This window comes from Nitrosomonas sp. sh817 (assembly GCF_030908545.1).
Lineage (GTDB): Bacteria > Pseudomonadota > Gammaproteobacteria > Burkholderiales > Nitrosomonadaceae > Nitrosomonas.
In genome coordinates this window covers 2994353-3052023 of record NZ_CP133083.1, presented here as the reverse complement: position 1 = coordinate 3052023, position 57671 = coordinate 2994353, and the positions used below count along the sequence as shown (strand labels likewise).

Annotated in this window: 53 protein-coding genes, 1 tRNA gene and 1 pseudogene (2 of these 55 running past the window's edge); 29 read left to right on the top strand and 26 right to left on the bottom strand. The window is 50.6% G+C overall.

Annotated elements, in window-relative coordinates; genetic code table 11:
* Positions 1 to 253, bottom strand: the 5' portion of a protein-coding gene (locus RBH92_RS14470) for a c-type cytochrome (RefSeq protein WP_292922316.1). It extends 56 nt beyond the left edge of the window; only the first 253 of its 309 coding nucleotides appear in the window; the start codon lies at positions 251 to 253; its stop codon lies beyond the left edge, outside the window.
* Positions 254 to 769: 516 nt separating this feature from the next.
* On the opposite strand from RBH92_RS14470, the gene RBH92_RS14465 reads away from it, so the two are divergent.
* From RBH92_RS14465 to RBH92_RS14420, 10 genes are all read left to right on the top strand, one after another.
* Entirely contained in the window at positions 770 to 1525 is a 756-nt protein-coding gene (locus RBH92_RS14465) for a DUF2490 domain-containing protein (protein WP_307932691.1), read from the top strand.
* Positions 1526 to 1726: 201 nt separating this feature from the next.
* The gene (gene rapA / locus RBH92_RS14460) at positions 1727 to 4651 is read left to right on the top strand and encodes an RNA polymerase-associated protein RapA (protein ID WP_307932690.1); all 2925 of its coding nucleotides are present in this window, start codon (positions 1727 to 1729) and stop codon (positions 4649 to 4651) included.
* A 95-nt stretch (positions 4652 to 4746) separates the two neighbouring features.
* On the top strand, positions 4747 to 5142 hold the full coding sequence (mntA, locus tag RBH92_RS14455) for a type VII toxin-antitoxin system MntA family adenylyltransferase antitoxin (RefSeq protein WP_307932689.1): 396 nt from the start codon (positions 4747 to 4749) through the stop codon (positions 5140 to 5142).
* On the top strand, positions 5132 to 5563 hold the full coding sequence (hepT, locus tag RBH92_RS14450) for a type VII toxin-antitoxin system HepT family RNase toxin (RefSeq protein WP_307932688.1): 432 nt from the start codon (positions 5132 to 5134) through the stop codon (positions 5561 to 5563). The genes mntA and hepT overlap by 11 nt, the downstream gene beginning before the upstream one ends.
* A 302-nt stretch (positions 5564 to 5865) precedes the next feature.
* Positions 5866 to 8598 (top strand): type I restriction endonuclease subunit R, encoded by a 2733-nt coding sequence (locus tag RBH92_RS14445; protein ID WP_307932687.1) that lies wholly within the window; start codon positions 5866 to 5868, stop codon positions 8596 to 8598.
* Positions 8599 to 8618: 20 nt separating this feature from the next.
* Entirely contained in the window at positions 8619 to 11066 is a 2448-nt protein-coding gene (locus RBH92_RS14440; protein ID WP_307932686.1) for a type I restriction-modification system subunit M, read from the top strand.
* The gene (locus tag RBH92_RS14435; protein WP_307932685.1) at positions 11063 to 12760 is read left to right on the top strand and encodes a restriction endonuclease subunit S; all 1698 of its coding nucleotides are present in this window, start codon (positions 11063 to 11065) and stop codon (positions 12758 to 12760) included. The genes RBH92_RS14440 and RBH92_RS14435 overlap by 4 nt, the downstream gene beginning before the upstream one ends.
* A complete protein-coding gene (locus tag RBH92_RS14430; RefSeq protein ID WP_307932684.1) occupies positions 12757 to 14523 on the top strand; it encodes an AAA family ATPase in 1767 nt (588 codons plus the stop codon). Before RBH92_RS14435 ends, RBH92_RS14430 begins: the two co-directional genes overlap by 4 nt.
* Positions 14516 to 15622 (top strand): hypothetical protein, encoded by a 1107-nt coding sequence (locus tag RBH92_RS14425; RefSeq protein ID WP_307932683.1) that lies wholly within the window; start codon positions 14516 to 14518, stop codon positions 15620 to 15622. The genes RBH92_RS14430 and RBH92_RS14425 overlap by 8 nt, the downstream gene beginning before the upstream one ends.
* 33 nt (positions 15623 to 15655) lie before the next feature.
* Positions 15656 to 16753, top strand: a complete 1098-nt coding sequence (locus RBH92_RS14420) for a virulence RhuM family protein (RefSeq protein ID WP_307932682.1) — start codon at positions 15656 to 15658, stop codon at positions 16751 to 16753.
* A 1-nt stretch (position 16754) separates the two neighbouring features.
* Here RBH92_RS14420 and fic read toward each other — a convergent pair whose 3' ends face one another.
* The 12 genes from fic to RBH92_RS14360 form a co-directional block, all read right to left on the bottom strand.
* The gene (gene fic / locus RBH92_RS14415; protein ID WP_307932681.1) at positions 16755 to 17861 is read right to left on the bottom strand and encodes a protein adenylyltransferase Fic; all 1107 of its coding nucleotides are present in this window, start codon (positions 17859 to 17861) and stop codon (positions 16755 to 16757) included.
* Between the two features lie 246 nt (positions 17862 to 18107).
* Positions 18108 to 19199, bottom strand: a complete 1092-nt coding sequence (gene ychF, locus RBH92_RS14410) for a redox-regulated ATPase YchF (RefSeq protein WP_307932680.1) — start codon at positions 19197 to 19199, stop codon at positions 18108 to 18110.
* Between the two features lie 56 nt (positions 19200 to 19255).
* Positions 19256 to 19825, bottom strand: coding sequence for an aminoacyl-tRNA hydrolase (pth, locus tag RBH92_RS14405; RefSeq protein WP_374049940.1), 570 nt, complete (start codon positions 19823 to 19825; stop codon positions 19256 to 19258).
* A 119-nt stretch (positions 19826 to 19944) separates the two neighbouring features.
* Positions 19945 to 20562, bottom strand: coding sequence for a 50S ribosomal protein L25/general stress protein Ctc (locus RBH92_RS14400; protein WP_307932678.1), 618 nt, complete (start codon positions 20560 to 20562; stop codon positions 19945 to 19947).
* Between the two features lie 63 nt (positions 20563 to 20625).
* Positions 20626 to 21576, bottom strand: a complete 951-nt coding sequence (locus tag RBH92_RS14395) for a ribose-phosphate pyrophosphokinase (RefSeq protein WP_307932677.1) — start codon at positions 21574 to 21576, stop codon at positions 20626 to 20628.
* 78 nt (positions 21577 to 21654) lie between these two features.
* A tRNA-Gln gene (locus RBH92_RS14390) sits at positions 21655 to 21729 on the bottom strand.
* Entirely contained in the window at positions 21728 to 22576 is an 849-nt protein-coding gene (gene ispE / locus RBH92_RS14385; RefSeq protein WP_307932676.1) for a 4-(cytidine 5'-diphospho)-2-C-methyl-D-erythritol kinase, read from the bottom strand. The genes RBH92_RS14390 and ispE overlap by 2 nt, the downstream gene beginning before the upstream one ends.
* A 7-nt stretch (positions 22577 to 22583) precedes the next feature.
* A complete protein-coding gene (gene lolB, locus RBH92_RS14380; protein ID WP_307932675.1) occupies positions 22584 to 23252 on the bottom strand; it encodes a lipoprotein insertase outer membrane protein LolB in 669 nt (222 codons plus the stop codon).
* Positions 23253 to 23309: 57 nt separating this feature from the next.
* Positions 23310 to 23588 (bottom strand): cell division topological specificity factor MinE, encoded by a 279-nt coding sequence (gene minE / locus RBH92_RS14375; protein WP_292922336.1) that lies wholly within the window; start codon positions 23586 to 23588, stop codon positions 23310 to 23312.
* Positions 23585 to 24397 (bottom strand): septum site-determining protein MinD, encoded by an 813-nt coding sequence (minD, locus tag RBH92_RS14370; protein ID WP_292922338.1) that lies wholly within the window; start codon positions 24395 to 24397, stop codon positions 23585 to 23587. The genes minE and minD overlap by 4 nt, the downstream gene beginning before the upstream one ends.
* Positions 24398 to 24421: 24 nt before the next feature.
* Positions 24422 to 25195: a septum site-determining protein MinC gene (gene minC / locus RBH92_RS14365; RefSeq protein ID WP_307932674.1), complete on the bottom strand. Its 774-nt coding sequence runs from the start codon at positions 25193 to 25195 to the stop codon at positions 24422 to 24424.
* 102 nt (positions 25196 to 25297) lie between these two features.
* On the bottom strand, positions 25298 to 27034 hold the full coding sequence (locus tag RBH92_RS14360; RefSeq protein ID WP_307932673.1) for a tetratricopeptide repeat protein: 1737 nt from the start codon (positions 27032 to 27034) through the stop codon (positions 25298 to 25300).
* 479 nt (positions 27035 to 27513) lie between these two features.
* On the opposite strand from RBH92_RS14360, the gene lnt reads away from it, so the two are divergent.
* Genes lnt through RBH92_RS14330 form a run of 6 tightly spaced genes read left to right on the top strand, consistent with a single transcriptional unit; the run spans position 27514 to position 34164 of the window.
* A complete protein-coding gene (gene lnt / locus RBH92_RS14355) occupies positions 27514 to 29016 on the top strand; it encodes an apolipoprotein N-acyltransferase (RefSeq protein WP_374049973.1) in 1503 nt (500 codons plus the stop codon).
* Between the two features lie 41 nt (positions 29017 to 29057).
* The gene (gene glyQ / locus RBH92_RS14350; protein ID WP_307932672.1) at positions 29058 to 29984 is read left to right on the top strand and encodes a glycine--tRNA ligase subunit alpha; all 927 of its coding nucleotides are present in this window, start codon (positions 29058 to 29060) and stop codon (positions 29982 to 29984) included.
* Complete coding sequence (gene glyS, locus RBH92_RS14345; protein WP_307932671.1) at positions 29981 to 32182, top strand: glycine--tRNA ligase subunit beta; 2202 nt, start codon at positions 29981 to 29983, stop codon at positions 32180 to 32182. Before glyQ ends, glyS begins: the two co-directional genes overlap by 4 nt.
* Position 32183: 1 nt before the next feature.
* A complete protein-coding gene (gmhB, locus tag RBH92_RS14340; protein WP_307932670.1) occupies positions 32184 to 32723 on the top strand; it encodes a D-glycero-beta-D-manno-heptose 1,7-bisphosphate 7-phosphatase in 540 nt (179 codons plus the stop codon).
* A complete protein-coding gene (locus RBH92_RS14335) occupies positions 32720 to 33457 on the top strand; it encodes a lysophospholipid acyltransferase family protein (RefSeq protein ID WP_307932669.1) in 738 nt (245 codons plus the stop codon). Before gmhB ends, RBH92_RS14335 begins: the two co-directional genes overlap by 4 nt.
* A gap of 2 nt (positions 33458 to 33459) precedes the next feature.
* Complete coding sequence (locus RBH92_RS14330; RefSeq protein WP_307932668.1) at positions 33460 to 34164, top strand: M48 family metallopeptidase; 705 nt, start codon at positions 33460 to 33462, stop codon at positions 34162 to 34164.
* Between the two features lie 66 nt (positions 34165 to 34230).
* Here RBH92_RS14330 and RBH92_RS14325 read toward each other — a convergent pair whose 3' ends face one another.
* Entirely contained in the window at positions 34231 to 34581 is a 351-nt protein-coding gene (locus RBH92_RS14325; RefSeq protein ID WP_307932667.1) for a hypothetical protein, read from the bottom strand.
* 248 nt (positions 34582 to 34829) lie between these two features.
* Here RBH92_RS14325 and RBH92_RS14320 point away from each other — a divergent pair, with 248 nt between their 5' ends.
* The 6 genes from RBH92_RS14320 to RBH92_RS14295 all read left to right on the top strand — a co-directional run bounded on the left by RBH92_RS14320 (position 34830) and on the right by RBH92_RS14295 (position 39524).
* Positions 34830 to 35825, top strand: coding sequence for an IS30 family transposase (locus RBH92_RS14320; RefSeq protein WP_307932666.1), 996 nt, complete (start codon positions 34830 to 34832; stop codon positions 35823 to 35825).
* Positions 35826 to 35900: 75 nt separating this feature from the next.
* Complete coding sequence (locus RBH92_RS14315) at positions 35901 to 36083, top strand: hypothetical protein (protein ID WP_307932665.1); 183 nt, start codon at positions 35901 to 35903, stop codon at positions 36081 to 36083.
* Positions 36084 to 36140: 57 nt separating this feature from the next.
* Complete coding sequence (locus tag RBH92_RS14310) at positions 36141 to 37124, top strand: IS5 family transposase (RefSeq protein ID WP_307931813.1); 984 nt, start codon at positions 36141 to 36143, stop codon at positions 37122 to 37124.
* A gap of 580 nt (positions 37125 to 37704) precedes the next feature.
* Positions 37705 to 37863, top strand: coding sequence for a hypothetical protein (locus RBH92_RS14305; protein WP_307932664.1), 159 nt, complete (start codon positions 37705 to 37707; stop codon positions 37861 to 37863).
* A gap of 9 nt (positions 37864 to 37872) precedes the next feature.
* On the top strand, positions 37873 to 38814 hold the full coding sequence (locus tag RBH92_RS14300; protein ID WP_307932663.1) for a HipA domain-containing protein: 942 nt from the start codon (positions 37873 to 37875) through the stop codon (positions 38812 to 38814).
* Positions 38811 to 39524, top strand: a complete 714-nt coding sequence (locus tag RBH92_RS14295) for a hypothetical protein (protein ID WP_307932662.1) — start codon at positions 38811 to 38813, stop codon at positions 39522 to 39524. The genes RBH92_RS14300 and RBH92_RS14295 overlap by 4 nt, the downstream gene beginning before the upstream one ends.
* A gap of 96 nt (positions 39525 to 39620) precedes the next feature.
* Here the strand turns inward: RBH92_RS14295 and RBH92_RS14290 are convergent, their stop codons facing one another.
* Together RBH92_RS14290 and RBH92_RS14285 are read right to left on the bottom strand one after the other, a co-directional pair.
* Positions 39621 to 39878, bottom strand: a complete 258-nt coding sequence (locus RBH92_RS14290) for a Txe/YoeB family addiction module toxin (RefSeq protein ID WP_307932661.1) — start codon at positions 39876 to 39878, stop codon at positions 39621 to 39623.
* Between the two features lie 2 nt (positions 39879 to 39880).
* On the bottom strand, positions 39881 to 40141 hold the full coding sequence (locus RBH92_RS14285; protein ID WP_307932660.1) for a type II toxin-antitoxin system Phd/YefM family antitoxin: 261 nt from the start codon (positions 40139 to 40141) through the stop codon (positions 39881 to 39883).
* Positions 40142 to 40360: 219 nt separating this feature from the next.
* Here RBH92_RS14285 and RBH92_RS14280 point away from each other — a divergent pair, with 219 nt between their 5' ends.
* Positions 40361 to 41503, top strand: coding sequence for a Fic family protein (locus RBH92_RS14280; protein ID WP_307932659.1), 1143 nt, complete (start codon positions 40361 to 40363; stop codon positions 41501 to 41503).
* 330 nt (positions 41504 to 41833) lie between these two features.
* Here RBH92_RS14280 and RBH92_RS14275 read toward each other — a convergent pair.
* Positions 41834 to 42876: pseudogene (locus RBH92_RS14275) on the bottom strand (IS110 family RNA-guided transposase).
* Positions 42877 to 43210: 334 nt separating this feature from the next.
* Here RBH92_RS14275 and RBH92_RS14270 point away from each other — a divergent pair.
* The 5 genes from RBH92_RS14270 to RBH92_RS14250 all read left to right on the top strand — a co-directional run bounded on the left by RBH92_RS14270 (position 43211) and on the right by RBH92_RS14250 (position 47340).
* A complete protein-coding gene (locus tag RBH92_RS14270; protein ID WP_307932658.1) occupies positions 43211 to 43858 on the top strand; it encodes a hypothetical protein in 648 nt (215 codons plus the stop codon).
* Positions 43859 to 44050: 192 nt separating this feature from the next.
* Positions 44051 to 44476 (top strand): Hsp20/alpha crystallin family protein, encoded by a 426-nt coding sequence (locus RBH92_RS14265; protein WP_307932657.1) that lies wholly within the window; start codon positions 44051 to 44053, stop codon positions 44474 to 44476.
* A 147-nt stretch (positions 44477 to 44623) separates the two neighbouring features.
* Positions 44624 to 46549 carry an ATP-binding cassette domain-containing protein gene (locus tag RBH92_RS14260; RefSeq protein ID WP_307932656.1) on the top strand — a complete coding sequence of 642 codons (1926 nt, stop codon included), beginning with the start codon at positions 44624 to 44626 and terminating at the stop codon, positions 46547 to 46549.
* 107 nt (positions 46550 to 46656) lie between these two features.
* Positions 46657 to 46983: a c-type cytochrome gene (locus RBH92_RS14255; RefSeq protein ID WP_307932655.1), complete on the top strand. Its 327-nt coding sequence runs from the start codon at positions 46657 to 46659 to the stop codon at positions 46981 to 46983.
* A 27-nt stretch (positions 46984 to 47010) separates the two neighbouring features.
* A complete protein-coding gene (locus RBH92_RS14250; protein ID WP_292922358.1) occupies positions 47011 to 47340 on the top strand; it encodes a c-type cytochrome in 330 nt (109 codons plus the stop codon).
* 79 nt (positions 47341 to 47419) lie between these two features.
* Here RBH92_RS14250 and RBH92_RS14245 read toward each other — a convergent pair whose 3' ends face one another.
* The 6 genes from RBH92_RS14245 to aat are packed head-to-tail and all read right to left on the bottom strand — an operon-like array spanning position 47420 to position 51682.
* Entirely contained in the window at positions 47420 to 47860 is a 441-nt protein-coding gene (locus tag RBH92_RS14245) for a DUF1841 family protein (protein WP_307932654.1), read from the bottom strand.
* A gap of 8 nt (positions 47861 to 47868) precedes the next feature.
* Entirely contained in the window at positions 47869 to 48501 is a 633-nt protein-coding gene (gene nth, locus RBH92_RS14240) for an endonuclease III (protein ID WP_307932653.1), read from the bottom strand.
* Positions 48488 to 49186, bottom strand: a complete 699-nt coding sequence (rsxB, locus tag RBH92_RS14235; RefSeq protein ID WP_307932652.1) for an electron transport complex subunit RsxB — start codon at positions 49184 to 49186, stop codon at positions 48488 to 48490. Before rsxB ends, nth begins: the two co-directional genes overlap by 14 nt.
* The gene (locus tag RBH92_RS14230) at positions 49167 to 50222 is read right to left on the bottom strand and encodes a quinone-dependent dihydroorotate dehydrogenase (RefSeq protein ID WP_307932651.1); all 1056 of its coding nucleotides are present in this window, start codon (positions 50220 to 50222) and stop codon (positions 49167 to 49169) included. The genes rsxB and RBH92_RS14230 overlap by 20 nt, the downstream gene beginning before the upstream one ends.
* A gap of 40 nt (positions 50223 to 50262) precedes the next feature.
* Positions 50263 to 50970 (bottom strand): arginyltransferase, encoded by a 708-nt coding sequence (locus RBH92_RS14225; RefSeq protein WP_307932650.1) that lies wholly within the window; start codon positions 50968 to 50970, stop codon positions 50263 to 50265.
* 4 nt (positions 50971 to 50974) lie between these two features.
* The gene (gene aat, locus RBH92_RS14220) at positions 50975 to 51682 is read right to left on the bottom strand and encodes a leucyl/phenylalanyl-tRNA--protein transferase (RefSeq protein WP_307932649.1); all 708 of its coding nucleotides are present in this window, start codon (positions 51680 to 51682) and stop codon (positions 50975 to 50977) included.
* A gap of 132 nt (positions 51683 to 51814) precedes the next feature.
* On the opposite strand from aat, the gene RBH92_RS14215 reads away from it, so the two are divergent.
* Entirely contained in the window at positions 51815 to 52732 is a 918-nt protein-coding gene (locus RBH92_RS14215) for a porin family protein (RefSeq protein ID WP_307932648.1), read from the top strand.
* Positions 52733 to 53057: 325 nt separating this feature from the next.
* On the opposite strand, the gene RBH92_RS14210 is transcribed toward RBH92_RS14215, so the two are convergent.
* The 3 genes from RBH92_RS14210 to RBH92_RS14200 form a co-directional block, all read right to left on the bottom strand.
* Entirely contained in the window at positions 53058 to 55811 is a 2754-nt protein-coding gene (locus RBH92_RS14210) for a multicopper oxidase domain-containing protein (protein WP_307932647.1), read from the bottom strand.
* A gap of 21 nt (positions 55812 to 55832) precedes the next feature.
* On the bottom strand, positions 55833 to 56843 hold the full coding sequence (locus RBH92_RS14205; RefSeq protein ID WP_307932646.1) for a multicopper oxidase domain-containing protein: 1011 nt from the start codon (positions 56841 to 56843) through the stop codon (positions 55833 to 55835).
* 292 nt (positions 56844 to 57135) lie between these two features.
* Positions 57136 to 57671, bottom strand: partial view of a response regulator transcription factor gene (locus RBH92_RS14200; protein WP_307932645.1) — the 3' portion only. 190 nt of this gene lie beyond the right edge of the window; only the last 536 of its 726 coding nucleotides appear in the window; its start codon lies beyond the right edge, outside the window; the stop codon is at positions 57136 to 57138.

Sequence of the window (57671 nt, the reverse complement as noted above, 5' to 3'; positions counted from 1 at the left end):
CCTGGATGTTTTTGAATGACGGCATTCTCATGCTGCCGCCTTGAAATTTCTTGATGATCGCGTCCTTATTCGCGACTTTCTCGCTCAATATCATGGCAACATTGGCACTGAGAGGTTTATGGCACTCCGTGCAGGCGGTGCTGAAAATTTGTTCTCCGGACGCATCGGCCGGCGGGGTATAGTCTTTGCTCGCGCCGCAACCAGTCAGGATGAATAATGCTGATATGGTTAAAGCAATATTTATTTTTTTCATTTACTAACTCCAGTTCATTGATTTTACTCGTTCGAGAATACTTTCGAATTGTAAGTCGTTACATCCGTTTACGATCAGCGATTTTGATCGCCCTTACGGTTCTACCTTACCCATTCTCATGACATCTTGTCAAACGAATGTTTGGTGAAATATTGATTACAAGTGCGCCGTCTTCTTGACAAATTCTCTACAGTATCGTTGTTTTGCCGCTACAAAAAATTGTTGTTCATTTTATTGTTTAGTGAGTTAAATGCTTGAAAAACATCAGTGATTAGGAATAATAACACCAATGCCGGTGCGCTTAATTCTTAACAATTTCTTAACATTTAGTATGTTACTGTGCGCCTGAAATTACTGAAGCAGCACCGGAAGTTAATAAAGTGTCAAGTGCAGGCAAACAATGCGGCAAATAATTTGCCGGCAATCCGGGCAGGATGGCGCATTACCTGCTGAGGTCGTTTACCTGCCGATTGATGGCGGCTTTTGTCATTCGTAATGTCTTTTAAGGGAGATTGTATGTTGAAGAAAATTAATAATTATATTTTACTGGCTGCGTTGAGCTTGTTGTTATGTAATCCTGTGGCCGCCGACCAAACCGTTGAAGATTTTCAATTTTGGGGACAAATTGCAGCACAAGGTAATTTTGGTTTCATAAATCCCCAAAATCCCGATTTGAAAAAATTCAGATGGTGGATGGAAGGGCAAGGCCGCTTTGGTAATGATGCATCGCAATTTTCGCAATCGCTGGTACGTCCCGGTTTAGGTTATGCGCTAACCGATAAAGTGGTTGTATGGGCGGGTTATGCCTGGGCACCTACGTGTGAACCCCTAAACCGTGTCGGCTGCTTTGATGAGCATCGGATCTGGCAACAAGTAACCTGGGCCGATAATTTTTCATTCGGCAGATTATCGGCGCGTAGCCGTTTTGAGGAACGGTTCTTCAATCACCAAACCCCTATCCCAGGTAACGATGATGTGGCTTATCGATTCCGCCAATTGGTTAAACTAGCGGTTCCAATGCCGGCCGTGGATCCGAATCTCAGTTTTATCGTTCAAAGCGAATTGTTTATCGCGATGAATACCGTTGACAACCCTGGTTTTATTTCCCGCGGCTACGATCAGAATCGTGCATTCGTAGGATTGGGGTACAAATTAAATCAATATGCCACGGTTGAGTTGGGCTATATGAACCAATTCATCAACCGGCCGCACAGTGCCCGTCCGGATCAAATGATGCATAACTTTGTTGCGAATTTGTTCCTGAATTTCTAGCAATCAAACGATATAGCATTTTTTGGGCCGGATAATTTCCCTGAATTCAGGGGGTTATCCGGCTAAAATTTTTGTCCCCCTTTGCTTGTTGGCAAGCCAATAAGCCATCACGTTTTGCCCGGCATCCATTGCATCGGCTATCATACGCAGTTTTAGTTAGCCTCCTGTCATTTCATCGATCAAAAATCGCGAGCATAAGTGATGCATGAATTTAAGCCGGGACAACGCTGGATCTGCGATGTCGATTTACAACTGGGATTGGGCACGGTGCAAACCGTCGAACACCGGATTGTCACCATTCTGTTTAAAGCAACTGGTGAAACCCGCTCGTACGCCAAGCATTCCGCGCCGTTGACGCGGGTGATTTTCAAACCGGGCGATACCGTCAACAGCCAGGACGGCGTTGCGATGATTGTTACCGGCGTGACTGAACGCAATGGTTTAGCCGTCTACACCGCTACTCGTGAAGACGGCGGCAAGATGGAACTGGCGGAAGACCAACTGGCGCCGCAAGTGCAATTGAACCGCCCATCCGAGCGCCTATTCACCGGCCAATTCGACCAAGACAAATGGTTTCGCATCCGCTATCAAACGTTGCTGATCCGCAACCGGCTGGCAAACGCGCCGCTGTATGGCCTGGTCGGTACCCGCACCAGTCTGATCCCGCATCAATTGTATATCGCTCACGAAGTGGGCCGCCGCTTTGCGCCGCGCGTGCTGCTGGCCGACGAAGTCGGCCTGGGGAAAACCATCGAAGCCGGTTTGATTCTGCACCAGCAATTGTTGACCGAACGTGCCAAGCGTGTGCTCATCGTGGTGCCGGAAACCTTGATCCACCAATGGCTGGTGGAAATGCTGCGGCGTTTCAATTTGCAATTCAGTATTTTCGATGAAGAGCGCTGTTTGTCGCTGGAAGCAAGCGATGAAGACGAGGACGAAGACGAAGAAGACAGCCGCAGCGGAAAAAACGAGCAAGACGAGAATCCATTTCACAGCGAACAACTGGTGCTGTGCAGCCTGCATTTTCTGCGGCAGCATCCAAAACGGTTTGAACAAGCGCTGCAAGGCCGCTGGGATTTGCTGGTGGTCGACGAAGCGCATCATTTGCATTGGTCGCCGCAAGCCGTCAGCCCGCAATACGCCATGATCGAACAATTGGCGATGCGCACCCGCGGCGTGCTGTTGTTGACCGCGACGCCGGAACAACTCGGCAAAGCCAGTCATTACGCACGCTTGCGTCTGCTTGATCCGCACCGCTTCAGCAGTTTTTCCGGATTTATCGCCGAAGAGCAATCGTACGAGCCGATCGCCCAAGCGGTCGAAACGCTGCTTGAAGGCAGGGATTTGAACGACGGCATCCGCCAACTGATCGCCGATACGCTCGATCCGGCACAAGCGCAAGCCCTGCTGGCGGAGCTGCAAGACCCGCAAGCCCGCAACAAACTGGCGGAATCATTGCTCGACCGGCACGGCACTGGGCGCATCCTGTTCCGCAACACGCGCGCGGCGGTCAAGGGATTTCCCGCACGCAAGCTGGTTGCCAGTCCGTTGCCGCTACCGGCGGAATATTTGCCCTGCTTGGTAACGTTTGAAACCACGCCGTTATCCAAACCGCAATTGCTGCTGTGCCCGGAATTGATCTATCAAGTGCGATCCGAAGACGGCCAGCCGTACTGGACCGAAATCGATCCGCGCGTGCCGTGGCTGATTGCCACGCTCAAGCGGGTGAAACCGGAAAAGGTGCTGGTCATCGCCGCCAACGCGCAAACCGCGCGCGATCTGGCGCAAGCGCTGAAAGAAAAAACCGGCCAGTTCATTCCGGTATTCCACGAAAGCATGAGCTTGGTCGAACGCGACCGCGCCGCGGCATTCTTTGCCGACAAGGAAACCGGCGGCCAGGTGCTGATCTGCTCGGAAATCGGCAGCGAGGGCCGCAACTTCCAGTTTGCCCATCATTTGGTGCTGTTCGATCTGCCGCTCAATCCCGATTTGCTCGAACAGCGCATCGGCCGCCTCGATCGCATCGGCCAGACCGATACCATCCAAATCCACGTGCCTTATCTCGAAAACAGCGCGCTGGCGGTGATGTTCCATTGGTACCACGAGGGCTTGAATGCATTCGAGAAAACCTGTCCGGCCGGACAAACGGTGTTTGTCAAAGTCGAAGAACAGCTCATCGCCGCGTTGCATCAACGCCAAACCCAGACCGAAGCATTGAGCGAGTTGACCGGCGATACGCAATCGGCGCACCGGGAATTGAACGAAGCACTCGACCGTGGCCGCGACAGATTGCTCGAATACAACTCGTTCCGTCCGATTATCGCCAACCGGTTGACCGAGCAAGCGCAAGCGCAGGATGACGATCCGTTGCTGCCGCAGTACATGGATACGGTATTCGACTGCTGTGGTGTGCACATCGAAGAACACCGCGCCGGCAGCTTCCTGATCGAACCGAGCGAACTCATGAGCATGCCGTTTCCCGGCCTGGACGACGAAGGCTCGGTCATCACCTACTCGCGCAATGTGGCGCTGAGCAACGAGGACATGCGCTTCCTGACGTGGGAACACCCGATGGTCACGCACGCGATGGAACGGATTCTGAGCCACGAAAACGGCAACGCTGTGGTGGCGATGATGAAACACAAACGCGTGCAACCCGGCACCTTGCTGCTGGAAACTTTGTTCGTGCTCGAAGCCAGTGGGCACAACGTGCAGCAAAGCAACCGCTACCTGCCCCCCGCAGTGATCCGCATCTTGCTCGATGAACAAGGCAGCGGCGATTATCCGCACCTTGATCACGAATCGATCAATCAACACCTGCAACCGGTCGCTACCGGCATCGCCAAGCAAGTGATCCAACTGAAGGAAGACGCCATCCGTGAACTGCTGACCGCCAGCGAACAACAAGCCAGCGCGCAAGCCCCGCAACTCATCGCCGCTGCCGAAGCGCGCATCCGGCAAACCTTCGTGCCGGAAATCGAACGCCTCAAAGCGTTGCAACAAGTCAATCCGAACGTGCGCGACGAAGAAATTCAATTCTTTGAACAACAGTTGGCGCAACTGACTGGCGCGCTGAAATCCAGTAATCTGCGGCTCGATGCGGTACGGGTGATTGTGGCGACGTGAAGTCATCCGGTAGCACGGCAATGACAAAATAAGCACGGTTAACTTTGCTGAGAGGTATGATACAAACCCGTGTTATCCAAACCTCAGGAGTCTGCATGAATCAGCAAATCATCTTGGAGCGAGTGCAAGACCGCTTGCCGGATCTGCTGGCGCTGTATGCCTTTGGCAGCCGCATCCAGGGTCAAGCCAATGCTGAAAGCGATCTGGATCTGGCGGTATTGGTGGCCGGTTATGCCGACCCGTTGCTGTTGTTCGATCTGGCAGGAGAATTAACCGACGATGCGGGCTGTGCGGTGGATTTACTCGATCTGCGAGCAGTATCGACAGTCATGCAATACCAGATTATCACCACGGGCGTGCGCTGGTGGCAAAAAGACAGCCAAGCGGCACTTTTTGAGACGGTCATTCTGAGCGAAAAGACCGCGCTGGATGAGGCCCGCAATGCACTGATCGATGACATTCAGCACCGGGGGAGCGTGTATGGCCGATGATGTTTTGCTCAACAAGGCCGCCACCATTGAGCGATGTGTGCTGCGTGCGCGTGAGGAATATGCGGCTGACCCCGCCACATTTGCCGGGAATCCCACGCGGCAGGATGCCGCTATTCTGAACATTCAACGCGCCTGCGAAGCGGCGCTGGATATGGGGCAGCACTTGATCCGGCGTGAACGGCTGGGTATTCCGCAAAGTGCGCGCGATGTGTTTACGCTGTTGGCGCAGGCAGGCTGGATTGATCTGGTCTTGGCAGAAAAACTCAAGCGCATGGTAGGGTTTCGCAACATTGCGGTGCATGATTATCAGGCGCTGCAATTACCGATTACTGTAGCGGTGATAGAAAACCATCTGGATGAATTCCTGCAATACAGCAAAGCGGTGTTGCTCAAGGATGCGACGCACTCCCGGCAGCAGTAGTGGCATCGTGGCGCACCTATCCGTCATTCCCGCACAGGCGTTTGCTTCAACCCAGAAATTGAATGCCTCAAAACCTTGCAACAAGTCAATTCGAATGTGCGCGACTAAGAAATCCAATTCTTCGAGCGGCAACTGCAGCAACTGACCGGCGCGTTGAAATCCAGCAATTTGCGGCTCGATGCGGTAAGGGTGATTGTGGCGACGTGAGAGTCAACGCTTTACTAGCAACTTAATTTATTGCAGCATTGAGTTAAGTAAAAGAATAAATGGGTAATCGATATATTACTCTAGTGAAGCAATCAATGATTCAATCAAACCTAAATGAAGCCCGAACGCGAGCAGACTTTATTGATTCACAGCTCGCTCAAGCAGGCTGGTCTCGTAGCCGGTTTACGCTCCTCGAAGAGTTTTTGCTCAAAGCTGCCCAACCGGATAGCACTTATCGAAATGATCAGTTTGCTGATTACGTGTTGCTCGGATCGGATGGCAAACCAATTGCTTTAGTTGAAGCGAAACGCTCATCCCGGGATGAGCTTTCTGGAAAACGTCAAGCGGTCGATTACGCAGATGCAATCAAAACAAAGTTTGATCTGGATCCATTTATATTTCTTACTAATGGTAAAGAAATTCAATTTTGGGATCGAGAGCGCTACGCTCCTAGAAAAGTGGCAGGTTTTTATACACGTGATGACCTTGAACGCCTGCGCCACCAGCGGCAATATGCGCAGTCGCTTAAGGACGTAACGATCAATGCAGAAATCGCTGGCCGTGATTATCAAAACGAAGCAATACGCCGAGTAACGGAAGGAATTGACGCCGCTAAGCGCAAATTTTTATTGGTAATGGCCACCGGTACGGGCAAGACACGAACCACCATTGCATTGGTGGATAACTTGCTGCGCGCCAAGCGCGTGCAACGCGTACTGTTTTTGGCTGATCGCCGTGAGTTGGTTCGGCAGGCAATGTCAGAATTCAAATTCCACCTACCTAATGAAAGCCTTGCACGCATTGAAGCCGGTGAAACTTCCGGTGCGCGTATTCAATTTTCTACTTATCCGAGTATGATGCAGGTGTACTCCCGCCTATCGGTCGGTTATTTCGACCTGATCGTTGCTGATGAAAGCCACCGCTCCATTTATCAGCGCTACAAAGCCATTTTTGATTACTTCGATGCCATTCAGCTCGGTTTGACCGCTACGCCTACCGACTACATTGACCATAACACATTCGAACTATTTGATTGCGGTGACGGCGCTCCCAGCTACTACTACAGCTACGAGCAAGCCATAGCCGATAAAAATCTGGTGAATTACCGCGTGTTGGATGCGCAAACCAACTTTCAACTTCAAGGCATTCAAGGCGATGCTTTGCCCGAACCCTTAAAGCAAATGGCACGGGATCAAGGAGTGGAGCTCGATGAACTTAATTTCGATGGCAGCGATATTGAAAAAGGCATAATCAATCAGGGAACTAACGATGCCATGGTGCGCGAGTTTATGGATAAGAGCCGAAAAGATGTTCGCGGTCTGCCGCACAAATCGATTATCTTTGCTGTTAGTCACGCTCACGCCAAACGTTTGTACGAAAGTTTCAACCGCCTTTACCCCGAGTTGCAGCGGCAAGGCATGGCTGAAATTATCGACAGTCACATGGAGCGCGCCGACGCTACGCTTGATGATTTCAAATACAAAACCATGCCATGTGTCGCAATCTCGGTTGACATGCTGGATACTGGCGTGGATATTCCCGCCATTCAAAACTTGGTGTTCGCCAAACCTGTATTTAGCAAGGTCAAGTTCTGGCAGATGATCGGTCGCGGCACCCGGTTGCACACGGATAAAGCTTCGGGTGATATCAAAAAAGACTTTTTGATCATTGATTACTGGAAAAACTTTGCCTACTTCAAGCTAAAGCCCGACGGTGAGATCGATCACCCCAGCGAGCCGTTACCCGTCCGTTTATTTCGGTTACGACTCGAAAAATGGCAGCTCCTGTATGCTCAAAAGCAAGACACACAAGCTGCCATCGATGAATTGCGCGACATGTTGCAAGCTTTGCCGCGGCAAAGTATCAACGTACGCCCGTATTGGGATGAGCTTGATGCGCTGACGCAACAATGGCCTGCACCTGAACAAGGTGTGCTGGAACATCTCTCCAAGGCTATTGCGCCATTGATGCAGCTCGCACCCTTGACAGGCCTGGATGAGTTGCAATTCCGCATTTGGTGCGAGCGCCTGACAGTGGCCTGGCTCAACGGAGATGTTGCCGAGCAAGCTAAAGTTCGCGAACACATTCAAGAAGCCGTAATCAGTCTAGCCGATAATATCCCCGAAGTGCAGCGCGTAGCCGAGCAACGCGCATGGGTGTGCTCAACCGGTTTCTGGCAGCATCTGGACATGCCACGGCTAATGACACTACAAACCATATTCGCCCCCTTGATGCGCTATCGCACTAGCACCCCGGGAAACAACATCGAGATCAACCTCCCGGATAGCATCACTCAGCGTAGTTGGATTATCTATGGCCCCACCGGTGAAGGTGCGTTTGCCGAAAGCTATCGCGAGCAGGTAGAAGCGCTGGTACGCCGTTTGGCCGACCAACTGCCCGAGTTAGCCAAACTCAAGAACGGGGAGAACTTGACTGACGAAGAGTTGGAGCGCATCAGCGAAACACTGAATCAGGCTGATCTGTTCGTTACCGAAGACATCTTGCGCAAGGCTTTCGAAGCGCCTGCCGCTTCGCTGGCGGATTTCCTGCGCCATATTCTCTGTGAGAGCACACAGTTGCCCAACCGTGAACAACGGATTAATGAGGCATTTGACGCATTCATCGCCGCGCATGGTTATCTGCGCGCTAACCAATTGAACTACTTGCGAGCGGTAAAAGCAGCGGTACTCCGCCATGGTCGCATCAGCCGCGCGGCGCTTAGCGAACCCCCACTGTCGCGCGTTGGCAGCGTGGAGTCGCTATTTCCGCCGCAGGACATCGAAGAACTTGTTAATCTCGCCAACCATTGGCTGGATGAAGCCGTATGACTGCTAAAAGGAAAAACTGAATGCTTGCGCCACATATCAAGAAAAAAGTCGATGAACTCTGGAATCGTTTCTGGGCAGCTGGACTCACTAACCCGTTGGTGGCTGTGGAGCAAATCACCTATCTGCTGTTTCTTAAGCGGTTGGAAGATATTGATCTCAAGCGTCAACAGCGCGGTTTTCCCTCTATCTACTTTGGTCATGAGACCTGCAAATGGAGTTACATCCGTCAGGAAAAAACCAACCCCGGTCACCTGATCAATGTGGTATTTCCTTGGCTGCGCGAGCTCGACAAGCATTTCACCGGCGCCAGTGCTGACGGCACCGAATTGGCCAGTCTCAATAATCGAATGGCGGATGCCTACTTTCAGCTTGACCCCAATAAAGGCAAAGTGCTGAGTGATGCCATCGATGCCATTGACCAACTGTTCGCCCGCGCCGGTGAAGGTTCTGCCGCCCAGGACATCATGGGCGACACATTTGAGTATCTGCTCAGTGAAATGGCTACAGCCGGTAAGAATGGCCAGTTCCGCACACCCCGTCATTTGATCCGCTTTATGGTCGAGCTGCTCGACCCTGAACCGGGCCAGCGCATCATCGACCCGGCCGCAGGCACGGGTGGTTTTCTGTTCAGCACCCAGCAGTATTTGATGCGCAAGTACTCGACGCCAGAAAATCTAGTGCTCGAATGGGACGGCACCCCGCACCGCACCGATGGCGCTGCCGCGACACCCGAGCAATACGCCGCGATTCACCAGGGTGCCAATTTTGTCGGTCTTGATAATGACCGCACTATGGCACGAATCGGCTGGATGAATCTGGTATTGCACGACATCCATGATCCCCACCTGTATCAAGCGGATAGCCTATCCAAGCGCGACCCCTCTAAACGCTCGACCGAGCTGTTGACATCAGAATGCTACGACTTCGTGCTCGCTAATCCGCCTTTTACGGGCACGGTGGATAGTAACGATCTGGAAAAAGACAGCAAGCTTTTCCCTCGCGCTGCTGATAAAGGCAAGAAAAAAGAGAACGCCCTCACCAACAAGAGTGAGCTGCTGTTTCTGTGGCTAATGCTCGATCTACTGCGAGTAGGTGGACGCTGTGCGGTCATCATTCCCGAAGGGGTGCTGTTCGGCAACACCGATGCCCACGTGCGCCTGCGCCGCGAACTGCTGACCGAGCACGTGGTCGAAGGCGTGATTTCCTTGCCCGGTGGTGTGTTTCAGCCTTATACCGGCGTTAAAACTTCTATTCTCGTTTTCCGCAAGGAAACCCGCCGCGACGACAAGCAAACTTTCACCGGCAGTGTTGCGCCGCGCACCGAGTACGTCTGGTTTTACGAAGTGGAAGAAGACGGTTATTCGCTCGACGCCAAGCGTAATCCCCGGCCTGGCCAGCGCAACGATTTATGGGATGGACTGGAAAAGTTTAAGCGCTGGCGGACCCACGGTCGCGAAGGCGCTCTACGCAACGAGAAAACGTTATTGCAACCGCGCTATTGGGCTGAACGCTGGCGGCAAGCACTGTTGCGAGATACAGCCGATAAACTTACACCTGCCGGCGAAGCCTTTTCCTCCTCACCTGACACCAATATGTGGGACGGGCAAGTATGGAGCATCCACGAGCTGTTTCCCGGATTGCCATCCGACCCGAAAGAAGCGGAAAGCACAGTACGACAAGACGTAGGGACTACATTACGTAACCTCGTTATTGGTTATTTTGCCGCGGCGGCCAAGTCGGTCCTGGATCAATGGCAGGCCGATCAGGCGATGACAAAGGAACAACTTCTAAGCCAATGGCAAAAAGCGATCAAACTGCCGCTGCAAGAGTTCAACCGCGCGACAAAAAATGTGCAATGTTTTTTCGAGCCGGAAGATTCGCCCGCACTGGCGATATGGAAGGATTTGACTAAAAACGGATTAGCGGATGGGCTTGACTATCATAAGAACGCAGTCATAAATCCCAAAACGGTTCCATTTCTTAATTATGGTTCTCCGCCAGACATCATTAAGCGTATCGAAATTTGCGCGCGTGAAGTAGCCAAGCTCGATGGCTTTGACGTTAACCTACGTAGCTTGGCAGTTGATCAGGCAGCCGAGCTGAAAGCGGCCAAGCACTGGGTGGTGCCGGTACGCGCTTGGGCGCGCAACGACAAATGGGAATCAGACGACGGCAAACTGATCGGCTCGCACGATGCCGATGGCTTGGTGCGTCCCACTTATGTTAAGGCGATGCTCGCAAACGGCCTGTATGATGAGAAAGGCTGGCTCAAAGACGGTCTACTCGACCCGGACTGTATTGAATCCCGTAATTGGAATCTCTCCGCCGGGCAATACAAGCCATTCGATTTTACTCAGCTCAAGAGTGACAAGAGTGTGGCCGAGTTGATTAGCGAGCTTAAGGCCACGGAACAGCAGATTATCAATGGACTAGACAAGTTGCTGGCGATGGTGGAGGGGCGGGAATGAAATTGCCGGAAACTTGGGTGCAAGCCCGACTTTGCGATGTGCTAATTCGTATCGAAACAAAAATTGACCCACAGACATCGGGCTCTGCAAATCACTTCTATGTTGGACTTGAACACATTGAATCCCACACCGGGAGATTGCTTCGTGATATACAAGATTTTACGGAAAGTAGCGACATCCTTAGCATTAAGGCGGCATTCCAGAAAGGCGATATCCTATATGGCAAGCTGAGGCCGAACTTGAACAAAGTGCATGTCGCCGAGCAGGACGGTATTTGTAGTACTGATATCTGGGCGTTGCGAACCTCAGATCAACTACTAGTCGAATTTGCACTTCGGTATTTGAGGTCACCAGCTATTTATGTGCATGCTGCTCAGTTAGCCGCTGGTGCAAACTTGCCGCGTCTCTCTGCTGATGCGTTCGATCGACTTTCTATTCCACTTCCTACACTTCCCGAACAGCAACGCATCGTCGAGGTGTTTCGGCAGGCGGAGGCCTTTGGAGAAAACCGGAATACCACAGAAGATACTTTGCAGGAATTGACCTGCGAGTACTACAACACACTTTTTGGTGATGTGGTGCGGAATGAAAAAGCATGGACTATTCGCAAGATTGGGCAAGTCTCCGAGGTTGTTCGGGGCAGCTCGCCACGCCCTCAAGGTGATCCTCGATTTTTTGGTGGATTGATACCACGGTTGATGGTGTCTGACCTCACCCGTGACGGTTTGTGGGTCAATGCCATTACGGATTCTTTGACCGAGGAGGGGGCCAAATCCAGTCGCCTGATGTCTGCTCAATCGGTTGTTATCGCAGTCAGTGGAGTACCGGGTCTCACCGCAATCTTGAATCACGATGCCTGCATTCACGACGGTTTCGTTGGTCTGAGAGACCTCCGAAACGACTTATTGCCTGAGTTCGTGGCTTATACACTGAACCTGCTGCGCGCTAGAATCGATCAACAAGCTGTTGGAGCTGTATTCCGGAATTTGACAACCGATCAAGTGAAAGTCATTTCTATCCCAGTTCCACCACTTGATTTCCAGCAGCAGTTCTGTGATTTCCTGTTGCAGGTACGAGCTGTGCAGCAATACATCGCCAAATCGAGGCGGCTATTGAGCGAGTTGTTCAATTCCCTAACCGTAGAAGCCTTTTCCGGAGAACTTACGGCAAGCTGGCGTGAGCGCCATCAAGATGAACTCATTGCCGCTGCTACTGCCCGCGATACTCTATTACGCGAACGCGGTGCCAAGATCATCAATGCTAGTGCCAAAGCTGTGGCCACCGTTACGGCTCAAACGGATGCGACGGTGTGTCCTGCCCGCCACTGGTTGCTAGGCGAGCTTAGCGAATTTCAGCGGCAGGTGTTGGTTGCATTTTCTCTGTACTGTGAACAAACCGGCCACCCTTTGCTGGCCGAAGATCCGGATGTATTTGCCGGTTTTTGTGATGATGAGCAGGTGGCCGAACGACTGCAAGCTTTCGGTCCAGCACTGAACAATCGCATCCGCCGCACGCTCGGTCAACTTGCGGCCTTGGGTCTGATCGCCAAAGTAACGTTACCCAAGCAGAATCTCGAAACCGGTGAGCGCGAATATCTGAAGGCGTTCCGCCCGCTGCGGACGGAAGAATCTACGCGTCTTGCCGATGTGGAGAATTTACGCAAGGCGCTGGGAGAGCAGGAGGGTTCTGCATGAGGCTGCGATACCTGCACTTGCAGAATTATCCGCCGATCACGGATATCAAGATATGCTTTGCCAGTGGTTCGCCGTTGGCGCGTGAATGCGCCATTCGTTTTGTTGTGGGTCTCAATGGCAGTGGTAAATCCAATCTGCTGCGTGCGGTGGCCGAAGTGTTTTTGGCGCTGGCAGATCAGCGCTTGCCGCCGTTTCCCGCCACTCTCATATACGAGCTTGGATACCGGGGCCGATCGGATCACTTTACGTTTGTTTTGGATTTTCCGGGCAAGAAGTCTCAGGCGGCAATATGGATGGCCGAAGGATGGCATTGGGATGATTCGGACACAGCTGACAAATTTGAAGAAACCATTCAACAGCTCCGCGAAACTGGACAGGCTGATCATTTCCGTACATATATTCCGCGCGGTATGTGGCCACAGAACGCAGACATTGCGATGCCGAAAGCCGTGCTGGCTTATACCACCGGCGACCTCGAGCCTTGGCGTTCGATTTGGAGCCGAAATCAGGATGCACAGGGTTTGTTTGATTCTAGTGATGAAGTTTTGGGCGATGAACGTCCCGCAGACTGGACCAATGCTCAAGAGTTGGCATTGGAAGCCGCACGGCAAGAATCTTCTCTTGGAGCACCGAACAAAATACCCATCGATCCCGATTTATTCCGCCGCCCCATCCTGCTGGATGATACTTTGCTCAAATGTGCATTGTTGGCAGTAGCGTTACCCCAAGCTTTTGTAGAAACAGCAGATTACCCGGGACGAACCGAGTTTGATGCCGCAATGGCCAAATTCCTTCACCGCAACGATAACAAGAATGCGCTACAAGAACTGTTGGAACGGGGCGGTTGGCACCATCTGGTGTCGGTGAGTTTTCGTAGCTGTTTACAAGTGGATAACTGGGATCGCAAGCTGCGCGAAACTGCGCATGACTGGTGGTTGTGTGCGGGTGAGGTTATTGCTGAGCCGCATCCATTTGAAGTGCGCCGACTATTGATCTATGACCTGAAGGGCACATGTAATTTACAAGACTCCTCAACACGCACTGTCGATCTGAGCACAAGCTTCACTCAAGGTGAAGCTTTGTGGACTTTACTTGGTGGCGCCGAAAATGCTACTCCTTTCGATTTGTTTAAGCGCTTGCTGGAGTTGAATCAAGCTGGCTTGTTTGACGAGGTGCTGTTGCGTTTGCGCCGACAACCAATTCCCGAAACCGGTACAGATACAAGTGAACAGGATATCGGCGTGCTGCGCTACGAGGATTTGTCGGATGGCGAACGGATGGTATTGGGGCGCATGGCATTGTTTCATTTGCTGGAAAGCCAGCAAGATGCGTTGCTGCTACTTGATGAACCGGAAACGCATTTCAATGATCGATGGAAGCGTGAAATTGTAGATATCATTGATAGTGCTATTGGCGATACTGCCAACGATGTTCTGATTTCGACCCACTCTTCCATCATGCTCTCGGATGCATTCGACAACGAAATCGTAATGGTAGAAAAAACGGCGAATGGATCGAGGATACGCAGTGTCACCGATTCAACGTTTGCCACCGATCCCAGTGCGCTGATGATGACCGTTTTTGACGCCGATGACAGTATTGGCAAGCGAGCGCAGGCGTTTATCGAACAAAAACTGCGCCAAGCTACCGGTACACCCGCAGAGATTGCAGTTTTAGATCGATTGATTGAGCACATGGGATCCGGGTTTTATCGTAGCGAATTGCGCACTTTGTTGAATATGTGGCGGAGCAAGAATGCTTAAGCCCATTCATTATGTTTCCTGCTCTCCTGCATTGGCGGCGTGTCAGCGATTGATGCAGAAATTTTCCCTATGGTTATGCGAGGCGAATGTTCATGCTGCAGATATCACTCCGGATAATCTGAAAGCTCGAATGCCAAGTCACATTGAGGCGGAGTGGTTGTGGAAATTTCTGAGCCGAAAGACGGAAGGTGACACATTGTTGCGGCGATCATGTGATATCGCTAACTTGAGCAATCCTGAGAAGCAAGGATTAGCCAACTGGATTAATGCAGTCACAAACCTTGCACAACACTTCGGGCCTACCCCACCACCCGCATTGCCGTTTCAATATCCAAACGGTTGGGCTAGTCGAAATACATCATGGACGACCTTCAAAAATCTTCTGGTGGCATTCTATGAAGTTGGATTCAGGGAGGGTCTTCCTTATCGCGCTGACGGTTTACCGACAGATATTGCAGTTGAGCAAGTTACATACGAAAAATTTGTTACTGAATTCCGCAATACTCACAAACTTGATCCACATCCCGATTCACGGGAAATCTGTGTGCTTTGCGGTGGAGAGCTAGGTAAACCGGAAGTTGATCATTGGTTACACAAAGCGAGTTTCCCATTACTCTCCATTTGTGACAACAATTTATTGCCGATCTGTGCGGACTGCAATTCGGGAGAGGATACCAAAGGCCAGAAACCTGTTCATAACACTGGAGATTTTACTGATTGGTTTCACCCCTATCTACGTCACCCCGATGGTGCGTTGCGACTCAATTATGTTTTGCCAGATTTTGCAGTCAAATGCACGTCTGCATCACCTACAGATCAAGCTAAGGTCGATAACCTTGACAAACTACTCAACTTAACCCACCGATGGACTCTCGAGTTTAAGGCTGAATATCGGAAGAAGCAAAAGGAACTCAGCGATCTCAAGCGGCGTAGTCGAGGCCCTGATGACCTTGCGGCCCTACAGGCATGGCTAACTGACTATAGCGACAGCTTACTCGATAACGAGCCAGATTATGAGGTACATAAAGTTTTGAGCGATGCGATGCTTGAGCCTACACGCCTTGAAGCCTGGCACCGTGAATTGCAATCGTTGTCGTAACCGATATTGCGCAGATTATATTGGGGAGAGCATATGACTAAGAAACAAACTCCGAATGAGAAGCAACCTATTGCGATAACAGAAGGTGCCGAAGCTCCTTTTCTGCTTTATTCCGGCGATGATGAAAAAGTACATGTGCGAGTGCTCATCCACGCTGAATCTCTTTGGTTGACCCAGCGCCTTATGGCCGATTTGTTCCAGACTAGCGCGGACAATATCAACTTACACCTTAAGAATATATTTGCTGAGGGCGAGCTGGAGGAATCGGCAACTACCGAGGATTTCTCGGTAGTTCAGAATGAGGGCGGGCGGGCTGTCCGGCGCACGCTCAAACACTACAGCCTTGACGCCATTATTGCCGTTGGCTATCGTGTGAGCTCCAAGCGCGCTACCCAGTTTCGCATCTGGGCAACCCAGATCCTCAAAGAATATATTCGTAAAGGCTTTGTGCTGGATGATGAGCGGTTAAAGCAGGGAAAGCGAGTTTTCGGCGAAGATTATTTCCAAGAATTGCTCGAGCGGGTCCGCTCAATCCGGGCCAGCGAGCGACGTATCTATCAGCAAATCACTGACATCTTTGCCGAATGCAGTATTGATTACGATCCAAAATCGGACATCACGCAAAACTTCTATGCCATGGTGCAAAACAAGTTTCACTACGCCATTACCGGTCAGACCGCAGCCGAGATCATTCTGCAGAAGGCTGATTGTACTGCTCCTCACATGGGCTTACTTACTTGGAAAAATGCACCTCATGGCCGTATCCTCGCCTCAGATGTAACGGTCGCTAAGAACTATTTGACCGAACCGGAAATCAAGCGATTAGAACGTACCATTTCCAGTTTTTTCGACTATATCGAAAACATCATTGAAAACCGGCTTCAAATGAGAATGGCTGATATGGCCGAAAGTGTAGACAAGTTTCTAAGCTTTAACGAATTTGAAGTGCTGACACATAAAGGCCATGTGAGCAAGACGCAAGCTGATCAGAAAGCTTTATCCGAATATGCGGAATTCAATCGGACACAGAACATCGAATCCGATTTTGATCGAGTGTTGAAAGCAGCCAAAACTCTGGAGAATGGAAATCAGAAATCCAAAAGAACGAAACCTAATTCAGGGGAAAAATGATTTATGTATAGGATGTCACAGCATTGTCATCCCGTGTCAGTAACCGCATCAATTTGGGATGAATGAACAGCTTTTCGCGTCCCACGGTTCTTTCCTCAAGCACGCCGATGTCTGCCAGTTGTTTAAGATAGCGCGAAGCGGCTTGGCGTCCGGCGATGTTTTTTTCAACCAGGTTCTGAATCCGGCAGTATGGCAGATCGAAGATCAGATCGACCAGCTCGCGACTGTAGATTTTTGGTGCTTTCCGCTTCACATGGTCAATTGTCAATCCTGAGAGGGTACGGATTGCTGCGATCTTGGCAGTGGTCCAGTGTGCTGTGTCTTCGATGCCTTGCAGCAAGAAGATAATCCACGGTTCCCATGCTTGGTTGCGTGTGACATCGAGCAGCAGGCGGTAATATTCGGTTTTGTTCTTGATGATGTACCGGCTGAGGTAAAGAATCGGCAGCGTCAATAAATCTTCCTGGATCAGAAATAGACTATTCAGTACACGTCCAGTGCGGCCATTGCCATCGGTGAAAGGATGAATCGCCTCAAATTGATAATGTCCGGCTGCCATGCGGATCAGCGGATCGATTTCGTGTGTTTCGTGCAGGTAGCGTTCCCAGTTGGCTAATTTGGCACGCAACAGGTCTTCCCCAACAGGTGGCGTATAAATCACTTCGCCGGTGGCTTGATTGGCCAGTGCCGTTCCGGGTATGCGCCGCACCTGCATATCGACGCCCTTGATGCGGGTGCATACTTGTTCCGCAGTGCGGGTGTTCAGCGGGCGCTGCTTTAATGCTTGAAACCCTTCCAGCAGTGCGCTGCTATAGCGCAGGGCTTCGCGCGTGGCCGGGTCGGCGTACTCGTTCGCGTTTTGAAACTGAAACAACCGGTCTGTGGTGGTAACAATGTTCTCGATTTCCGAGCTGGCTTGGGCTTCAAGCAGCGGTAGGGTATTGATCAGAACGCCCTGATTGGGAATGAGTTCGGCAGCTTGCTTGAGTTCTGCCAGTGCGGCCCGGGCGGCGATGCATTGCTTAAGTACCGTGCGCGTTTCAAGCTCGGTTGCGGGAGGTAAAAGCGGAAGATCGTTGTAAGGTTGATCCGGACGCCAAGCTGTCATGGTTTAATTTCTACATTTTTGCGACACGTTGTCAGTTTATGTCGTCCGCAGCGACAGGTCAACTCAATATGTCGCAAATTTTCTGTTTTTGCGACATATTCGTTTGGGAAGCTCTGAAAAAGGTAGCGAGCGACGGACAGGCAAGGCGAAATCAGGTGAAAAAGCGCAATTTACAGATAGTAAATGAGCATTTTGAACCTGACTTCAACGCATCATGGCGGAGCGCAGTAGTTTTTCAGAGTTTCCTTAGACGTTAAAGCGGAAGTGCATCACATCGCCATCCTTGACGATGTATTCCTTGCCTTCGAGGCGCATTTTTCCGGCTTCCTTGGCGCCTTGTTCGCCGTTGTAAGTGACAAAGTCGTCGTAGCTGATGACTTCGGCGCGGATGAAGCCTTTTTCAAAATCGGTGTGGATGACACCGGCTGCTTGCGGGGCGGTGTCGCCTTTGTGGATGGTCCAGGCGCGGACTTCTTTGACGCCGGCAGTGAAGTAGGTTTGCAGCCCGAGCAGGTCGTAACCGGCGCGCACCAGGCGGTTGAGGCCGGGTTCTTCAAGGTTGAGGTCGGCTAGAAAGACTTGTTTGTCTTCGTCGGACAGTTCCGCGATCTCCGCTTCGAGTGCGGCGCAGATGGCGACGACGGGCGCGCCTTCCTTGGCGGCGTATTCTTGCACGCGGGTGAGCAGTGGATTGTTTTCAAAGCCGTGATCGTCGACGTTGGCGACGTAAATCGCCGGTTTGGCGGTCAATAAGCACAATGGCTGCAACAGGTGCTTTTGGTCTTTGTCGAGCTCGAGCGTTCTGGCGGGTTTGCCTTCGTTCAGGTGCGCTTGCACTTTTTCCAGCAAGGCGCACAACTTGATCGCATCCTTGTTGCCGGATTTGGCGACTTTGGATTCGCGCAGCAGCGTTTTTTCCACTGTGGCGAGGTCGGCCAGCGCCAGCTCGGTTTGGATTACTTCGATATCGGAGATCGGGTCGACCTTGCCGGCGACGTGCACGACGTTGTCATCGGCGAAGCAGCGCACCATGTTGACGATGCCGTCAGTTTCTCGGATGTTGGCGAGGAATTTGTTACCCAGTCCTTCGCCTTTGGACGCACCCGCGACCAGCCCGGCGATATCGACGAATTCGACGATGGCCGGTTGCACTTTTTGCGGTTTGACGATATCGCTGAGTTTTTGCAGGCGCGGATCCGGCACTTCGACGATGCCGACATTCGGATCGATAGTGCAGAATGGATAATTTTCCGCGGCGATGCCCGCTTTGGTCAACGCATTAAACAAGGTGGATTTGCCGACATTGGGCAAGCCTACGATTCCGCATTTCAGACTCATGACCGGTTTCTCATTAAAAAGGGTTAAATAACAATGTGATGAATTATTGCTGGAATTTATGCTTTGGTGTGCAGTTTCAGCATCGCCGCTTCGCACGCGCCTTGCGCGATGAGTGGCCAGACTTCCAGGCTTTTTTGAATGGCTTCATCGATCAGCGGCGCTTCTTCCTTTCGCGGCGGGTGCAGCACATAACCGACCACGGCGTTGCGGTCGCCCGGATGACCGATGCCGATGCGCAACCGCCAGAAATCCTGCGTGCCCAATCTGGCCGCGATATCCTTGAGGCCGTTGTGTCCGCCCAAACCGCCGCCTTTTTTCAATTTGGCAACGCCGGGTTGCAAATCCAGTTCGTCATGCACCACGATGATTTCATCCGGCAGGATTTTATAAAACTGGCACAGCGCGGCAACCGATTGACCGCTGCGGTTCATGAACGTTTGCGGTTCCAGCAGCCACACGTCGAGATCTTTTTGGCGGACTTGCGCGCACAAGCCGTGAAAGCGCGTTTCCAGCTTGAGCGATACTTGCAGCATGCGGGCGAGCTGATCGACCCAATCGAAACCGGCGTTATGCCGGGTTCCGTCGTATTCTTTGCCGGGATTACCCAAGCCAACGATCAGTTTCATGGCAACCATTGATTTGACTGAGACCCATACCCCTAAAAGAAAAATCTGCTGGTTTGATGATCAACGCCAGCAGATTTTTCCAATTTCCAGTACAACGCGTGACGGTTTTTCGATACCGCTTATTTCTTCTCGCCGCCTTCTGCCGCAGCTGCTTCTTCAGAAAGTGCCGAACGCGGAATAACGATTGTCGCCACCGGCAAGTTTTCACCTTTGGCTAATGCCACGGTTTCAACGCCTTTAGGCAGTACCAAATCGCTCAAGTGCAGCGTGTGGCCAGCAGTTAGCTCGGCCAAATCCACCGAAATGAATTCCGGTAAGTCCCCTGGCAAGCAACTGATATCGACTTCGGTGAGAATGTGCGACACGATACCGCCGGAGGTTTTCACACCGGGTGCAATTTCTTCGTTGATGAAGTGCAATGGCACCTTCATATGAATTTTCTTATTCTTGTCGACGCGCTGAAAGTCGACATGCAGCACTTGCTGTTTGAAGGGGTGCATTTGGATATCGCGTAACAGTACGGGTTCTTTTTTACCGTCAACGCTGATCGTCAGGATCGACGCATGAAACGCTTCGTGTTTGAGATTGTAAAACAAATCCTTATGATTCATTTCAATGGATTGTGCCGGGGCTTCGCCGCCGTAAATAACCGCCGGAACGATGCCGCTGCGACGCAGGCGGCGGCTCGCACCCTTTCCCTGCAATGTGCGCTTGTCGGCGCTGATTTCAATTTTCATTGTATGACTCCTGAGTGATGGTTTGTTCGCGACCAAACAAACCGGTTAATAAAACGATTATGGCTATTCCATGAATAGCGAACTTAATGAACTTTCATTGCTGATCCGCAGCATCGTTTCCGCCAGCAAGCTGGCGATGCTTAATTGGCAAATGCGGTCACAAGCCATCGCATCCGCGCGCAACGGAATGGTATCGGTAACCACCAGTTTGTCTAATGCGGAATTTTGAATCCGCTCCACCGCGTTGCCGGATAAAACCGCATGGGTAGAATATGCAATGACCGATTTCGCGCCATGTTCTTTCAAGGCGTTGGCCGCTTGACAGAGTGTATTGGCGGTATCCACCATGTCGTCAATAATCACGCAAGTGCGATCCTTGACTTCACCGATGATATTCATGACCCTGGCTTCATTCGGCTTGGGACGGCGCTTATCGATGATGGCCAGGTCGCATTCCAAGCGCTTGGCCAAGTGCCGCGCCCGTACTACACCGCCAACGTCGGGCGATACCACGATCAGATTCTGATAATTATGTTTCCAGATATCGCCGAGCAAAATCGGCATGCCATAGATATTGTCAACCGGCATATCGAAGAAACCCTGAATCTGATCCGAATGCAAATCCATCGTCAGCAGGCGGTCGATTCCGACGGTGGTGAGCATATTGGCGACCACTTTTGCGGTAATTGGCACCCGAGCCGAACGCGGCCTGCGATCCTGGCGCGCATAGCCGAAGTAGGGAATGGCAGCGGTAATGCGGCTCGCCGATGCGCGTTTCAGGGCATCCACCATCACCAGTATTTCCATCAAACTGTCGTTGGTCGGCGCGCAGGTCGATTGCAGCACGAATACATCCTTGCCGCGCACGTTTTCGAGTATTTCAACCATTACTTCACCGTCACTGAAACGCCCGACGGTGGCGCGCCCTAGATGAATATTGAGATGCTTGACAGCATCTTCCGCCAATTTGGGATTGGCAGTGCCGGTAAAAACCATCAAACTGTCATAGGCCATGTTATTTCTTTGCAATAATCAGTTTGAAAAATAGTAAAGGTTTTCCACTTAACTCGAATTTTTCTCAATAAAAGAAACTGGCAGGGGAGGTAGGGATCGAACCTACGAATGCCGGAATCAAAATCCGGTGCCTTACCACTTGGCGACTCCCCTAAATCTTTGATTCAATGATTTTTTGAATCGGATGGTAATCTAATCCTTTTGCTACAAACCCTTTGACATCATTGGGAATTTTTTCCAATGCGGCTTGTGCTGCCGGTTCTGAAGCAAATTCTGCAAAAACGCACGCTCCTGAACCGCTCATGGCTGCTATTGTAGTATTTTCCAGTTTCTTTAGCCACTCCAAACATCTCGCGACCTCAGGGTATAAGCGGCAAACGACCGATTCTAGATCGTTATGTCCTTGCCAGACGGAAAAGGGCGGTATTTTGATCGGTATTGTGTTTCGTGTCAATTCCTTACTGCCAAAAATCTCTGCGGTTGATACTGCAACGGATGGTACCAGAACCAGATACCAGGCGGGCGGGAGTTCAATCGCGGATAACTTCTCGCCGACACCTTCGGCAAACGCATTTTGACCGAAAATGAATACCGGAACGTCGGCGCCCAATTGCAATCCCAGTTCGAGCAAGCGCGCTTGGCTCACATTGGCTTGCCATAAATGATTCAGTGCTACTAATGTGGTCGCGGCATCCGAACTGCCGCCGCCGAGACCGCCGCCCATCGGAATTTGTTTGTGCAAAAAGATATCGACGCCTGCCGTGACGGCGGCTTCGCGCTGCAATAACGTGGCGGCGCGAACGCATAAATCTTTGTCTTCGGGCACACCGGGAATCGGGGTGTGCAGTTTGATAATACCGTCGGGCCGCAACCGGAAACTGAGCTGATCTGAATAATCAATCAGGCGGAATACGGTTTGCAACAAGTGATAGCCATCCGGCCGGCGGCCGGTTACGTGTAAAAAAAGATTCAGTTTTGCCGGAGCGGGAAAGGTATGCATGGGCGAATTAGTTGACTTTCCAGTTATCAACGATCAAGCGGATTTTCAGTTTCTGATTTTCGAAGAACAAGCTGATGTTTTTTGGCAACGGCGCCGTACTGAACGAGGTTTGGGTAAAACTATTGTAATGGATGTGCCAGCCGTCTTGCCGGATTGTGAGAAGCTGATTTTGCCGGTCCAGATCTTTTTCAGCGGCGGTCAGTGGTGAATGCAATCCTTGAATCCAATACCGCAAGCCATCGAGCGGCAATCGCCAGCCGAGAATCTGTTCCGTCAAAGCTTCGACATCGTTGGCATAGTAGCCTTCCATTTTGGAAGTAATTAAACGAACCTCTTCAGCATCCCGGGTGATTTCCGCGACCGCCTGGCCCAATGGGGTGAATAACAGAATTTCGTCGTTCGCGGCAAAGTGTGTCCAGCGGAAACTGCCGGAAAAACTTTGTTTTTCGTCTTGGATTGCGATGCGGCCTAAAATATTAAAATCATAGGCTGGCGTTTTCTGCGCGGATGTTGCGGGATCGAATAATACGGTAGTGGCAACCGCATCGGATGGTGTTACTGTTGGAATGGTTTTGCAACCGTGCAGCAGAATTATCAGGCAACCGATCAAAATTCCCGGAAGAATGTTCCGCTGGTTTATTCGAAGCCACATCACAGGCTGTTTGGATTTTCTCAATTCATTACAACGATTATCAATCTGATTCCTCAAGCCGCGCGCACCGGGCGGCAGACGCTAGCTACTGGCGGTTCTATTGGTTTGTTGATAATCCGGCAGAACAATATTCAGTTCCAATGTTTCCTGATTTTCATCCTGTTCAAAATTTATTGATATCGCGTCTTGATCGACATTTACATATTTTCGGATGACTTCAAGCAATTCCTTTTGCAATTGCGGTAAATACGATGGTTGATTGCGGTATTTACGCTCGTGCGCGACAAGAATTTGCAGCCTTTCCTTGGCTACTGACGCAGTCTTGGGTTTGGAAGATCTAAAATAGTCAAGTAAGCTCATTTTCTTCCTCCAAAAAGTCGCTTGAGAAATCCCTGTTTACCATCGATAAATCGATGCGGACGTTTCTCTCCTAAATATCGCGCAACGACATCGGCGTAAGCTTGACCGGCTTCGCTTTTTTCATCCAGTATGACCGGCATCCCGGCATTGGATGCGGATAAGACCGATTTTGATTCGGGGATGATGCCCAATAGCTCCAAAGACAGTATTTCCTGCACGTCTTCCAGGCTTAACATCTCTCCCAATTTGACCCGGTCCGCATCGTAGCGGGTCAGCAATAAATATTCCTTGATCGGTTCTTCATTTCTTTCGGCCCGGCGTGATTTACTGGAAAGAATGCCGAGCATGCGGTCGGAATCCCGCACCGATGAAATTTCAGGGTTGGTGACGACAAAAGCGTCGTCGGCGTAATAAAGCGCTAAATTGGCGCCCTTTTCAATACCGGCGGGTGAATCGCAGACAATGTACTCAAAATCCTTGGATAATTCATCTAAAACCTTACCCACGCCTTCTTGCGTCAGCGCATCTTTGTCGCGCGTTTGCGAGGCCGGCAGGATATACAGCAGGTTGCAGTTTTTATCGCGGATCAGCGCTTGATTGAGGCTGGCTTCACCATTGATCACATTGATAAAATCATAGACTACCCGGCGTTCGCAGCCCAAAATTAAATCCAGGTTGCGTAATCCCACGTCGAAATCGATAACAGCCGTTTTGTGGCCTTTTTTCGCTAATCCCATGGCAATCGCTGCGCTCGTTGTGGTTTTGCCGACGCCCCCCTTGCCCGATGTCACGACTATAATTCTTGCCAATTGCGCCTCCTTTACTGTTTGGTCTTAAGCGATTTCTTTAATGATCAATGCATGATCCTGAAGGTAGATCTGTACCGGATTTTTATAGGTTTGCTTGTTGATATCCTCGCTGGTTTTATAGTCGCCAGCGATCGATATAAGCTCCGCCTGCAAATCGAAACAAAAAATTCTGGCGGCGGTATTTCCATGCACACCCGCCAGTGCACGTCCACGCAGGGTATTATAGACATGTATGTTGCCTTCAGCCATTATTTCGGCACCGGCGCTGACCTGCGACAGAATGATCAAATCACCGGATGCGTAGATGCGTTGCCCGGAGCGAATCGGATGGGTTACCAAGGTTGCTGCCGCAGGCACGGGCGGAATCGCAACCGGTTTTACCGGTTCTTTCGGCGGCTTGATTTCAGGTTGAATGCTGGTCTGTTGAACGGGTTCCTGTTTGGTTGGTTCGCCAATGACGATGGAACTCCCAAGATCGCGCACGGTATCGATAGGAATGAACAAGGCGCGAGCTTGCTGGTTTTGGTGTTCATTGCCGCCGCGGATGCCGACCGGGAAAAAACCTATCCTGCGGAGCAGATCAATGATATTGGAAAGATTCAATTCCAGATTCTGCTTATTAAGTTCCCGCAAATCGACGATGACCGGAGAATCTTTGAAAAATTCCGGGGCCAGATTTATCTTTTCATGCAAAGTCTGTTCAATGGCGGCGATGTTATTGGTAAAAAGAATCAGGATGGGAGAAAAAAAAGTGCTGCTTTTAAATTCCAGTGCTGGCGTTGAAGAAGTATTTAACATTTTCAGGGTTTACGATCGATAAGGGCACGGGTAATTCACGGCTTGTCGGAGCCGTTGCTGTTGTCAGGATGATATCACCGAACATGCCCGGTTTATGAAAACTTAATCGATGATTTTCTTTTTGGTAAGCCTTTTTAATGTTTCCAGCAAGACATCGTTATCCGGGTCTTTTTCCAAAGCGGCGCGCCAGATATTTTTAGCATCTTCTTTTGCGCCTTGTATCCAAAGCACTTCGCCCAAATGGGCGGCAATTTCAGGATCAGGCTTGGCGGCAAAAGCCAGATTCAAATAATTCAGACCTTCTGCAATATTACCCATGCGGTAGTATACCCACCCCAGACTATCCATGATATAGGGATCTTCGGGTGACAGTTCCAGAGCCCTTTTGATCAGATTCAGAGCTTCGGGCAATTGCTTGCCGCGATCGGCATAGCTGTACCCCAGCGCATTGTAGGCATGGGGGTTGTCGGGCCTGAGCTGAATCAGTTTGCGTAAATCTTCTTCGAGGATATTGAATTTGCCCAGTTTGTCGGCAGCCAAGGCGCGGTCATAGAGCAACTCGGGATAATCGGGCAATTTCTTTAAGCCGTCGTTCAGTAAGTTGAATACTTCTTGATGGGCTTTGGTTCTGCGCAGGATTTGCGCTTCCGCCAGGATTAAATGCGCCGTTTGCTGATCATTGGCGGCCGGCAGGTTTTGCAGATGCGCACGAGCTTCTTTTAAAAAACCCTTGGTTGCGAGCAAATCGGCGTATCGGATTTGCGACGGTAGAAAGCGGCTGCCGCTTTTCACCATTTGATACGATTGCATCGCCATGTCCCCGCGGCCGGTTTCTTCGTAAATCTGGCCAAGATGAAAATGCACGGCGTTGGCATCTTTATAACCTAAGTCCAAGGCTTTTTTGAAACTGGATTCGGTGGTGTCGAAGTCGCCCATTTCGGCGGCTAATAATCCCGTTGCGAGTGTGATTTCCGGGTCGTTCGTATTATTGTCCAGTAACCATTGCACTTGCTCGCGCGCTTGATCCAGCTGGTTATCGCCGATCAATGAGCGCGTATAGGCAATGCGCACTTCGTTGGAAGCAGGAAACTTCTGTAAATAATCACGGTAGAAATTGCCGGCATCGGCGGCTGAAATCCGTTGCAGTATTCTGCCATTATGCACAGCCGCGACTTCCCAATCAGGGCGTAATTCCAGTGCGCGTTGCATTTCATCTTGCGCGAGCTGGTGCTGGTTGGCAAACCAGGCGGCTTGTGAAACCGCAAAATGAACTTCCGGAGAATCTTTATAAGGCCGGGACAGGTGCTGAACCAGCCGCAGCGTTGCCGCTCTGTCCGGATTGCGGGACAGCAGTTGATTCAGTTGCATGAACGCATTACCGACTTGATCGGTTTGCGATGCCAATAATTTTTCAAGATGCGGTTTGGCTGCATCCAATTTACCGAGGTTCACCAACAGCGCGGCAATGGTCTGGCGGGCATCCGGTGAATCCGGCTCAAGTTCAATCCACATGGTTGCTGCCTGCTCGGCGGCTATGGGATTGCCCGCGTGCAGCGAAATTTCCGTTGCCCGTTTGGCGAGCCGCGGATCTCTGGTAGTCTTGGCGAGCTTGATATAGCGATTAACTGCGATGTCCAGATTACCGCGCTGCAAAGCGGTTTCACCGACTAAAAAATCGAACAGGACCGGGGCGGTCAGCTCTTGCTTGGGTAGGTTTCGATGACCCTCGTCATCTTGCTCGACGGATTCCCCGTTTTTATCTGTTGCCTGATTCGCAGGCATCTGCGCGCAGGCAGAAAGTCCAGATAGCAATAACACATATAGAAGTTTAAATTTCATGAGAAATCCGTTTGATTTTCGAATATTGGGTAAACCGTATCAGTTATTTACAGCGCTGTAGAAATTTATTAAAGCTCATCAATCTATTTGCATATCGTTTAATATCGCTGCGATTTGAGGCTGGGTGCTATTGTAACAAAGGCCTTCGATTACTATTGCCGGATAATAAAGTGAATAAATAGCTATTTAGCATAAGTAGTACTGATTGTCATCACGAAAAGCAAGGGAAGCGCTGAATAATTGACTGTGCAAGCGATTCGCTGCGTTGGCCGGCGCTCAGAAACTCGCTTATCGTTATGATATGCTTCGTTTCTTGCGCTTCACCCGTCTTGCATTTCATCATGCCCGGCGGATTAACCGGCGTTTCCTTAAACGCTGAGAACAGCATTAACTTATGAAAGTTCACAGTTCTATTGTTGCCGCGCGCGAATAAGCGTAACTTTTTTGCTATATTTTTTCATTTTTTATCATTGACACGATTGAAGAATCCTTATTTAAAATTGCTGCTGGTTTATCTGGCGGGCGCGGTAACGGTACTTGGTTTTGCGCCTTTCTACCTGTTTCCGGTGCCGGTCATGACGTTGGCGTGGCTGCTGGCGCTGTGTCATAAAAACCGGAATCCGCTCAAAAACGCCGCACTCGGCTTCAGTTTCGGCATGGGTTTGTTTAGCGCCGGCGTGACCTGGATTTATGTCAGTTTGCACGATTTTGGCGCGATGCCGATGCCGATCGCAGTGGTGGCATTGATCATTTTATGCGCGTACCTGTCGTTGTTCCCGGCTTGCGGTTTGTGGCTGTTAACCCGGCTGCGCGTGGCCTCGCCCTGGCTTTGGGGAGCATTGGCTGCGGCATTGTGGATGTTATCCGAATGGCTGCGCGGCACATTGTTTACCGGTTTTCCTTGGCTGGCGCTGGGTTACTCGCAAGCGCCGTACAGCCCTCTGGCGGGTTTTGCGCCGATTGTCGGCGTGTATGGTATTTCTTTGATTATCGTATTCAGCGCCACCTTGTTATTTTTCTGGATCGAGAATGTTCGCAGGAACTGGCGCTGGGGAGCGGCTTTGCTAACGATCTGGTTATGCGGCTTTGTGTTGCAGGCGATTAAGTGGGTGCAACCCGAGGGTGAACCGGTCACGGTCAGTCTGCTGCAAGGCAATATTTCGCAGGATTTGAAATGGCAAGCGGATCAGATCGAACATTCGATGGAAACCTACGCGCAGTTGATCCTGGAAAGCGACAGCCGGTTGATTGTGACGCCGGAAATATCGATTCCGTTGTTCAACGACGTAGTGCCGCCCGCGTATCTGGCATATATCGCCGAGCATGCCCGCAATGTCAAAGGCGATGTGCTGATCGGCCTGGCCGAGCGCGATCATACAGACGGCGATGCGTATTACAACACCATGTTCAGCCTTGGTTCCTCGCCGGAACAAAGCTACCGCAAGCATCATCTGGTGCCGTTCGGCGAGTACATTCCGTTCAAGCCGCTGTTCGGCTGGGTGATTCAAGTGCTGCAAATTCCGCTGTCGGATTTCTCGCGCGGCGGGCTGGATCAGCAACCGATGGCCATTGCCGGACAACGCGTGGCGATCAATATTTGTTACGAAGACGTGTTCGGTGAGGAAATCATCAATCAGCTACCGCAAGCGACACTGCTGGTCAACGTCAGCAACGATGCCTGGTTCGGCCGTTCGATCGGGCCGCAGCAACATTTGCAGATTTCACAAATGCGCGCCTTGGAAACCGGACGCTATATGCTGCGCGCGACCAACACCGGCGTCACCGCGATTATCGACGAACGCGGGCGGGTACTCGAGACCATCGAAATTTTCACCACAGCGGCATTGCACGGTGTGGCGCAAGGTTTTACCGGCGCAACACCGTACGTGCGGGTGGGCAATTATCCGGTGCTGGGATTGGCGGTGTTGTTATTGAGCATCGGATTGTTATCCGCCTTTCGCGCCGCGCAGAAAACCCGGTAAAATCCGCATGTTTTTAATTTAACGATATAACTCGACATTTTATGCCGACACTGACCTTTCAGGAAATCATTTTCACGTTACAGCGCTACTGGGCCAAACAGGGCTGCGCGATTCTGCAACCGTACGATATGGAAGTCGGCGCGGGCACCAGCCACACCGCCACTTTTTTGCGCGCCATCGGCCCCGAACCGTGGAAGGTGGCGTACGTGCAACCGTCGCGCCGCCCGAAGGACGGCCGTTACGGTGAAAACCCGAACCGCTTGCAGCATTATTATCAGTTTCAGGTGATACTGAAACCGGCGCCGAAAAACATCCTCGATTTGTATCTGGATTCGCTGCGCGAACTGGGTTTCGACCTGACGCAAAACGACGTACGGCTGGTCGAGGACGATTGGGAAAATCCGACGCTGGGCGCGTGGGGATTGGGCTGGGAAACCTGGCTGAACGGCATGGAAGTCACGCAATTCACCTATTTCCAGCAAGTCGGCGGCATTGATTGCAAGCCAATCACCGGCGAAATCACCTACGGACTGGAACGGTTGGCGATGTATTTGCAAGGCGTGGAAAGCGTGTTCGACCTGACTTGGACCAAGGGGCTGCGCTATCACGATGTGTATCATCAAAACGAAGTCGAGCAATCGAAATACAATTTTGAGGAAAGCGACACCGAGTTTTTGTTTCTGGCATTCGGCAAGCACGAAGCGCAAGCCAATCATCTGATCGGCAAGCAACTGGCATTACCGGCTTACGAGCAAGTATTGAAAGCCGCGCATACTTTTAATCTGCTCGACGCGCGCGGCGCGATTTCCGTCACCGAACGCGCCGCGTATATCGGCCGTATCCGCAACCTGTCGCGGCAAGTCGCCAAAGCCTATTACGACAGCCGTAAGAACCTCAATCCACCGTTTCCGCTGGCGCCGCGTGAATGGGTCGCGCAAATGCCCGATATGCAGGAATCCGCATCATGACCCAAAATCTGCTCGTTGAATTGCTGGTGGAAGAACTGCCGCCGAAATCGTTGAAACAACTCGGCAGCAGCTTTGCCGGTTTGCTCGCCGATAGTCTGAAAGCGCAAGGGTTGATCGCGCCCGATGCGGCAATCACGCCATACGCCACTCCCAGACGATTGGCGGTGCATATCGCCAACGTCGCGGCGCAAGCCGCCGATCAAGCGGTTACGCAAAAACTAATGCCGGTCAAAGTCGGTCTGGACGCGCAAGGTCAGGCGACACCGCCGTTATTGAAAAAACTCGCCAGTCTTGGTGCCGACGCCTCGGCTGTGCCGCAACTCAAGCGTGCGCTGGACGGTAAAACCGAAACACTGTTTCTGGATATCGTTGTGCAAGGCACGTTGCTGACCGACGGACTGCAAAAAGCCTTGCAGGATGCGATCAGCCAATTGCCGATTCCGAAAGTGATGACGTATCAACTGGCGGACGGCTGGCAGAGCGTGCATTTCGTGCGCCCGGTACATTCCCTAGTGGCGCTGCACGGTGCCGATATCGTACCGGTCAGCGTGCTTGGCCTGCAAGCTGGGCGCGAGACGCAAGGTCATCGCTTTGAGGCCAAAGTGAACCCTATTGTGCTGCACAACGCCGATAGCTACGCACAGCAACTGCAAACTGAAGGCGCCGTGCTCGCCGGTTTTGCCGAACGCCGCGCCGAAATCGCGCGCCAGCTCGCCGCCGCCGCTGCGAAAGAACATCTCACACCCATCGACGATGAGGCGTTGCTCGACGAAGTGACCGCGCTGGTCGAGCATCCGAACGTGCTGGTTGGCACATTTGATGCAGAGTTCCTGCAAGTGCCCCAGGAATGCCTGATTCTGACGATGAAGGCAAACCAGAAATATTTTCCGTTGCTCGATGCGCAAGGAAAGCTCGCCAACAAATTCCTGCTGGTCTCCAATGTCCGCCCGGCCGATCCCGCGCAAGTCATCGCCGGTAACGAACGCGTGGTGCGCTCGCGCCTCGCCGATGCCAAGTTTTTCTTCGATCAGGATCGTAAAAAAACGCTGGCATCGCGCTTGCCGGAATTGGATAAGGTGGTTTATCACAATAAGCTCGGTACGCAGGGTTTGCGCATGCACTATGTTCGCGAGATCGCTTATATGATTGGGAAACAATTAAACGCGGCAACTTCGGCACGCGAAGCGGCCGCGTTAGCAAAGGCCGATTTATTAACCGATATGGTCGGTGAGTTTCCGGAACTGCAAGGCATCATGGGACGCTACTACGCGCAACACGAAGGTCTGGGGGACGAGATTGCGTTTGCCATCGAGGATCAGTATAAGCCGCGTTTTGCCGGTGATGACTTGCCGCGTAACGATGCGGGAGTCAGCGTAGCGCTGGCGGATAAGTTAGTGACTTTGATCGATATGTTTTATATGGGCGAGGTTCCTACCGGAGATAAAGACCCATTTGCATTGCGCCGCCATGCACTCGGTGTTATTCGAATATTAATTGAAAAAAATTTATCGCTAAAATTGGACGAATTAATTCGATCAGCGATTAATATCCTTAAAGAGGATCAGTTTGCTCAGCAGTGGCTGTCAAATTGCAGTGATAAAACTCAAGAATCAATTATTTCGGTGACATGTCGGCGGAATGCATATGTACTACCCGATAGTGTTCCTGGAACGCAGGAAGAGATATTTACAAAATTATTTAATTTTGTTTACGAACGCCTCGCAGGTAACTTACGCGACCAAGGCTACACGCCGCAGGAAGTCGACGCTGTGCTCAGTTTGAATCCGCAGCAGTTAAGCGATATTCCCAAACGTCTCGCTGCCGTGCGGGCGTTTGCCGCATTGCCGGAAGCGGTTAGTCTGGCGGCGGCTAACAAGCGGGTCGGCAATATCCTCAAGAAGTCGGAAAGTGCTATCAGTGACAGCGTCGATACCGGTTTATTGCAAGAAGCCGATGAACAGGCGCTTTATCAGGCGTTGCAAGCTATTCAGCCGCAAACCGAAAAAGCTTTTGCCGCCGGTGATTACACCGCTTCATTGCAATTGCTGGCAACGCTGAAAACACCGGTTGATACTTTTTTCGATCATGTGATGGTCAATGTCGACGATGTGAAGCTGCGTAACAACCGGCTGGCGTTACTGGCGCAACTGCATCGCATCATGAACCGCATCGCCGATCTTTCCAAACTCGCGTCCTGATATGAAACTGATCATCCTCGACCAAGCCGGTGTCATCAATGAGAGCAGCGAAACTTTCGTCAAAACGCCGGAGGAGTGGATTGCGATCCCCGGTAGTTTGGAAGCGATTGCGCGGCTGACACACGCCGGTTACCGCGTGGTAATCGCCACCAACCAATCGGGCATTGGCCGCGGTTTGCTCGATATGGCGGCTTACAACGCCATCAACGACAAGATGCACAAAGCGGTAAATCACGCAGGCGGGCGTATCGACGCGATTTTTTTCTGCCCGCATACCAATGCGGATCAATGCAATTGCCGCAAACCGGCAACCGGGTTGTTTCAGGAAATCGTGCAACGCTACGGCGTCAATCTGAAAAATGTCATGGCTGTCGGCGATTCGTTGAAAGATTTGCAAGCCGCGGCGGCGGTCGGCGCAATTCCGGTGCTGGTGTTGACGGGTAATGGGCAGTTCACGCGCGACTCCACGGAAATTCCGGTGCATACGCAGATTTTTGACGATCTGGCGGCGGTGGCCGATGAACTGGTTGGCGAAGAATGAGCAAGTGGCCGGCCGTTGCGCGCTCAGCGCTGTATATGCTGCTGCAGATCATCATTACGCCACCGTATGCGATTCTGACGCTGGCGTGTTTCCCGCTGTCGCCGCATAACCGCTACCGCGTCACCTCGAGCTGGACGCGCATCATGTTGTTTCTACTGTGGCACCTGTGCGGGCTGCGTTACCGCATCATCGGCAAAGAAAACATTCCGGCATCGCCGAGCATTATTCTGTCCAAACATCAATCGGCGTGGGAAACGCTGGCATTTCAGGAAATCTTTCCGCCGCAAGTGTGGGTATTGAAAAAAGAGCTGCTGCGCATCCCGTTTTTCGGCTGGGGCTTGGCGATGACCAGCCCGATTGCGATTGACCGCAGCGCCAAGAAAAAAGCCCTGGAACAAATCGTCGATCAAGGTAAAGACCGGATCAAACAAGGTTTCTGGATCGTGGTGTTCCCTGAAGGCACGCGCATTCCGCCGGGACAGCGCGGCAAATACCGCATCGGCGGCGCCTGGCTGGCGACGCATACCAACGTGCCGGTGGTGCCGGTCGCGCATAATGCCGGGGAATTTTGGGGCAAGAATTCGTTCGTCAAACATCCCGGCACCGTCACCGTCAGCATCGGTAAACCGATCGATCCTACCGGCATGGAAGCCGGGGAATTGAATGCGCAGGTCGAAGCCTGGATCGAGGCTGAGATGTTGCGCATCGGTCAGATCAACCCGCAGCAATCCTAGCCGTGCCAACGCAAACCGCTACGCTTAACGGTCAGGCAATCAGTTACACCCTCACCCGCAGCCGGCGCAAAACAATCGGTTTACAAATCAGTCAACACGGCCTGCGCATCAGCGCGCCTTTACTCACGCCACTTTCCCATATCGACAGCGTGTTGCAGCAAAAAGCCGACTGGATCAAAAAAAAGCTGGATCAATGGCAAGCCAAAAAAAGCCTGACGCTCGACTGGTCGCTGGAAACCGCCTACCCGCTGCTCGGCGAACCCTGGCGCATCGCTATGAAACCAATCGGCGAACTCGCAATGATCCAGTCATTCAGTCAGGAATTAGCGCAACCGCCCGCCATCGAACTCACGCCTCGCCAAATTGAAACCTTCGTGATGAGCTGGTATCAACAGCAGGCGATCACCTGCTTCCAACAGCGCATCGCAATCTACGCCCCGGCATTGAATTTAACCACCCCGCCCTTCCGCCTTTCCCAAGCCAAAACCCGCTGGGGCAGCTGCAACAGCCGCGGTCTTATCACGCTAAACTGGCGCTTGATCCAACTGCCATTGCATTTGGTGGATTATGTGGTTGCCCACGAACTCGCGCACCTGATCGAGATGAATCACTCGAAAGCGTTTTGGGAAGTGGTGGGGAGGGTTTGTCCGGGGTATCGGGAAGCTCGGAGGGAGTTGAAGGGGGTATGGTTGATAGATACATGGTAACGTTGTAACGTTTTATACTCAGTGAATTTTAATTGAGAAGCTGACTCCTGAAATTTCTAGTTTCTATCAATCTCTCTTTTCTTTCTGATTCCAAGCATCTAGAAGTGTATTTTTTTGATATATTAAATGTGCATGCTTTTTTTCTAATTCTCTATTCAGCTCCGTAGGGAATTCGCAGCTTGGATAAAATGCAGCATACCTCTCTTTAGGAGTATCTGCGTTGTTATCGACAAAAGACATTGCATGTCGTGCGTCGGTTATTGTCTCCCATCGTTTCATCATTGCGTTAAGTTCAGAAACATGGTTAACAAGATCAATAAGGTAATCAGGAATTTTGTGAGCGTGATCTATCAAAGCAGCTTCAGATAAGATAATATCCATTCGTTGTTTATTAAGAGGAAGGAATACTTCTTTCATAACACGAATATAGTCGAATAAAATCTCTCCGCTCACTTCTATTGATTCGTCTTTTGCATCTTTTATAAAAAAATATAGTGGACTAGATTTTGATCTGCCCTTTTCATCACAAAATTTTCCCCATAACGCTTGCGCTGATTTACTTATTGGGTGGATTCAAAATTGAAGTGCAACTTTTGTAAGGAAGTTTAGGAAGCAAGCTGCGGTAGTATCGGAGCTTCTTAAACGACCAAGTAGAAGGAGCACAGATGAAGCACTACAAGCAGCTCACCAGCGAGCAACGATACCAGATTTCCGGCTTGGAGAAGGCGGGTTTGAACCAATCGCGAATAGCGGATGCAGTGGGCGTGAGCAAGTCGACGATTTCGCGGGAATTCAGGCGGAACAAGGGTCGGCGTGACTGGTATCCCAAGCAGGCGCAGGAATTACGGAACGAGCGCCGAAAACAATGCGCCAACGCCCAGCGTTTATCAATGTCGGACTGGACGGAAGTTGAGCGATTGGTTCGGCTGGACATGAGTCCGGAGCAAGCGGCCCGTCGACTTGCTTTGGAAAGTGTGTTGCAGATCAGTCACGAGACGATCTACTTGCACATATATGCAGACAAGCGTCGAGGTGGCGACCTGTGGCGGCATTTGCGTTGCCAGAAGCCCCGCAGGAAGCGTTATGCGAGCGGTCAAGAGCGCCGGGGCACGATCAAGAACCGGATCGGCATTGATGAGCGTCCGGGGATCGTGGATCAGAAGAACCGCATAGGCGACTGGGAGGGCGACACCGTAATCGGCAAGAACCATCAAGGCGCATTGGTTACGCTGGCCGAGAGGAAGTCGCGCTACATTCTGGCAGCCCAAGTGCCCGGCAAACATGCATCGGGCGTAACGGCGGCGGTAACGCGATTGCTGCGCCCCCATAAACGCAAGTGCCACACCATGACATTCGACAACGGGAAAGAATTTGCGGAGCATGAAACCATTGCTGCGAAACTCAATGTGGATATCTACTTCGCTCATCCTTATCATTCATGGGAGCGCGGCTTGAACGAGAACAGCAATGGTCTGCTGCGGCAGTATTTCCCCAAGGGAATGGAATTGATTAAGGTGACCCAGGAACAAGTACAATGGGCGGTGGATAGACTCAACCATCGACCGCGCAAGGTGCTTGGATTCAGAACCCCGTTTGAGGTGTTCTTCGGAAAGACGGTGCGCTATACCAAGCCACCGCTAGGTGTTGCACTTCGAAGTTGAATCCGCGTTGTCAAAAGAGGAGCATAGAATTTACTTATTTGGTCGTTAATGCGAGAGAGTTTATACTTATCGACCATGAGCTTAAGTTCATTATTTCTCGCTAATTTAGCTTGCTTTAATACAACCTTATATGAAGCCATTGCTCCTATGATAGCTCCACATAAGCCAGATAAAAAATTAGGCAATATTGCATTGATCAATTCCGCAGATGAATCTGATGCTAATGCTAAGGAAACACTGATCTATTCGATCAAATAGATAGACCTGCAAAGGTTAGATAAAATACCTTGCTATTGATAAACATGGAATAGAGCGATGCAATCAAGCTTTTCTGAGCTGGAATATGCGGCAAAGAAGAAACAAACCCGGCGTGATCGTTTTCTGGTTGAGATTGAAGCTGCAACACCGTGGACATCCCTGCTGAATGTTATAGCTCCGTATTATCCGGTTAGCGGTAGGCGAGGTCATCCACCGATTGGTTTGGAACGGATGCTGAGGATGTATATTGTGCAACAGTGCTTTGGTTTTTCGGATGAAGGCGCGGAAGATGCTGTATACGACAGTCAAGCAATCCGCTGCTTTGTTGGTATTGATCTGAATCGGGAAGCAGTACCGGATGCGACGACTCTGCTGAGATTTCGCCATTTGCTGGAAGCGCATCATCTGACGGAATCCATTTTTGATGCAATCAATGCACATTTGGCTGAACGCGGACTATTTCTTCGCGAAGGTACGATTGTTGATGCTACGCTGATCTCAGCGCCTCCTTCGACCAAGAATAGAGAAGGAAAACGCGATAGCGAAATGCATCAAACCAGGAAAGGCAAGCAGTGGCACTTCGGCATGAAGGTACACATCGGTGTCGATGCGCAATCAGGGCTTGTTCATACCCTGATCGGAACGGCAGCCAATGTCCACGATGTTACTCAGGCACAGGCGCTGCTGCATGGTGATGAAACCGATGTATTTGGTGATGCGGGCTATCTGGGCGTTGAGAAACGAGAAGAGAATCTTGAATTGCCCGTAACCTGGCATATCGCGATGCGCCCTTCCAAGCGCAAGGCATTGCCCAAAACAACAGCAGGCGAACTGATGGAGAAGCTTGAACATGCAAAAGCCAGCATTCGTGCCAAAGTTGAGCATCCCTTTCATGTCGTAAAGAATCTGTTCATGCATCGCAAAACTCGCTACAAAGGAATGGCCAAAAATAATGCTCAGATGTTTTCACTGTTTGGGCTTGCCAACTTGCTGCTGGCTCGCCGGTGGTTATGTAGCTCTGACAGCCAGATTGCGTCTTAAAGACAAGAAATGAGCGGAATAAGGCAAGAAATAACGCAATTCAACCCAGAATATGGCAAATTTTAACCCAATATCCCAGAACTGCTCGCTTTGCCCTTGGGGTGTGGCGAATTAATCAGCGTTTCCCTAAGTCTGGTACAAAAATAAAAATAATTGCAATGCTATATACTAGCTTTGGAATGCAAGATGTTGTTATTTTTGGATTTGTAATAAAATTAGTACACATAACATTATCTTGTAAGAACTCTCAGGGTTGTTTACAAAGAGGTTGATTGAAATAAGTGCTGAGTATTCATAAGGTGTAGCATTATTCAAACCCTTATGGGGTTTGACGGTGTTGTAGATGTTGAATTTACGATATCAGCCAATGTGATTTTAATTCAACCTTATTATTTGATGTTCTTTCTTTTCCCACAACATTGGAAGAAGTTGCAATTCAGAGTAACTCAACTTCTCAGGCCGCATTTGGGATAAAAAATGTGTACTTTGAAATGTAAAATTCCTAAGAAAAAAACAAACCGAAATCGTCCGCCGCGTCGAAGAATTGTTCGCTTACGCCGCCCGCGCCCAGGCCGATAAATTGACGCTCGCGATCCTTGCCAAAGCCTTCCGCGGCGAACTGGTGCTGCAAGACCCCAACGACGAACCCGCCAGCGTATTGCTCGAACGCATCCAAAAAACTTTACCAGCAACGAAACAGCGTGGGCGCAGTAAAGCAAATCCGGCTGCTGCAAGCTGAGCTGATCGAATGCGTAGACAACCGCAAATTCAAGCAGCGATTTTCGATGTGGCTTCGTGGGAGCCGGATGCGGAATTCAGTGTGTTTCCGCAGGGTGCGCGAGCCAAAGATGCGGTATTTGCACCAGAGTATCCAGCGGAGCCAGTGATTGTGCCAGGGAAGCGCTACATGGTTAAACGCTCGAAACGCAGTTATCCCGATCAATTCTGGGCTGAAATAGTTGCTTACCGGGTGGGTTGTCTGCTGGGTGTGAATGTGACGCCAACATTTGCGGCCTGGAATTCCCGGACGAATCAATGTGCGGCGCTGATTGAATGGTTTTATGACGATGGTCACGAATCTTTTGTGATGGCTGGTGATTTTTTGCAGCAAATGCACAAAGATTTTGATCGAAAACTCGGAACCCAGCATAATTTACTCGATAATATGCGCTTGCTGAAGCTACTCGCTCAAAATGGGATTCTTGAATCCGGCTGGCGGCAATGGTGGATTGATGCGCTGCTCTTTGATGCATTGATCGGTAACACCGATCGCCACCAGGATAACTGGGGGCTTATCTTTACCCGTTCGAAGCAGAAAATAAGCTGTAGATTGGCACCATTGTTCGATAATGGCACCAGTCTAGGACACGAGCGTTTCACGAATCACGTGAGCCGCTGGACTGATATCGATTTTCAACGCTATATTTCCAAAGGCAGGCATCATGTCAAATGGTCATTGAAGGATCCGATACAAGGGCATTTTGCTTTGTTGCAGCGCGCGCTGGAGCAATGGCCGGATACGCGTGAAGCGGCGCAGGCTAGACTAAATTTTTCATCGGATGATTTGTCAGACGCGGTTGTAGATTTACTCAAGCTTGATGCCATAAACCCACTATCCAATGAGAGACTTGTGTTTATGTTGCATCTCATGCGTTACCGATTTACTTTACTGAGAAATTTATTGCTATGAATATTTTGCGCCATATCATCGAGCCATCGCGACTGCTGATGACTTGGCAGCCGCTGGATGAGGCGGCGGCATCACGCACGCGCCGGGTGATCGGTGAGATACGCTGTGAGAAAGAGGGACAGATCGTATTTCGTTATCTTCAACATACACCTGATTTTGATGAAGCTTGTAAGGCTGGCTTTAAAGGTTTTCCGGCATTTCATCTGAAAGATAAAGATGATCATGAAGTACGGCAAGGTGTCATTGAATCGTTGATGCGACGCTTGCCGCCGCGTAAACGCGAGGATTTTGCTGATTTCCTCGCACAACACCGGCTCCCTTCTCCTTTTAACCATTCCGATATGGCGCTGCTCGGTTATACCGGTGCGCGTTTGCCAAGCGATGGCTTTGCTCTGGTGCCGGATTTTTCCGCAAGCGAAGCACCGTGCGATTATTTGATGGAAGTTGCCGGAGTGCGTCATATATTAGGCACGGATCTGAGTTCGATTCATGAAGGCGATGCTGTGGAGTTTGTCATCGATCGCGAGAACATTGTTGATCGAGATGCATTGCTAGTCGTTTGCCATGGACAAAAAATCGGCTATGTCAATCGCGCTTTCAGAGAAACGCTACATCGTTGGCTTAAACAATATCGTGTCTCAGCCACTATTGAAAAACTGAATGGAAAGCCAGAGCGCCCGCTGGTGTACGTACGCATCAGCGCGGAATGAGCTCGGGCGACTAACTGTAAATTGCTGGCACGGGCAATTAATCAGCTGATGCATTATCCTCATATTCTGACCATTTAAAGGTTCTGATTTATAGGATTAATAATGAAAACGGCAAGCAATGATCACCAAATCGGTATCGGTTGCCCGGTACACCAGCCGGTTAGCTTCGTCGATGCGCCGCGACCAGTAGCCGGATAAGTCGCCGCGCAAGGGTTCGGGCTTGCCGATTCCTGCGAATGGTTCACGTGAGGCGGCGGTGATCAGCAGGTTGATTCGCTTGAGTGTTTTTTTATCTTGATCCTGCCAGTACAAATAATCTTCCCAAGCATCGGGAACGAATCGAATGGTGCGCAAGATCAATCGGTGGAACGCAGCGGATGTTCTTGAGCCATTCCGGCTTTGTCTTGTGCGATGGCTCTGGCCAATGCCGCTGCGTTTGCAGGGTTGCCGGTCAGGTGCAACGTTTCCATGATGCTGTTGTAGCTATCGAGCGACATCACCACGGCATCTCCCTCCGCATCGCGGCGGCTGATAATCGTCACATCCGCGTCTTGAACTACTTCGTCCAATATGGTTTTGAGCGCATTGCGGGCATAAGTATAAGTGACGACTTTCATCAAACCCCATTTAACATGATCAATAAAATGTACAAGTATAGTGAGGTTAGTGCAATACTGCAAACCGCCTGATCAACCAGTGGAAATTATTTTTACTGCAACAATGCAAAATCATAGCGCCCTAAAGTGATAAAAGTAACATAAGTCCATTTATATTTTACTTTTAACGACAAAAGTAATATAAAGGATTTTGTACGTTATTTTCCTTACGGACATGCCATGACGATTCAACTTGAGCAGTATCAGTCCGGTCACTACCAGAAAGGTTATGAATACCGGTATTCCCTGCCATCCACGATTAACGATGAATGGGTGTGGCAAACGCCGCAGATAAATCTGTTGCTGGAGAAGGCGGCGGTCAAGCTCGGGGAGCTCAATTCATTTGCGCGCTTGGTGCCGAATATCGATTTGTTCATTCAATTACATGTTACCAAGGAAGCGGTGGTATCCAGCCGTATCGAAGGGACGCAAACCAATATTCAGGAAGCGGTGCTGCCCGAGTCGGAAATTCTGCCCGAGCACCGTAACGATTGGCGTGAGGTGCAAAATTACACGCAAGCGTTGAATCAGGCAATCGGCCATTTGCAAACATTGCCTTTGTCATCACGTTTATTAAGGCAAACGCACGCGATTCTGCTACAGAACGTGCGTGGCGAGCACAAGCTGCCAGGCGAGTTTCGTGCCAGTCAGAACTGGATAGGTGGCCACAGTCTAGCCGATGCGGTGTTTATTCCACCGCACCATCAGTATGTGAATGACCTGATGGGTGATTTGGAATATTTTCTGCACAACAGGGATGTTTATGTGCCAGCTTTAATTCGAATTGCAATCGCGCATTACCAGTTTGAAACCATACATCCGTTTCTGGATGGCAACGGGCGTATCGGGCGGCTATTGATTACGCTGTTTTTGGTGAGTGAGGGGATTTTGGATAAACCGCTGCTTTATCTTTCCAGCTATTTTGAGAAGGATAAAGGGCTGTATTATGACAATTTAATGCGGGTTCGTGAAAAAAACGATATGTTGCAATGGCTTAAGTATTTTCTAGTTGGGATCGAGCAAACAGCAAACTTGGCGGTGAGTGCGTTATCGCGCATTATTCATTTGAAAGCAAAATTGGAACGGAATCTGCAGGCGAACTTCGGGCGCAGAACTGCAAGCGCGCAACGTTTACTGAATGCGTTGTTTACGCAACCCGCGATTCGCATCGAGGAAGTTCAGAAAATTTGCGATCTTAGTTACAAGGCGGCGAATGAATTGGTTGCACAAATACGCGAACACGGCATTTTGCATGAGATTACCGGACAGAGCCGTAATCGCGTGTTTATTTTTGCTGATTACTTGGCGGTTTTTAGCGATTAAGAAAATTGGTGGTTTGCAAGCCGTTTTGCAAAAAATTTCTAGGGAAGCGCTTACATGGACACCGCCCGTTTTGCAAGCACTGATGTATAGAAACACAAGGTTCGATTGCACACTTACATTCGGCTTTTGATAAGAACGTTTAGCTCAGAACCCCTATGGTGTATTCGCCGGCGGGTCCCAATCTGAATAGCGAAGTCTGGTTGCTTCGAGAGCTTCCCCGGGTTTGGCCGCCGCGGTCCGACCTGTCTTCCCATCACATAAATGCAAGCAATCGTGAATGAATATCCTCCTGTTAACGATGCTTCTGTTTTTTATGAATCGCTCATATCATCATGCTTCAGCAGCGTATCTAGCACGATAGGTTTCATTTTTAGCCAGCAATGCCCAAGCTACCCGGGCATTGTGATTGGCCAGCGCCACTGTTGCGACATTGGGATGACACCGCGCCAGCAGTTGCGCAATCCAGGCATTGCCAGGCGGCTTACCGGCTTGTTGCCGCGCACGTAAATGCCGGATTACAGCACGCGCACCGTGGATCATCAAAGTGCGCAGATAACGATCACCTCGTTTGCTGATTCCCAGCAGACGTTGCCGCCCGCCGCTCGATACCTGGCGCGGCACCAGTCCTAGCCAAGCGGCAAATTGCCGTCCATTGGTAAATGCCCTTGCATCACCTATCGCTGCAGCAATCGCGGTAGCGCTTATGACGCCCACACCAGGAATCCCGGCCAAGCGTTGACTCGCTTCATTGCTGACGTGCCATTGCTGAATCCTGTGCTCCAGTAGCGCAATCCGCTCATCGAGTGCCGATAATTGATCCCGCAACACAGCGGCCAAATCCCGGCACATCGGCGGTAACTCATCGCCGGTATCTTCCAATAGCTCCGGCAATCGTTTTCTGAGCACGCTAGGGCACAGCAATCACAATACCAAATTCCAGCAGCATTCCACGTATGTGGTTGATTAGCGCGATACGCTGTTCAACCAATAGCCGCCGGCTATGATGCAAGTGCAATACTGCCTGTTGCTGCGCGGATTTAACCGAAACAAAGCGCATCCCCGGGCGTTGCACTGCTTCACAAATGACTTCCGCATCGAGCATATCCGATTTGTTCGACTTCAAATAGGGTTTGATGAATCTTGCCGCCATCGGCCGCACCGTATGCCCCAGCTCGCTCAGCTTGCGTGCCCAATAATGCATGCCGCCACAGGCTTCCAGCCCAATCCGGCAAGGTTCGATCTTTGCAAACCACGACAAGTACCTCGCTTCGTCTCAATTGCTTGCGCTCCACTACCCGCCCTTGTGCATTAACAGCATGTACCTGAAAAACATTCTTTGCCAAATCCAAACCAACTACGCTAATCTTATCCATGGATACCGCCCTCCAATTTTGAGTTGATGATTGAAAACCAACTGTGGCACATTGCGATGCCGTTGTCAGGAGGGCGGTGTCCATTCCATCTGATTAATTGGCTGCACGAGCGAATCGCTTCGTTGCGCGGTACTCACTCCCTCGCCTATCAGATTGATATGTCTCGGTTGTTGCGTTCCGTGCGCCTCGCCCTTCATCACGTTCGTTGAATTAATCAGCGCTTCCCTAAGATGAGTTTCGATAATCAGAAAAACTCGTTGTTTTGATTTACTCAGCTTCCTCTCCAACAATGTTATGATTTGCTCCTAAAACGAATCTAATTGCTGGAGAAATCATGCGTGAAACGGAACCTCAATCCGGTTTGAATTTTAACTTTCTTGTGCCCGTCGCGATGTTGGCGGTTTTGTTGCTCGTGCCTTTTTCGATCAATGCGTTGCTGCATTTGATGGCGAGCAAGAAGGTAATGAATCCGGTGGTGATGAAATTGCCGGTGGACAGTTCGATGATTTCAATCCCGTCGGAAGTGAAGCAATACGAGAGCTTCGACGTGGCATTGAATCTGGAAACCAAGCGTTTGGCGAAGTTTTTGAACGAACTTGTGTCCACTGCTTCCGAAGGTACGTCGATTCAAGGGATCACCGGTATGGTGTCGGCCAATATGAAAGCTGAGATTGATGGCGCGGCGTTTGAAATCGACAAGCTGGGGCCGCAAGAGCCGTTCTCGGATTATGATGGCACCGCAAGATGGCGCTGGCGGGTGACGCCGGAATCGTCCGGTGCGCAGGCGTTAACAATCCGTTTGCACTTATCGACGCAGCATGACGCGCAGTTCGATAGCCGGGTGCTGGAATTGGCCGAAACAAACTTTGCGGTCGAGGGCAATGCCACGGAATGGATGAAGCGCAATATCCTGTGGGTTGTACTGGCGTTGCTGGTGCCGGCCGGTATTTTTTATACAATGCGGCGGCGGTTTGCGCAATAAATTCAGATAACTGACGATCCGGCTGATTCCAATTAGCAGTTTGTAAGGCTTGAAAAAACACGAAAGATCCCTATATCCGGAAATGAAGTGTATTGCAGATGTTTGATACATCAGCCGCGTGATTTGTGAAAGCACTGATGCGGAAGCGGATACACAGAATGTGCTAACTTCATCGACTAGGAGAATTTCATCATGGCTATTACACGTTATGAACCTTGGGGATTGTTGAGTCAATTGCAAAGAGAACTGGAGCGCGGCGTTGCCGAAGGCTCTACCGCGACCGCCGAATGGGCGCCTGCCGTGGATATCAAAGAGGAAGCCAACCGTTTTGTGATTTATGCGGACATTCCCGGCGTAAAACCGGAAGCAATCGATATCAGCATGCATGACGGCGTGTTGACTATCAAGGGCGAGAAAAGCTCGGAAAGCAAAACGGAAAAAGAAGGCTACAAACGCGTGGAGCGCACTTACGGCTCGTTTTACAGACGTTTCAGCTTGCCTGATACTGCCAATCCCGATGCGATTTCCGCTTCGTCCAAGAACGGTGTGCTGGAAATCGTGATTCCCAAACGGGAAGCGGTATTACCTAAAAAAATCAATGTGTCGACGGTCGAGTGATGTAACCGGCGGCCGTTGAATCAGGGTTGTACCGGATGGAGCCTGCGGGCTCCATTTTTTTATCCGCCGGTTTTTGCCAAGCCGGTTAAAGCATGACACAATGGCACCCCACTCAATCTTATGCAACCTCTTCTGTAATTCTCTGATATGCCCCTCATCACCCTGGAAAACGCTTGTTTAGCTTTTGGTCATCATGCTTTGCTCGATCATGCGGATTTGCAGCTCGATGCGGGCGAGCGGGTCGGTTTGATCGGGCGCAACGGCGGCGGCAAATCCAGCTTGCTGCGCGCGTTGGCGGCGGAGATCAAACTCGATGACGGCAAGGTGTGGCGCGCGCCGGACATCAAGCTCGCTTATGTGTCGCAAGAACCGTTGCTGAATCCCGCCAATACCGTGTATCAGGAGGTATCAACCGGTTTGGGTAATATCAGCCGGATTTTGCAGGATTATCATGCGGTGTCGCACGCCCTGAGCGAAACGCCGGAGGATACCGAGGCGCTGTTGCAGCGTTTGCAGGATTTGCAAAATACGCTGGAAACGGAAGGCGGCTGGAGTTTGCAAGCGCAAACTGAAACCGTGATCGATAAACTCAATCTGCCTGCGGATACGTTAGTTGAACACCTCTCCGGCGGCTTGAAAAAGCGCGTGGCGTTGGCGCGCGCGCTGGTGATTTCGCCGGATGTATTGTTATTGGACGAACCGACCAACCATTTGGATTTTTCTTCGATCGAATGGCTGGAGAGTTTGCTGCAGGATTTTATCGGCAGCGTGCTGTTCATTACCCATGACCGGCGTTTTCTCGATCATGTCGCAACCCGGATTGTCGAGCTTGATCGCGGCCATTTGCAGTCATTTAATGGGAAATTCACCGATTATCAGCGCAAGAAAGCGGAGATGCTGGAAGTCGAGGCGATCCATAACCGCAAATTCGATAAATTCCTGGCACAGGAAGAAGTCTGGATACGCAAGGGCGTCGAGGCGCGGCGCACGCGCAATGAAGGCAGGGTGCGGCGGCTGGAAGCACTGCGGCTGGCGCGCGCGGCGCGGCGGGATAAAGCCGGGAAAGCGGCTATCAGCCTAGATACCGGTGAGCGTTCGGGGAAATTGGTCGCGGAGCTGGAGCATGTCAGTAAAAGCTTCGGCGGTAAAGTGATCATCGACGATTTTTCCTGCCGTATCTTACGTGGCGACCGCGTAGGCTTGCTCGGTCCTAACGGTGCGGGCAAATCGACGTTGCTGAAATTGATCCTGGGCGAATTACAGCCCGATTCCGGCACGATTCAGCAAGGAACCAAACTGGCAGTCGCTTATTTCGATCAGATGCGCGAGCAGCTCGACGAAGCAATGATTTTGACGGATACCATCAGTCCGGGTTCGGATTTTGTCGAGATTGGCGGGAAGCGCAAGCATGTCATCAGCTATTTGGAAGATTTCCTGTTTCCATCCGAGCGTGCGCGTTCTCCGGTCAAGTCACTATCCGGCGGTGAGCGCAACCGGTTGTTGCTGGCGCGTTTGTTTGCCCGCCCAGCCAATGTCTTGGTGCTGGACGAACCGACCAACGATCTCGATATCGAAACCTTGGAGTTGCTGGAGGCTTTGTTGCAGGATTATCCCGGCACCTTGTTTTTGGTCAGTCACGACCGGGAATTTCTGGATAATGTGGTAACGCAAGTAATTGCATTTGAAGGAAATGGAAAATTATGTGAATATATTGGCGGTTATGAAGATTGGAATCGTGCAAAACATTTTGAAGATTCTACCATTCCGCAGAAAATTGTAGCGAAGCAGCCAGAGACTTCATTAGACGGTATTTCCAGATCACCAAGGTCTCCTCGAACTAAAAAATTGAGTTACCAGGAAGCGCGTGAACTTGAAGGCTTGCCCGGTAAGATTGATGTTTTGGAACAAGAGCAAGCGAATATTACGTTGCGTTTAAATGAACCGGTCATTTATCGCGATTTTCCGGATGAAGTGAAAGAATTACAAACACGGTATGCTGCGATTGAAAAAGAACTGGCCGATTGTTTAGTCAGATGGGAAGAATTGGAATCAAAATCCGTTTCGAAAATGTAGCGTTTGAACGGCAATTTCCCTATAAACAACATGGACATGCTTATACTTTTCATTGACCAAATCGAGCGCATCGTTTAAAGTTCAAGTTTTGAGAGAAGGAGGCGTATATGAAACAAAAATTGGTTACGAATTTATTACTTACTTTGGGTTTACTCTTGGCATTTTCAGGGGTGACTCAAGCGGCTGGAGATGCAGCAGCGGCAAAAGAAAAACTTTCCATGTGTGAAGGTTGTCACGGAATTCCAGGATATAAAACAGCTTTTCCAACTGCTTATCACGTACCGAAACTGGGTGGGCAGCATGCAGAATATATCGTCAAGGCGTTGGAAGGATACAAAAACGGTACTCGCAATCATCCGACCATGACCGGTTTAGCTAAAACGCTCTCGCAACAAGATATAGAAGATTTCGCTGCTTATTATTCTAAAAATTAATTGAGTCAACTACGCAAGGAAGGAATTATGAAGAATTATGTAATAGCCGCGTTAAGCGGTGCAGCCTTGATACTCTCGAGTCAAGTAGTGGCTGCGGATATCGAAGCTGGTAAAAGTAAAGCAGCCGAAGCGTGTGCTTCATGTCATGGTGCTGATGGTAATAGCCCTGCTCCTAATTTTCCAAAGATTGGCGGTCAATATAGAACTTACCTGGTAAAAGCATTGAAAGATTATAAATCCGGTGCGCGGAAAGATCCTATCATGGCAGGAATGGCGGCAAATTTAAGTGAAGCGGATATTGACAACCTGGCTTTCTATTATTCAAGTCTGCCTGGTAACCTGAATTCGAATAAATAACACCATTTAACCGGGTTTGTTTTTTTAATTAACCGGCTAAGATTCCTAAAAAAGCCCTGGCAATTGTTAGGGCTTTTTTTTAATCCGCAGGGTGATTGAGCTGCTTGTCCAGGCAGGCGAAGTAAATATCCGCATCCGGTGCGGATTGATTCCGTTGCGCTTGCCAAATCATTTCCGCCAGACATTCCATGACCTGATGCACGGCAGCATGCTCGCTTCCGGTTCTTTTCTGTAAGCGCGCAAATCGCTCGCAAATTCCGATTGGTTGATTAATCGACAACTGTTCCTTGATTGCCACATGCATGCTCATGTGTAAGAACGGATTGGTATCGCCCATTTCCGGTGAGTAATCTTTATCCAGGTAACGCTCGGGATCGTCAAAAATCGTATGATATTCGGGATGCTGCAGGATGACTTCCAGCGCGATCGTTTCGACGCCGGATAAAATTTCGCGTTGGCGGTATTTGCGCCAAGTTTCAAAAAACAATTGCCGTGCTTGGTCTCGTGTGGGCTTAAACATGGTCGGATTCAAATAGTTTTATCGGGAAATTCACACAGGTGATTGATTTTGCAGATCGCGCATGCCGGTTTTCGCGCCTTGCACACATAGCGGCCATGAAGGATCAGCCAGTGATGCGCATCCAGGCGATATTCTTTGGGAACGGCTTTTAGCAGTTTCAATTCAACTTCCAGCACGTTTTTGCCCGGCGCGAGTCCGGTTCGATTGGCAACCCGGAAAATATGCGTATCCACCGCGATTGTCGGTTCGCCGAACGCGGTATTCAAAATCACATTGGCGGTTTTGCGCCCGACCCCCGGTAATTTTTCCAGTTGCTCGCGGGTTTTGGGTACTTGGCTGTCATGCTGTTGTATCAATAACTCGCAAGTGGCCAATATATTCTTCGCTTTGGTTTTATAGAGACCGATCCTTTTGATGAATTCGGTCAAGCCGGTTTCACCCAGCGCGAGGATTTTTTCCGGGGTATTCGCCTGCTGAAAAAGCGGTTGAGTTGCCAGATTGACACTTTTATCGGTCGCTTGCGCGGAGAGAATGACGGCAATCAGCAATTCGAAAGGCGTGTGATAAACCAATTCCGTGGTCGGGTGCGGATTGATTGCTTTCAGGCAAGCAAAAATTTCATGTCGCTTAGCTGAGTTCATGCGGATTTACTGGAGAATCGGCTGTGCGCGTTTGCGCACGTATCATTTTAGCGCGTGCCAGCGCCGCTTCGATCATGGCTTTCTTGCGTTCATCAGCGATTGTTTTGGTGCTTTCAGCCGCAGAGCCGGTTTTGGGTTTGACCGGCTTTTCCGCGGCGCGTTGTTTGTCGCGTTCGAGCCGTTGCTGCCTGTGTTGGTATCGGGTGCGCGCATGATCCGCAATTTGCTGCTTGCGCGCTGCGGCCGGAAGATTGTCAGTTCCGGTAGCGTTTTCATCGGCTGGAATCAGGCGGATACAATCCATCGGGCATGGCGCGATGCATAACTCGCAGCCGGTGCATTCCGCCGCGATGACGGTATGCATTTGTTTGGCGGCTCCGGCGATGGCATCGACGGGGCATGCTTTGAGGCAGAAAGTGCAGCCGATGCACAAACGCTCATCGATTATGGCTACGGCTTTGTAGGGTAGCGGGAAGCCATGTGCAGCGCTCAACGGTTTGGGCGGCACATCCAGCAATTCTGCGATTTTCAAAATGCCGTCCTGACCCCCCGGCGGACATTGATTGATATCGGCTTGGCCTTTAGCGATGGCTTCTGCATAAGGCCTGCATCCGGAATAACCGCATTTGCCGCACTGTGTTTGCGGTAAAACGGCGTCTATTTGATCAATCAGTGGTTGATTCATGGGAATTTGAGCTTGGCGAAATCTGATCGGCGCAGAGTTCCTGCGCAATCGTGCGGATCAGTCCAGGGCCATGATAAATCAATCCGGTATATAACTGGATCAAGCTGGCGCCGGCTGCGAGTTTTTCTTTGGCATCCGCAACCGACTGTATGCCACCGACACCAATGATTGGAATCGCATTTTGCAGGAAGCCGTGCAATTGCTGAACGATGGTTGTCGATCGCTGTTTCAACGGCGCACCGCTAAGTCCGCCGCTTTCTTGCGCAACCGGCAAATGCGCGATGCCTTCGCGCGATAGCGTGGTATTGGTGGCGATGACACCATCCATGCGATGTTTCAGCAATAGTGCCGCGATGGATTCGATCTGCGCGGTATCGAGATCGGGGGCGATTTTTACGGCAACCGGCACATACTTTCCATGAGATTGCGACAGTTCCTGCTGCGCGGATTTTAATTGATTCAGCAAACGGTCCAATGCGCCGGTAGACTGCAAATCCCGCAAATTCTTGGTATTGGGCGAGGAGATGTTGATCGTCACATAACTGGCGTAGCGATAGACTTTATGCAAGCCGGTCAGATAATCATCCGCTGCTCTGTCGATCGGTGTGTCAAAATTCTTGCCGATATTGATTCCTAAAATACCCCGATAGCTTGACTGCGTGACATTTTCGATCAGCCGGTCGACGCCGTGGTTATTAAAGCCGAGGCGATTGATGATGGCGTTGGCTTCGGGAACGCGGAAAAGGCGGGGCGCCGGATTGCCCGGTTGCGGCCGGGGCGTGACCGTGCCGATTTCGATGAAACCGAATCCGAGCCTGGCGAGCGCATCGAGATGCTCGCCATTTTTATCCAGCCCGGCAGCCAGTCCGACCGGATTGGGAAAAGTTAACCCCATCACGTTCTGAGGCTGACAGTCAATCACGGTGCGAGGCAGCAAGCCCAATCTTGTCAGCTGATCGAGCGCAGCCAGAGAGAAGCGGTGCGCGGACTCGGGATTTAGTTGAAACAGCAGCGGACGGAAAAATTGATAGGACATGCCGGAATTTTATCCTGAAATGATCTTCACGCTAGGAAAATTACGCGAAGATGCGGCTGTCCAGCAGTTGCCATCGGCCATTCAGCAATACTTCTAGCGGCTGGAAGTTGATTTTATATCGCATTTTCCGGTTGTCCCGGATCCAATAACCTAAATATAAATAATCCATTCCCAGATTCCGGCACTGTTCAATCTGCCACAGAATGCTGTAAGTGCCGAAACTTGCGTGGGCAATATCCGCGTCAAAAAACGTGTAGACCGATGAGAATCCATCCGGCAACAGGTCGATGATGCTGACCATGCGCAGTTGTTGATTGTCGCGAAACTCAATCAGCATGGAATCGACATGGCTTTGCAGCAAAAAATTGTGATACTGCTCACGGCAATCCTTATCCATGCCGCCACCGGCATGGCGCTTCGTCTGGTAGCGTTGATAGAGCGCGTAATGTGCCGGATTGTAATGCAGCGGATGCGCGGTAACTTGCAAATGCTGATGTTGATTCCAGGCCCGTCGCTGAAAGCGCTTGGGCACAAAGGATTTAGCCTGGACGCGCACCGACAGGCAGGCTTGGCAATGTTCGCAACGGGGGCGATAAATGTAATGTCCGCTGCGCCGGAAGCCGGCTTGTATTAATTTCGCGTAAGCGGGGATATCGATGCTATGTTCCGGCGTAACCACTTCCGAGCAAGCTGATTTGCCAGGTAAATAACTGCAGGAATAAGGGTTCGTGGTATGAAATTTAATCACGGCATTATCCGGATGTTTCAAGTTGCATGCGTTCAAAGTTCCATTTGCTGCCGATTGCGATATCGCTAATCAACGTTTCCAGTTGCCGGCTGAAGCTGACGCGGGAAATTTCCCGCGCGCCGAGCGATGCCAGATGACGGGTTTTCACTTGGCAATCGATCAGACCGAATTCCCGGTATTGTAGTTGTTTCACCAGATGCACGAAGGCGATTTTCGATGCATCGGTAATGCGTGAAAACATCGATTCGCCGAAAAATACTTTGCCCAAAGCAACGCCATAGAGACCGCCAACCAGCTCGCCACCGATCCAGGTTTCCACCGAATGCGCCAGGCCCATTTCGTGCAGCGCCGTGTAAGCCGCGATCATCTGCGGATGTATCCAGGTGCCGGACTGTCCCTGACGAGGCGCTGCGCACGCTTGCATGACTTGTGTAAACACCGTATCGGCGCGGATTTGGTAATGATCCTTGCGGAGAGTCTTGCACAATGACCGGGATATTTTTAATTCCGCCGGAAACAATATCATTCTCGGATCCGGACTCCACCAGTAAATCGGCTCACCTTCATTAAACCACGGAAAAATACCTTTGCAATACGCTTCGATCAAGCGTTGCGGCGACAAATCACCGCCAACCGCCAATAGACCATTGGGTTCATCGAGGGCTTTTTCAAGCGGAGGAAATGACGAATAAAGGTTTTTCTCGTTAATCATAAATTTCTGTAGAATCGCTGATTGCTACTAAGTTGATATAGATCAAGGTTGCACTAAAAATATTTTCTTATTCTCCATCGACTCGGGCAAATTGTCACACCTCAATAACGAAACCTAAGAAAGGGAAATTATATGAAGTATTTTTTACAAAAGAAAAAGTTTGCCAACAATTTTTCGGCAAGTTCATTGTTATTAGCATTAACATTGGCTTCGCCCCAGGTACTTGCGCAAGATGCGGCCAATCAACGTATCCGCCAGTTGGAAAATGCACTGCAACAAATTCAGCAAGAGTTAGCTAATATCAAAGCTGAAGCGGCTAAAACCCAAGAAATTCAGAACGAATTGAACCGCGTGAAAGCGGAGTCGGCGCAAACCACGCAGAAAGTTGAGAGAATTCAGCAAGTCACCGAGCGCAGTCAGCCAGCGGAAATGGATTTCGAAGGTGTCAGCGAAAAACGGACCATGCTGTTTTTCCGCGGCGGTTATGCGCGTAGCGACTCGCTTCGTAACGGCACCACATTGGAAAGCCGCGTTGTCCCGCTGGGTGCGCAAGAGCAAGCGGGCCGGGATGCCTGGTATGTCGGCGCCGGCTTTGATTATCAATTGACCCGCGATGGCTGGGGCTTTATTCCTAAAACCGAGGTTGATGCAGAGTTGATGTTCGAGTACAAGCAGTTTGGAATCGTCGCAGGTAATGCATTGGCGAACGAACCCAGCATCTTGGCGGGCGCGCCGCTCAACCCGCGGGGCGTGACGGTAAATCAATTTACCTTGACCGCCGCGCCTAAAATCAAATTTAACCACTTTGCGCAATATAAGATCCGGCCTTGGATCATACCGGCCGGTTTGGGTATCCATGTAATCAGCCCGCCGTCTGAATCGGTCACGTATATTTCTCCCGGCATTATGTTCGGCGGTGGTGTTGAATATAACATCTGGCGTGATTTCTTCGTCGGTGTCGATGCGCGCTACCATTATGTTCCCGGCGGACTGGATGGCTCCAGCTTTAGCGGCTTGACCACCGGTGGTTATGTCGGTATCGGTTTCTAAGATCTTCATAATTCAGAATCAAATTTATGTTGGATTGATCTATTAAGTTATTTTGTTCGTTCGCAGCCAGATAACGCGAAACGAAGCCTTGACACCTCACTATTTGCTTAGTGGGGTGTTTTTTTTTTGTATGACCGGGTGTTGTCTGGCATTGATTCAATCGACGAAACGCCATTTGAATCTTTATTTCGATCCGACGGATACCAGGGTAATTCCCGTTCTGAATAAAAAAGAAGCGGCGAACACTTTCGTGTTAACCGCTTCATTCAATTGAAAATTGTTCAAGCAGCCATCACTGATAAAGCGGATGGCTGCCATTTACGATTTAATCCCCGGTTCCGACCGGATTTCTTTGGGCTGCGGTCAAACCGGCTTTCCATTCGTCCGGCAGGTTTTGCACCCAGCCGTTATAAACGTTCGGAACTGCCAGCACGCCTTGTCCGCCGAATCCCGGTAAGCCGCTGACGGTATCGTCCTTAGCTGTGCTCGCGGTATCGACTAACGATACATAGCCGGCGATTTTTGCTTTGCTGAGATCACCATTACCGTCCGGATCCACATCGACCACCGTCAACCGGTTGCCGAATTTGGTGGTGACGTAAGCATAGTAACCGCCGCCTTGTTTCGCACCAAAGTTAGCGCCGTGGCAACCTGGATCGCAATCGAACATTTTGACAATGGTATCGGTCGCGGTATCGACGATCACGATTTGACCGCCGGTCGAAGCGATCACGACGGCTTTACCATCCGGAGAAACCGGCGTCTGAATCGGCAGTACCCCGACGGCTATTGCGCCATTGCCGTCATTGTCGGCAAAGCTGCCATCGATCGGATTGTAATCCGCGATCAGATTGATGGTTTTCAGCAATGCGCCGGTTGCGCCGTCAAGCACCGATAGCGAATGATGCAACAGGTTAGCCGCATAAATTTTGCTCGAATCCGGCATCATGCCGATCGCAATCGGATGCGCACCGGGTGCATTATTGCCGGTCGGCGTGCGAGCCAGTATGCCGCCGGAAGAACCGTAAACACCGATGTCATTGGTATTGATGTTCGGCGTCACAATCTTGGTGCCGTCTGCGCTTACCCAGTGCCCGTGAGGGTTGGCCGAGGTATGGCCATGCGCTTGCGTGGGCAGCATTTTGCTGACAGTGGTGGTGCCGGCAGGAATGATCGCAATGCCGTTCTCGCCGTTGATCGCGATGGTCAGATCATCGTTGGTAGGCAGCGTCACCACATGCGACGGCGTATCGCCAACTCTGATGTTTTTGATCAACGCGCCGGTTTCACGGTCAATCATCGATAATTTGGTATCGAACCATTGGGTTTGATAAATCACCGATTGATCGCGGCTAGGCCACATGTTATGCGGATTATTGTTGTTGATTTCCGGCAATGCGATTTTGCGCTTAACCGTCCAGTTGGCGGTATCTACCACTGTCGTGGTACCGGGTTTGTATTTGCCGGCGGTTTTCTCGAATTGCGTGTTGATCCATACTTCTCCAACGCCAGGCACTGCAGGAGCGGTGCCGACGGCTAAAGGCGCATCGATGACATTCAACGCGGATAACGCCAAGGCTAAGCCGCCATCGGTAACGTTTCCAAACGGCGCGCCGGAAATTCTAACCGGCAGGGTTGGAAATTTTAAATTCCAGATACCGGTTGAATAATCCTGCCAATTGCTGGGTGAAGTAGCCACGAAAAACGTTCTGAGCAAACGGACAGCCAGATCGCTGCTGGTTGGCAAGCCGCTGATGCCGGTCACCAGATCAATCTTGTAATCCATTGCCGGGTTGCCTAAATCGAGTCCTTCGGTTTCCGGATCGTCGACAATCACCGCGCCGAACATGTACGGATGCACTTTACAAGTAAACACGTACAATCCCGGCGTGGTCAGTTTGACGATACCGCCGCCACGGTAGGCAGCGCTTTGATCGAATGGCATATGATGCGCACCGGTAGGCCATAACAGTGTACTGATGGTATGCACGCCATTGGTATCGGACATGATGAAGTTTACGCTACTGCCCGGATAGATGACTTCCAGCGATTTGGTTTTGATATCGAAAGGCAATCCAACGATGGCGTCGCCACGCGCGCTTCTAAACCAGCTGGCGGGTTCGTCGCTGACTTCCAATGTCACCAAACCGGGCTCGGAGGGACGCACGCCCAGCAGGATATTGCCATAAGGCGATGCGCCCACAATGCTGTGGCCGTCGCCACCGACCGGATCAACGCGGAAACTGCCGTGCATGCCGGCTTCCATGTGCGCGATCAAATGGCAATGGAATTGCCAATCGCCGGGGCCAACACCGCTGCCGGCTTTAATGGTAAAGCTGTGCGTATCGGTACCGTCGCTCAGCAATTTGGTATCGATCACGGTCGTGGTATCTGTTTTGAGCCAGCGATGGGCGTGCAAGTGGAACGTGTGCCCAGGCCCTACCGATAACACATGGAAGCGCACCAGATCGTTTTCAACCGCGCCTAAATCAGGGGCTGCCCAAAGCGGTTTTTGCACGCCATCGGCCGATATTTCGGTACCCCAGAACGTTGAGCCGACCATGAACAATACAAATTGTTTATCGAGATCGGCTTGTGTGACCGGAACGATGCTGCCATTGTCATCGACGAAGCTGTCGACCGGGCCGTTGCGTTTATCAACGATCAGTGCGCCGAAAAGCCCGAGTAATTCTTTGCCATTGTCATTGCCACGGTAAACATAAGTACCTGTCTTATTGGCGCGCAAGGTGTAGCTTTTAGTTTCACCCGGTTTGGCTTTTGCGCTATGGTTCATTACTAAACCTGGCACATTGAAACCGACGTCAACCGCAGTGGTGTTGGTCAACGTTACTTGAACGGTATCACCTTGTTTGACAAACAAGGCCGGGCCGGGAATAACCGCCTCGGCATCGCTGCCGGACGCGTAGCCTAATTGTCCGTTAGGCAAGGTTTTGGCTGTGAAACTAAAACTATGAACCGCGGCCATCGCCATCGACGATGACAACAAAGCGGCGGCAAGCAGCATAAAGACTGCCAATGCCGCAATGCGTTTTTTGAATCCTATAATCTGTTCTTTCATGATGTGATCCTTAATTGCTTATTAATCAACGATAAAGTTACCGGTCATTCCCAATAATTTGTTGGTGAAATTGTTATCCATGTATTGGGTGCTTTTGTTCGCTTTGACAACGAATACATGTTTTTCCAGAGGACCGATTGCAATTTGATTGATAAGATTGTGCGTGCCCGGATCGAACCATTTGTAGCCATTCAGGCTAAAGTTGTGAAGGTCCGTGCCCAAAGCAATGAGATGAAACCGGACATCGGTGTTTTTGGATGCATTGAACGACGGATTGACGCCATGTTTGGATTGCTGTTTGGTGGCGCCGTTGATTTCAACCCCCCAGAAAGCATCGTCACCCAGGTAAAGTAAGTATTCTTTGGAATAGGAACCGGCTTGTTGAGGGCTTCCTGCCGGATTGACGATGATTGCGCCAAACAGACCCTTGTGCTCGGCGCCGTTATGGTTTTCGTAATTGTGATCGTGGTAGGCCCAGGTGCCAGCGGTTCCGGGTGCAACGTCCCATTCGTATTCATACGATACGAAGCTGTCTTCAGGGCCATCGCCAGCACCCTCGTCGAGGATTCGATTGATGACTTTAAGCGTGCCGTCGCTCAGGATTCTGTAATGAACGCCATGCACGTGTACGCTGACCTGCTGGCTGATTCCCTTGGCCGGGTAATCGGCCGAGATCGTATTAAACAGTGTCAGCTTGACTTTGTCGCCTTCGGTTAATTCGATAATCGGACCCGGGATTGTGGGCTCGGTACTATACCGGCCGGTAACATCCAGGCCATCGATCTTATGGCTGACCATTTGGTACGCCAGCAGTTTGTTGCCAAAACCATCGTCTGCAATATCTTTTGCAGTCATCTCGATAATATGTTCGGCAGCATAGCTTTTGTCGATGCCGATAAAAGATATCGACATTGCCAGCGTAATACCGGCGGCAGCTCGTATGCACAACGAGCGGTATGAAATCTTTGCTGTTTCGATGTCGCGCTGCGAGAGCGGCATGTCACAGCTCGATTGAATTACTTGAAACGACATTTAGGTTCCCTCCTGTGGTGAAAAATATTTCGTAGTCAGCGAAACGTGAAGGAAAAATACATCGCGGGTAGTTTGTGCGGGTATTTTGAATGAATTCCACGATTCTCTTGAAACCTACGATTCGAGAAATGGATAGCAGAGGTGGAAAATTGCTATCTATTTAATCAGAGAGGAATTTTAGCAAAGATAACTTCGGCTAAGTAGATGTCATTTGTCCTTAAGATTCCGCTAACTTCGGGCATCTTGCGGGATAAATAACTTTCTTATGGGATAGTTGTCCCTATCCTTCGGGTTAAATGTCCGTGTCGGCCGGGTTAAATGTCCCGATCAAGTAGGATTCTTTGAAGTAATTGTACAAAGGTGCTTTCAGGCACAGTTCAATCTGTTTCTTAACGCCGATTTTCTTATAGATAGCCGACAGTTGATTACGCACTGTTTTCTCGGTAATTAACAATTGCCCGCTAATTTCCTTGGCCGATAAGCCCTTGCATGCAAGGTAGGCGATATGGCGTTCGCTGTCGCTTAATTTTGGCGGATTGGCTAATTTCGCGGCGGCTGGCAATTCTGCGCAGGGCTTGGGGCTGAACTGCGCTTGCCAGAGCAATTTGGTGACATTGCGATCAAACCAGATTTGCCCGGTATGAATTGCATAGATGGCTTTAAGCAGCATGTCGGATGAGTGCTGTTTGCTGATAATACCGGCGGCTCCGGAGCGGAATGTTTGCAGGTGCGTTTGCTCGTTATTGTGATGTGAAAAAGCCAACACTTTGCTTTGCGGGCTGATTTGCAGCAGTTTGGCGATATCCTCGGCATAATTTTGGTTGCTGA

What these genes read in the sequence shown, in the direction of transcription:
- minE (WP_292922336.1), bottom strand. Translation starts at nt 23,588, where the DNA reads ATGAGCTTACTTGACTATTTTAGATCTTCCAAACCCAAGACTGCGTCA.
- hepT (WP_307932688.1), top strand. Translation starts at nt 5,132, where the DNA reads ATGGCCGATGATGTTTTGCTCAACAAGGCCGCCACCATTGAGCGATGT.
- RBH92_RS14260 (WP_307932656.1), top strand. Translation starts at nt 44,624, where the DNA reads ATGCCCCTCATCACCCTGGAAAACGCTTGTTTAGCTTTTGGTCATCAT.
- ispE (WP_307932676.1), bottom strand. Translation starts at nt 22,576, where the DNA reads ATGCATACCTTTCCCGCTCCGGCAAAACTGAATCTTTTTTTACACGTA.
- RBH92_RS14255 (WP_307932655.1), top strand. Translation starts at nt 46,657, where the DNA reads ATGAAACAAAAATTGGTTACGAATTTATTACTTACTTTGGGTTTACTC.
- RBH92_RS14325 (WP_307932667.1), bottom strand. Translation starts at nt 34,581, where the DNA reads ATGAAAGAAGTATTCCTTCCTCTTAATAAACAACGAATGGATATTATC.
- mntA (WP_307932689.1), top strand. Translation starts at nt 4,747, where the DNA reads ATGAATCAGCAAATCATCTTGGAGCGAGTGCAAGACCGCTTGCCGGAT.
- RBH92_RS14425 (WP_307932683.1), top strand. Translation starts at nt 14,516, where the DNA reads ATGCTTAAGCCCATTCATTATGTTTCCTGCTCTCCTGCATTGGCGGCG.
- RBH92_RS14435 (WP_307932685.1), top strand. Translation starts at nt 11,063, where the DNA reads ATGAAATTGCCGGAAACTTGGGTGCAAGCCCGACTTTGCGATGTGCTA.
- RBH92_RS14395 (WP_307932677.1), bottom strand. Translation starts at nt 21,576, where the DNA reads ATGGCCTATGACAGTTTGATGGTTTTTACCGGCACTGCCAATCCCAAA.
- RBH92_RS14245 (WP_307932654.1), bottom strand. Translation starts at nt 47,860, where the DNA reads ATGTTTAAGCCCACACGAGACCAAGCACGGCAATTGTTTTTTGAAACT.
- RBH92_RS14285 (WP_307932660.1), bottom strand. Translation starts at nt 40,141, where the DNA reads ATGAAAGTCGTCACTTATACTTATGCCCGCAATGCGCTCAAAACCATA.
- RBH92_RS14270 (WP_307932658.1), top strand. Translation starts at nt 43,211, where the DNA reads ATGCGTGAAACGGAACCTCAATCCGGTTTGAATTTTAACTTTCTTGTG.
- RBH92_RS14315 (WP_307932665.1), top strand. Translation starts at nt 35,901, where the DNA reads ATGAGCTTAAGTTCATTATTTCTCGCTAATTTAGCTTGCTTTAATACA.
- RBH92_RS14445 (WP_307932687.1), top strand. Translation starts at nt 5,866, where the DNA reads ATGATTCAATCAAACCTAAATGAAGCCCGAACGCGAGCAGACTTTATT.
- gmhB (WP_307932670.1), top strand. Translation starts at nt 32,184, where the DNA reads ATGAAACTGATCATCCTCGACCAAGCCGGTGTCATCAATGAGAGCAGC.
- RBH92_RS14430 (WP_307932684.1), top strand. Translation starts at nt 12,757, where the DNA reads ATGAGGCTGCGATACCTGCACTTGCAGAATTATCCGCCGATCACGGAT.
- RBH92_RS14230 (WP_307932651.1), bottom strand. Translation starts at nt 50,222, where the DNA reads ATGTCCTATCAATTTTTCCGTCCGCTGCTGTTTCAACTAAATCCCGAG.
- RBH92_RS14205 (WP_307932646.1), bottom strand. Translation starts at nt 56,843, where the DNA reads ATGTCGTTTCAAGTAATTCAATCGAGCTGTGACATGCCGCTCTCGCAG.
- fic (WP_307932681.1), bottom strand. Translation starts at nt 17,861, where the DNA reads ATGACAGCTTGGCGTCCGGATCAACCTTACAACGATCTTCCGCTTTTA.
- rapA (WP_307932690.1), top strand. Translation starts at nt 1,727, where the DNA reads ATGCATGAATTTAAGCCGGGACAACGCTGGATCTGCGATGTCGATTTA.
- RBH92_RS14335 (WP_307932669.1), top strand. Translation starts at nt 32,720, where the DNA reads ATGAGCAAGTGGCCGGCCGTTGCGCGCTCAGCGCTGTATATGCTGCTG.
- RBH92_RS14295 (WP_307932662.1), top strand. Translation starts at nt 38,811, where the DNA reads ATGAATATTTTGCGCCATATCATCGAGCCATCGCGACTGCTGATGACT.
- RBH92_RS14210 (WP_307932647.1), bottom strand. Translation starts at nt 55,811, where the DNA reads ATGAAAGAACAGATTATAGGATTCAAAAAACGCATTGCGGCATTGGCA.
- RBH92_RS14420 (WP_307932682.1), top strand. Translation starts at nt 15,656, where the DNA reads ATGACTAAGAAACAAACTCCGAATGAGAAGCAACCTATTGCGATAACA.
- RBH92_RS14440 (WP_307932686.1), top strand. Translation starts at nt 8,619, where the DNA reads ATGCTTGCGCCACATATCAAGAAAAAAGTCGATGAACTCTGGAATCGT.
- RBH92_RS14280 (WP_307932659.1), top strand. Translation starts at nt 40,361, where the DNA reads ATGACGATTCAACTTGAGCAGTATCAGTCCGGTCACTACCAGAAAGGT.
- aat (WP_307932649.1), bottom strand. Translation starts at nt 51,682, where the DNA reads ATGATTAACGAGAAAAACCTTTATTCGTCATTTCCTCCGCTTGAAAAA.
- RBH92_RS14360 (WP_307932673.1), bottom strand. Translation starts at nt 27,034, where the DNA reads ATGAAATTTAAACTTCTATATGTGTTATTGCTATCTGGACTTTCTGCC.
- glyS (WP_307932671.1), top strand. Translation starts at nt 29,981, where the DNA reads ATGACCCAAAATCTGCTCGTTGAATTGCTGGTGGAAGAACTGCCGCCG.
- ychF (WP_307932680.1), bottom strand. Translation starts at nt 19,199, where the DNA reads ATGAGTCTGAAATGCGGAATCGTAGGCTTGCCCAATGTCGGCAAATCC.
- glyQ (WP_307932672.1), top strand. Translation starts at nt 29,058, where the DNA reads ATGCCGACACTGACCTTTCAGGAAATCATTTTCACGTTACAGCGCTAC.
- nth (WP_307932653.1), bottom strand. Translation starts at nt 48,501, where the DNA reads ATGAACTCAGCTAAGCGACATGAAATTTTTGCTTGCCTGAAAGCAATC.
- RBH92_RS14465 (WP_307932691.1), top strand. Translation starts at nt 770, where the DNA reads ATGTTGAAGAAAATTAATAATTATATTTTACTGGCTGCGTTGAGCTTG.
- RBH92_RS14400 (WP_307932678.1), bottom strand. Translation starts at nt 20,562, where the DNA reads ATGAAAATTGAAATCAGCGCCGACAAGCGCACATTGCAGGGAAAGGGT.
- pth (WP_374049940.1), bottom strand. Translation starts at nt 19,825, where the DNA reads ATGAAACTGATCGTTGGCTTGGGTAATCCCGGCAAAGAATACGACGGA.
- RBH92_RS14265 (WP_307932657.1), top strand. Translation starts at nt 44,051, where the DNA reads ATGGCTATTACACGTTATGAACCTTGGGGATTGTTGAGTCAATTGCAA.
- minC (WP_307932674.1), bottom strand. Translation starts at nt 25,195, where the DNA reads ATGTTAAATACTTCTTCAACGCCAGCACTGGAATTTAAAAGCAGCACT.
- RBH92_RS14320 (WP_307932666.1), top strand. Translation starts at nt 34,830, where the DNA reads ATGAAGCACTACAAGCAGCTCACCAGCGAGCAACGATACCAGATTTCC.
- RBH92_RS14300 (WP_307932663.1), top strand. Translation starts at nt 37,873, where the DNA reads ATGCGTAGACAACCGCAAATTCAAGCAGCGATTTTCGATGTGGCTTCG.
- RBH92_RS14310 (WP_307931813.1), top strand. Translation starts at nt 36,141, where the DNA reads ATGCAATCAAGCTTTTCTGAGCTGGAATATGCGGCAAAGAAGAAACAA.
- rsxB (WP_307932652.1), bottom strand. Translation starts at nt 49,186, where the DNA reads ATGAATCAACCACTGATTGATCAAATAGACGCCGTTTTACCGCAAACA.
- RBH92_RS14250 (WP_292922358.1), top strand. Translation starts at nt 47,011, where the DNA reads ATGAAGAATTATGTAATAGCCGCGTTAAGCGGTGCAGCCTTGATACTC.
- RBH92_RS14215 (WP_307932648.1), top strand. Translation starts at nt 51,815, where the DNA reads ATGAAGTATTTTTTACAAAAGAAAAAGTTTGCCAACAATTTTTCGGCA.